This window comes from Citrobacter freundii complex sp. 2024EL-00216 (assembly GCF_043945515.1).
GTDB lineage: Bacteria > Pseudomonadota > Gammaproteobacteria > Enterobacterales > Enterobacteriaceae > Citrobacter > Citrobacter portucalensis.
In genome coordinates this window covers 1-57,671 of record NZ_JBIMRA010000022.1, presented here as the reverse complement: position 1 = coordinate 57,671, position 57,671 = coordinate 1, and the positions used below count along the sequence as shown (strand labels likewise).

At 52.3% G+C, this 57,671-nt stretch carries 51 protein-coding genes and 1 riboswitch (1 of these 52 running past the window's edge); of the genes, 31 read left to right on the top strand and 20 right to left on the bottom strand.

The window, feature by feature from the left end:
• Window positions 1-79: the 5' portion of a DNA-3-methyladenine glycosylase 2 gene (gene alkA, locus ACHHZ7_RS21015; RefSeq protein WP_060683568.1), read on the bottom strand. The gene continues 791 nt to the left of window position 1, outside the view; 79 of the gene's 870 nt are visible here — the first part of the coding sequence; the start codon lies at window positions 77-79; its stop codon lies beyond the left edge, outside the window.
• Window positions 80-214: 135 nt separating this feature from the next.
• Between alkA and yegD the strand changes: the two genes are divergently transcribed.
• Window positions 215-1,567 (top strand): molecular chaperone, encoded by a 1,353-nt coding sequence (yegD, locus tag ACHHZ7_RS21010; protein WP_032943940.1) that lies wholly within the window; start codon window positions 215-217, stop codon window positions 1,565-1,567.
• 99 nt (window positions 1,568-1,666) lie between these two features.
• Here the strand turns inward: yegD and ACHHZ7_RS21005 are convergent, their stop codons facing one another.
• Window positions 1,667-1,726 (bottom strand): type I toxin-antitoxin system Ibs family toxin, encoded by a 60-nt coding sequence (locus tag ACHHZ7_RS21005; protein WP_100280300.1) that lies wholly within the window; start codon window positions 1,724-1,726, stop codon window positions 1,667-1,669.
• Between the two features lie 279 nt (window positions 1,727-2,005).
• Between ACHHZ7_RS21005 and ACHHZ7_RS21000 the strand changes: the two genes are divergently transcribed.
• The 8 genes from ACHHZ7_RS21000 (at window position 2,006) to yegQ (ending at window position 14,976) form a co-directional block, all read left to right on the top strand.
• Entirely contained in the window at window positions 2,006-3,253 is a 1,248-nt protein-coding gene (locus tag ACHHZ7_RS21000) for an MdtA/MuxA family multidrug efflux RND transporter periplasmic adaptor subunit (protein ID WP_060683567.1), read from the top strand.
• A complete protein-coding gene (locus tag ACHHZ7_RS20995; protein ID WP_060683566.1) occupies window positions 3,253-6,375 on the top strand; it encodes an MdtB/MuxB family multidrug efflux RND transporter permease subunit in 3,123 nt (1,040 codons plus the stop codon). Before ACHHZ7_RS21000 ends, ACHHZ7_RS20995 begins: the two co-directional genes overlap by 1 nt.
• On the top strand, window positions 6,376-9,456 hold the full coding sequence (gene mdtC / locus ACHHZ7_RS20990) for a multidrug efflux RND transporter permease subunit MdtC (RefSeq protein WP_192463876.1): 3,081 nt from the start codon (window positions 6,376-6,378) through the stop codon (window positions 9,454-9,456).
• Entirely contained in the window at window positions 9,453-10,865 is a 1,413-nt protein-coding gene (locus ACHHZ7_RS20985) for an MFS transporter (protein WP_060683564.1), read from the top strand. The genes mdtC and ACHHZ7_RS20985 overlap by 4 nt, the downstream gene beginning before the upstream one ends.
• Window positions 10,865-12,268, top strand: a complete 1,404-nt coding sequence (baeS, locus tag ACHHZ7_RS20980; protein ID WP_003834277.1) for a two-component system sensor histidine kinase BaeS — start codon at window positions 10,865-10,867, stop codon at window positions 12,266-12,268. The genes ACHHZ7_RS20985 and baeS overlap by 1 nt, the downstream gene beginning before the upstream one ends.
• Entirely contained in the window at window positions 12,265-12,987 is a 723-nt protein-coding gene (gene baeR / locus ACHHZ7_RS20975) for a two-component system response regulator BaeR (protein WP_032943946.1), read from the top strand. Before baeS ends, baeR begins: the two co-directional genes overlap by 4 nt.
• A gap of 135 nt (window positions 12,988-13,122) precedes the next feature.
• Window positions 13,123-13,455 (top strand): YegP family protein, encoded by a 333-nt coding sequence (locus ACHHZ7_RS20970; protein ID WP_008785215.1) that lies wholly within the window; start codon window positions 13,123-13,125, stop codon window positions 13,453-13,455.
• 159 nt (window positions 13,456-13,614) lie between these two features.
• A complete protein-coding gene (yegQ, locus tag ACHHZ7_RS20965) occupies window positions 13,615-14,976 on the top strand; it encodes a tRNA 5-hydroxyuridine modification protein YegQ (protein WP_032943948.1) in 1,362 nt (453 codons plus the stop codon).
• Between the two features lie 284 nt (window positions 14,977-15,260).
• Here the strand turns inward: yegQ and clpA are convergent, their stop codons facing one another.
• Both clpA and clpS read right to left on the bottom strand, forming a co-directional pair.
• Entirely contained in the window at window positions 15,261-17,537 is a 2,277-nt protein-coding gene (gene clpA, locus ACHHZ7_RS20960) for an ATP-dependent Clp protease ATP-binding subunit ClpA (RefSeq protein WP_003036804.1), read from the bottom strand.
• A 30-nt stretch (window positions 17,538-17,567) separates the two neighbouring features.
• Entirely contained in the window at window positions 17,568-17,888 is a 321-nt protein-coding gene (gene clpS / locus ACHHZ7_RS20955) for an ATP-dependent Clp protease adapter ClpS (RefSeq protein ID WP_003036810.1), read from the bottom strand.
• A gap of 323 nt (window positions 17,889-18,211) precedes the next feature.
• On the opposite strand from clpS, the gene cspD reads away from it, so the two are divergent.
• Window positions 18,212-18,436, top strand: coding sequence for a cold shock-like protein CspD (cspD, locus tag ACHHZ7_RS20950; protein WP_003036813.1), 225 nt, complete (start codon window positions 18,212-18,214; stop codon window positions 18,434-18,436).
• 74 nt (window positions 18,437-18,510) lie between these two features.
• On the opposite strand, the gene macB is transcribed toward cspD, so the two are convergent.
• Window positions 18,511-20,457, bottom strand: a complete 1,947-nt coding sequence (gene macB, locus ACHHZ7_RS20945) for a macrolide ABC transporter ATP-binding protein/permease MacB (RefSeq protein ID WP_048215946.1) — start codon at window positions 20,455-20,457, stop codon at window positions 18,511-18,513.
• Window positions 20,454-21,569 (bottom strand): macrolide transporter subunit MacA, encoded by a 1,116-nt coding sequence (gene macA, locus ACHHZ7_RS20940; RefSeq protein WP_008785219.1) that lies wholly within the window; start codon window positions 21,567-21,569, stop codon window positions 20,454-20,456. Before macA ends, macB begins: the two co-directional genes overlap by 4 nt.
• A 159-nt stretch (window positions 21,570-21,728) precedes the next feature.
• Here macA and ACHHZ7_RS20935 point away from each other — a divergent pair, with 159 nt between their 5' ends.
• Complete coding sequence (locus tag ACHHZ7_RS20935) at window positions 21,729-22,679, top strand: VirK/YbjX family protein (protein ID WP_060683563.1); 951 nt, start codon at window positions 21,729-21,731, stop codon at window positions 22,677-22,679.
• Here the strand turns inward: ACHHZ7_RS20935 and ACHHZ7_RS20930 are convergent.
• Complete coding sequence (locus tag ACHHZ7_RS20930; protein ID WP_003834292.1) at window positions 22,676-24,334, bottom strand: ATP-dependent endonuclease; 1,659 nt, start codon at window positions 24,332-24,334, stop codon at window positions 22,676-22,678. The two genes, ACHHZ7_RS20935 and ACHHZ7_RS20930, sit on opposite strands and share 4 nt — an antisense overlap.
• A 371-nt stretch (window positions 24,335-24,705) precedes the next feature.
• Between ACHHZ7_RS20930 and aqpZ the strand changes: the two genes are divergently transcribed.
• From aqpZ to ACHHZ7_RS20905, 5 genes are all read left to right on the top strand, one after another.
• Entirely contained in the window at window positions 24,706-25,401 is a 696-nt protein-coding gene (aqpZ, locus tag ACHHZ7_RS20925) for an aquaporin Z (RefSeq protein WP_003840208.1), read from the top strand.
• Between the two features lie 268 nt (window positions 25,402-25,669).
• Window positions 25,670-26,569: a lysine exporter LysO family protein gene (locus ACHHZ7_RS20920; protein WP_060683562.1), complete on the top strand. Its 900-nt coding sequence runs from the start codon at window positions 25,670-25,672 to the stop codon at window positions 26,567-26,569.
• A 155-nt stretch (window positions 26,570-26,724) separates the two neighbouring features.
• Window positions 26,725-28,377, top strand: a complete 1,653-nt coding sequence (gene hcp, locus ACHHZ7_RS20915) for a hydroxylamine reductase (RefSeq protein WP_008785224.1) — start codon at window positions 26,725-26,727, stop codon at window positions 28,375-28,377.
• Between the two features lie 10 nt (window positions 28,378-28,387).
• On the top strand, window positions 28,388-29,356 hold the full coding sequence (gene hcr / locus ACHHZ7_RS20910) for an NADH oxidoreductase (RefSeq protein WP_003027256.1): 969 nt from the start codon (window positions 28,388-28,390) through the stop codon (window positions 29,354-29,356).
• Between the two features lie 179 nt (window positions 29,357-29,535).
• Window positions 29,536-31,149 carry an FAD-NAD(P)-binding protein gene (locus tag ACHHZ7_RS20905; RefSeq protein WP_060683561.1) on the top strand — a complete coding sequence of 538 codons (1,614 nt, stop codon included), beginning with the start codon at window positions 29,536-29,538 and terminating at the stop codon, window positions 31,147-31,149.
• A gap of 74 nt (window positions 31,150-31,223) precedes the next feature.
• Here the strand turns inward: ACHHZ7_RS20905 and ACHHZ7_RS20900 are convergent, their stop codons facing one another.
• The gene (locus tag ACHHZ7_RS20900; RefSeq protein WP_003834302.1) at window positions 31,224-31,658 is read right to left on the bottom strand and encodes a DoxX family protein; all 435 of its coding nucleotides are present in this window, start codon (window positions 31,656-31,658) and stop codon (window positions 31,224-31,226) included.
• A gap of 153 nt (window positions 31,659-31,811) precedes the next feature.
• On the opposite strand from ACHHZ7_RS20900, the gene poxB reads away from it, so the two are divergent.
• The 4 genes from poxB to ACHHZ7_RS20880 all read left to right on the top strand — a co-directional run bounded on the left by poxB (window position 31,812) and on the right by ACHHZ7_RS20880 (window position 37,239).
• Window positions 31,812-33,530, top strand: coding sequence for a ubiquinone-dependent pyruvate dehydrogenase (gene poxB / locus ACHHZ7_RS20895; protein ID WP_032943955.1), 1,719 nt, complete (start codon window positions 31,812-31,814; stop codon window positions 33,528-33,530).
• Between the two features lie 155 nt (window positions 33,531-33,685).
• Window positions 33,686-34,687: a low-specificity L-threonine aldolase gene (gene ltaE, locus ACHHZ7_RS20890; RefSeq protein WP_060683560.1), complete on the top strand. Its 1,002-nt coding sequence runs from the start codon at window positions 33,686-33,688 to the stop codon at window positions 34,685-34,687.
• A 10-nt stretch (window positions 34,688-34,697) separates the two neighbouring features.
• The gene (locus ACHHZ7_RS20885) at window positions 34,698-36,128 is read left to right on the top strand and encodes an SDR family oxidoreductase (protein ID WP_060683796.1); all 1,431 of its coding nucleotides are present in this window, start codon (window positions 34,698-34,700) and stop codon (window positions 36,126-36,128) included.
• A 97-nt stretch (window positions 36,129-36,225) separates the two neighbouring features.
• Window positions 36,226-37,239, top strand: coding sequence for an NAD(P)-dependent oxidoreductase (locus ACHHZ7_RS20880; protein WP_060683559.1), 1,014 nt, complete (start codon window positions 36,226-36,228; stop codon window positions 37,237-37,239).
• Window positions 37,240-37,339: 100 nt separating this feature from the next.
• On the opposite strand, the gene ACHHZ7_RS20875 is transcribed toward ACHHZ7_RS20880, so the two are convergent.
• The 4 genes from ACHHZ7_RS20875 to cspG form a co-directional block, all read right to left on the bottom strand.
• A complete protein-coding gene (locus ACHHZ7_RS20875) occupies window positions 37,340-38,170 on the bottom strand; it encodes an N-acetylmuramoyl-L-alanine amidase (protein ID WP_008785229.1) in 831 nt (276 codons plus the stop codon).
• Window positions 38,167-38,490 carry a heavy metal-binding domain-containing protein gene (locus ACHHZ7_RS20870; RefSeq protein WP_001160725.1) on the bottom strand — a complete coding sequence of 108 codons (324 nt, stop codon included), beginning with the start codon at window positions 38,488-38,490 and terminating at the stop codon, window positions 38,167-38,169. Before ACHHZ7_RS20870 ends, ACHHZ7_RS20875 begins: the two co-directional genes overlap by 4 nt.
• Before the next feature lie 204 nt (window positions 38,491-38,694).
• Window positions 38,695-38,883 carry a cold-shock protein gene (locus ACHHZ7_RS20865; RefSeq protein WP_071692589.1) on the bottom strand — a complete coding sequence of 63 codons (189 nt, stop codon included), beginning with the start codon at window positions 38,881-38,883 and terminating at the stop codon, window positions 38,695-38,697.
• Window positions 38,884-38,893: 10 nt separating this feature from the next.
• A complete protein-coding gene (cspG, locus tag ACHHZ7_RS20860) occupies window positions 38,894-39,106 on the bottom strand; it encodes a cold shock protein CspG (RefSeq protein ID WP_020996661.1) in 213 nt (70 codons plus the stop codon).
• A gap of 520 nt (window positions 39,107-39,626) precedes the next feature.
• On the opposite strand from cspG, the gene ACHHZ7_RS20855 reads away from it, so the two are divergent.
• From ACHHZ7_RS20855 to yegS, 7 genes are all read left to right on the top strand, one after another.
• Window positions 39,627-40,142: a lipoprotein gene (locus ACHHZ7_RS20855; protein WP_003834409.1), complete on the top strand. Its 516-nt coding sequence runs from the start codon at window positions 39,627-39,629 to the stop codon at window positions 40,140-40,142.
• 225 nt (window positions 40,143-40,367) lie between these two features.
• On the top strand, window positions 40,368-41,096 hold the full coding sequence (artP, locus tag ACHHZ7_RS20850) for an arginine ABC transporter ATP-binding protein ArtP (RefSeq protein WP_003027295.1): 729 nt from the start codon (window positions 40,368-40,370) through the stop codon (window positions 41,094-41,096).
• A 16-nt stretch (window positions 41,097-41,112) separates the two neighbouring features.
• A complete protein-coding gene (gene artI / locus ACHHZ7_RS20845) occupies window positions 41,113-41,844 on the top strand; it encodes an arginine ABC transporter substrate-binding protein ArtI (protein WP_060683558.1) in 732 nt (243 codons plus the stop codon).
• A gap of 6 nt (window positions 41,845-41,850) precedes the next feature.
• Complete coding sequence (gene artQ / locus ACHHZ7_RS20840) at window positions 41,851-42,567, top strand: arginine ABC transporter permease ArtQ (protein ID WP_043016913.1); 717 nt, start codon at window positions 41,851-41,853, stop codon at window positions 42,565-42,567.
• Window positions 42,567-43,235: an arginine ABC transporter permease ArtM gene (artM, locus tag ACHHZ7_RS20835; protein ID WP_003840185.1), complete on the top strand. Its 669-nt coding sequence runs from the start codon at window positions 42,567-42,569 to the stop codon at window positions 43,233-43,235. Before artQ ends, artM begins: the two co-directional genes overlap by 1 nt.
• A gap of 261 nt (window positions 43,236-43,496) precedes the next feature.
• On the top strand, window positions 43,497-44,228 hold the full coding sequence (artJ, locus tag ACHHZ7_RS20830) for an arginine ABC transporter substrate-binding protein ArtJ (RefSeq protein ID WP_003027308.1): 732 nt from the start codon (window positions 43,497-43,499) through the stop codon (window positions 44,226-44,228).
• Window positions 44,229-44,359: 131 nt separating this feature from the next.
• Window positions 44,360-45,259 (top strand): lipid kinase YegS, encoded by a 900-nt coding sequence (gene yegS / locus ACHHZ7_RS20825; protein ID WP_060683557.1) that lies wholly within the window; start codon window positions 44,360-44,362, stop codon window positions 45,257-45,259.
• Between the two features lie 20 nt (window positions 45,260-45,279).
• On the opposite strand, the gene fbaB is transcribed toward yegS, so the two are convergent.
• Window positions 45,280-46,332, bottom strand: coding sequence for a class I fructose-bisphosphate aldolase (gene fbaB, locus ACHHZ7_RS20820; RefSeq protein ID WP_060683556.1), 1,053 nt, complete (start codon window positions 46,330-46,332; stop codon window positions 45,280-45,282).
• A 252-nt stretch (window positions 46,333-46,584) separates the two neighbouring features.
• On the opposite strand from fbaB, the gene ACHHZ7_RS20815 reads away from it, so the two are divergent.
• From ACHHZ7_RS20815 to ACHHZ7_RS20805, 3 genes are read left to right on the top strand one after another with little or no spacing between them, the layout of a single operon-like run.
• The gene (locus tag ACHHZ7_RS20815) at window positions 46,585-47,862 is read left to right on the top strand and encodes a nucleoside permease (RefSeq protein ID WP_008785233.1); all 1,278 of its coding nucleotides are present in this window, start codon (window positions 46,585-46,587) and stop codon (window positions 47,860-47,862) included.
• Window positions 47,859-48,863, top strand: coding sequence for an ADP-ribosylglycohydrolase family protein (locus ACHHZ7_RS20810; protein ID WP_060683555.1), 1,005 nt, complete (start codon window positions 47,859-47,861; stop codon window positions 48,861-48,863). Before ACHHZ7_RS20815 ends, ACHHZ7_RS20810 begins: the two co-directional genes overlap by 4 nt.
• Window positions 48,860-49,825 carry a PfkB family carbohydrate kinase gene (locus ACHHZ7_RS20805; protein WP_060683554.1) on the top strand — a complete coding sequence of 322 codons (966 nt, stop codon included), beginning with the start codon at window positions 48,860-48,862 and terminating at the stop codon, window positions 49,823-49,825. The genes ACHHZ7_RS20810 and ACHHZ7_RS20805 overlap by 4 nt, the downstream gene beginning before the upstream one ends.
• Here ACHHZ7_RS20805 and ACHHZ7_RS20800 read toward each other — a convergent pair.
• Genes ACHHZ7_RS20800 through thiM form a run of 3 tightly spaced genes read right to left on the bottom strand, consistent with a single transcriptional unit; the run spans window position 49,799 to window position 52,173 of the window.
• Window positions 49,799-50,545, bottom strand: coding sequence for a GntR family transcriptional regulator (locus tag ACHHZ7_RS20800; protein WP_008785236.1), 747 nt, complete (start codon window positions 50,543-50,545; stop codon window positions 49,799-49,801). The genes ACHHZ7_RS20805 and ACHHZ7_RS20800 overlap by 27 nt on opposite strands.
• A gap of 42 nt (window positions 50,546-50,587) precedes the next feature.
• The gene (thiD, locus tag ACHHZ7_RS20795) at window positions 50,588-51,388 is read right to left on the bottom strand and encodes a bifunctional hydroxymethylpyrimidine kinase/phosphomethylpyrimidine kinase (RefSeq protein WP_060683553.1); all 801 of its coding nucleotides are present in this window, start codon (window positions 51,386-51,388) and stop codon (window positions 50,588-50,590) included.
• Entirely contained in the window at window positions 51,385-52,173 is a 789-nt protein-coding gene (gene thiM / locus ACHHZ7_RS20790; protein ID WP_060683552.1) for a hydroxyethylthiazole kinase, read from the bottom strand. Before thiM ends, thiD begins: the two co-directional genes overlap by 4 nt.
• Before the next feature lie 31 nt (window positions 52,174-52,204).
• Window positions 52,205-52,300, bottom strand: a riboswitch (TPP riboswitch).
• 234 nt (window positions 52,301-52,534) lie between these two features.
• On the opposite strand from thiM, the gene ACHHZ7_RS20785 reads away from it, so the two are divergent.
• Window positions 52,535-52,867: an RcnB family protein gene (locus ACHHZ7_RS20785; RefSeq protein WP_003834436.1), complete on the top strand. Its 333-nt coding sequence runs from the start codon at window positions 52,535-52,537 to the stop codon at window positions 52,865-52,867.
• A 51-nt stretch (window positions 52,868-52,918) separates the two neighbouring features.
• Here ACHHZ7_RS20785 and ACHHZ7_RS20780 read toward each other — a convergent pair whose 3' ends face one another.
• The 4 genes from ACHHZ7_RS20780 to ACHHZ7_RS20765 all read right to left on the bottom strand — a co-directional run.
• Window positions 52,919-53,956, bottom strand: coding sequence for a hypothetical protein (locus ACHHZ7_RS20780; RefSeq protein WP_060683551.1), 1,038 nt, complete (start codon window positions 53,954-53,956; stop codon window positions 52,919-52,921).
• Between the two features lie 9 nt (window positions 53,957-53,965).
• A complete protein-coding gene (locus ACHHZ7_RS20775) occupies window positions 53,966-56,446 on the bottom strand; it encodes a fimbrial biogenesis outer membrane usher protein (RefSeq protein ID WP_060683550.1) in 2,481 nt (826 codons plus the stop codon).
• A 12-nt stretch (window positions 56,447-56,458) separates the two neighbouring features.
• On the bottom strand, window positions 56,459-57,142 hold the full coding sequence (locus ACHHZ7_RS20770) for a fimbria/pilus periplasmic chaperone (protein WP_060683549.1): 684 nt from the start codon (window positions 57,140-57,142) through the stop codon (window positions 56,459-56,461).
• A 419-nt stretch (window positions 57,143-57,561) separates the two neighbouring features.
• A partial coding sequence (locus ACHHZ7_RS20765; protein WP_019725171.1) for an IS1 family transposase occupies window positions 57,562-57,671 on the bottom strand: 110 nt, incomplete at its 5' end.

Sequence of the window (57,671 nt, the reverse complement as noted above, 5' to 3'; positions counted from 1 at the left end):
CACCTTCAACCGCACGGGCGGCAAGAAATCCCAGCATCCAGGGCCAGTCATAAGGCGGTTGCCAGCTCAGCGTGAACATTTAGTTTTCCTTTTTCGCAAACCTAAAGCATAAACGGTATTCAATCAGTACGCCTTGCTTTCATATTCCAGTTGTCGGGGCGTCAACTATTCGTTAAAGTCACGCCCCTTCTTCACTGGCATGGGGATTTTTACGGTGTTTATTGGTTTTGACTACGGTACGGCAAACTGTTCAGTGGCCGTTATGCGTGATGGGCAGCCTCACCTGCTCAAAATGGAAAATAACAGCACGCTGCTACCCTCAATGCTGTGCGCACCAACGCGCGAAGCGGTTAGCGAGTGGCTGTATCGCCATCATGACATCCCAACTACGGACGATGAAACGCAGGCGCTGCTTCGCCGTGCGATGCGCTACAACCGCGAAGAAGACATCGACGTTAACGCCAACAGCGTGCAGTTCGGTCTGGCATCGCTGGGTCAGTATATTGAAGACCCGGAAGAGGTGTACTTCGTTAAATCACCAAAATCATTTTTGGGTGCCAGCGGTCTGAAGCCGCAGCAGGTTGCGCTTTTTGAAGATCTGGTCTGCGCAATGATGCTGCACATTCGCAACCAGGCGCAAAGCCAGCTGCCGGAAGCTATCACTCAGGCCGTGATTGGTCGGCCCATCAACTTCCAGGGATTAGGTGGCGATGACGCCAACACCCAGGCGCAGGGCATTCTTGAACGTGCGGCCAAACGCGCCGGTTTTCAGGATGTCGTCTTCCAGTACGAGCCGGTAGCGGCGGGACTGGATTACGAAGCGACGCTGCAGGAAGAAAAACGCGTGTTGGTGGTGGATATCGGCGGGGGTACGACTGACTGTTCACTGCTGCTGATGGGGCCGCAATGGCATCAGCGCGCCGATCGCGAAAACAGCCTGCTGGGACACAGTGGCTGCCGCGTAGGCGGGAACGATCTGGATATCGCGCTGGCGTTTAAACACCTGATGCCGCTGCTGGGTATGGGCGGTGAGACTGAAAAAGGTATCGCCTTACCGATTCTCCCCTGGTGGAACGCGGTCGCAATCAACGACGTTCCCGCGCAAAGTGATTTCTATAGCAGCGCCAACGGTCGACTGCTCAACGATCTTGTCCGCGACGCGAGAGAAGCCGATAAAGTCGCTCTGCTGCTTAAAGTCTGGCGCGAGCGTCTGAGCTATCGCCTGGTGCGCAGTGCAGAAGAGAGCAAAATCGCACTTTCCGACCAGACCATTGTAACGGCGGCGATACCGTTTATCAGCGACACGCTGGCAACCGATATCAATCAACACGGACTGGAAGCTGCGCTCAATCAGCCCCTGGCGCGTATTCTGGAGCAGGTCCAGCTGGCGCTGGACAATGCACAGGAAAAACCGGACGTGATTTATCTGACCGGCGGCAGCGCGCGTTCGCCGCTGATTAAAAAAGCCCTCGCCCAGCAGCTTCCCGGGATCCCTATCGCGGGTGGCGATGACTTCGGTTCTGTCACCGCCGGACTGGCCCGCTGGGCTGACGTTGTTTTCCGCTAAGCCGCTCGCATGCTGAAAAGTGTGCGTATTGACATCATCCTTGCTGTGGCTTATTTTCAGGAGTGAGGGTTAGGGAGGGTTTCCCCTCCCCCTGGTGTCTTAGTAAGCCGCGAAGCTAATGACTAAGAGTATCACCAGTATGATGACCTGCTTCATCATAACCCTTTCCTTATTTTGGCCCCTTCCTCGGGAGGGGCTTTCCTGTTCCAGCGTCCTGCTGAAATCTCTGGCTTTCCTCCTTTTTGCCTTGTCAGCACTCTATCGCACAATTGCGTATTCGCTATCTTCACCACCGATTGTTGCGTAACGCCTCGCAAAGCCGCGTCAGCATTCAGACGAATCCCGACAGTGTTTCATAATTCCTCCATTTTTCTCCCTTGTTCACTGGCTAAACTAGTATCATTCCGCGAATCGTTTCAGGATGAGAAACTCATAACAATGAAAGGCAGTAATAAATCCCGCAGGGTGATAGCAATCGTGATCGTCGTGGCCGCCGTCGCCGCCATCTGGTTCTGGCAAAGCCGTAGCGCATCCCAGGGAACCGCACCGGGCGCAACCAAACCCGCGCAGCACACTGCGGGGTCAGGACGGCGTGGAATGCGCTCCGGACCGTTGGCTCCCGTGCAGGCTGCCACCGCCACCGAGGAAGCCGTGCCACGCTATCTGACAGGGCTGGGGACCGTTACTGCCGCAAATACCGCCACGGTGCGTAGTCGGGTGGATGGCCAACTCATCGCCTTACACTTTGAGGAAGGACAACAAGTAAAAGCCGGCGACCTGCTGGCAGAGATAGATCCCAGCCAGTTCAAAGTTGCTCTGGCTCAGGCGCAGGGACAACTGGCAAAAGATAAAGCCACGCTGGCGAATGCCCGTCGCGATCTTGCCCGCTATCAACAGTTGGTCAAAACCAATCTGGTCTCCCGTCAGGAGCTGGATGCCCAGCAGGCGCTGGTCAATGAGACGTTAGGCACAATCAAAGCGGATGAAGCCAGTGTCGCCAGCGCTCAGTTGCAGCTCGACTGGAGCCGGATAACCGCGCCTGTCGATGGTCGTGTCGGCCTGAAACAGGTCGATGTCGGTAACCAAATTTCCAGCGGCGATACCACCGGAATCGTCGTCATTACGCAAACGCATCCCATCGACCTGATATTTACGTTGCCTGAAAACGACATTGCTACCGTGTTGCAGGCACAAAAATCGGGGAGCCAGCTGAAGGTCGAAGCCTGGGACCGAACCAATTCGCAAAAGCTGAGCGAAGGTGTCCTGCTCAGTCTCGACAATCAGATTGATGCCACCACCGGAACAATCAAAGTTAAGGCTCGTTTTAACAATCAGGATGATGCTTTATTCCCTAACCAGTTCGTTAACGCCCGCATGCTGGTCGACACACAACAAAATGCCGTTGTGATCCCAACTGCCGCCCTGCAAATGGGTAACGAAGGCCATTTTGTCTGGGTACTGAATAGCGACAATAAAGTGAGCAAACACCTGGTTAAACCGGGTATTCAGGATAGCCAAAAAGTGGTGATTGCCGCCGGGCTTTCTGCGGGCGATCGGGTCGTGACCGACGGGATTGACCGTCTGACGGAAGGCGCAAAAGTCGAAGTCGTTGAGGCGCACGACGCCTCTGTTCAGGACGAGAAAACAGCGCCACGCGGATACGGCAAAAAAGGAGCTAACTCCTGATGCAGGTGTTACCTCCGGACAACACAGGCGGACCATCGCGCCTGTTTATTCTGCGCCCCGTCGCCACCACGCTGCTGATGGTCGCGATTTTGCTTGCCGGTATTATCGGTTATCGCTTCCTGCCAATCGCTGCCTTACCTGAAGTGGATTACCCCACGATTCAGGTCGTTACGCTCTACCCCGGCGCCAGCCCGGACGTCATGACCTCGGCGGTCACCGCACCGCTTGAACGCCAGTTTGGACAGATGTCTGGCTTAAAACAGATGTCATCACAAAGCTCCGGTGGCGCATCGGTCGTTACGTTACAGTTTCAACTGACGCTCCCGTTGGATGTTGCCGAGCAGGAAGTTCAGGCCGCGATTAACGCCGCCACCAATTTATTACCCAGCGATCTCCCTAACCCTCCGGTCTACAGCAAGGTAAACCCGGCAGATCCACCGATCATGACGCTGGCGGTAACATCCAGCGCCATGCCGATGACGCAGGTGGAAGATATGGTCGAAACCCGCGTCGCGCAGAAAATCTCTCAGGTCTCCGGCGTGGGTCTGGTAACACTTTCTGGTGGGCAACGTCCGGCGGTCCGCGTGAAGCTTAACGCTCAGGCTATTGCCGCACTCGGTCTGACCAGCGAAACCATCCGTACGGCCATTACCGGTGCCAACGTCAATTCGGCAAAAGGGAGTCTTGATGGTCCAACGCGTGCCGTTACCCTTTCAGCCAACGACCAGATGCAGTCCGCGGATGAATATCGTCAGCTCATTGTTGCCTATAAAAACGGGGCACCGGTTCGTCTGGGCGATGTCGCCACCGTTGAGCAAGGGGCCGAAAACAGCTGGCTGGGCGCATGGGCCAATAAGCAACAAGCTATAGTAATGAATGTTCAGCGCCAACCTGGCGCAAACATCATCTCCACGGCAGACAGTATCCGCCAGATGCTGCCGCAGCTCACCGAGAGCCTGCCCAAATCGGTTAAGGTCAGCGTACTTTCCGATCGTACAACCAATATTCGTGCGTCCGTAGCGGATACCCAATTTGAGTTGATGCTGGCGATTGCGCTGGTAGTCATGATTATCTACCTGTTTTTGCGCAATATTCCGGCAACCATTATTCCTGCGGTCGCCGTACCGTTATCGTTAATCGGTACTTTCGCGGTGATGGTATTTCTTGATTTCTCCATCAACAACCTGACCCTCATGGCGCTAACCATTGCGACAGGTTTTGTGGTGGATGACGCTATCGTGGTTATCGAGAATATTTCACGCTATATCGAAAAAGGCGAAAAACCGCTGACTGCTGCCCTGAAGGGCGCGGGCGAGATTGGTTTTACCATCATCTCTCTGACATTTTCACTGATCGCCGTACTGATCCCACTGCTGTTTATGGGTGATATCGTAGGTCGATTATTCCGGGAGTTCGCTGTGACGCTGGCCATAGCGATTCTGATTTCCGCCGTTGTCTCGCTCACTCTTACGCCGATGATGTGCGCGCGTATGCTGAATCAGGCCTCATTGCGTAAGCAAAACCGCTTCTCCCGTGCCTCAGAGCGCATGTTTGATCGCGTTATTGCCGGGTACGGCCACTGGCTGGCGAAAGTGCTCAACCATCCGTGGCTCACGCTGAGCGTTGCGCTCGGCACGCTGGCGCTGAGCGTTATGCTATGGGTCTTTATCCCCAAAGGCTTCTTTCCGATCCAGGATAACGGCATTATCCAGGGCACGCTACAGGCACCGCAGTCCAGCTCATTTGCCAGCATGGCCCAGCGCCAGCGTCAGGTTTCAGATGTCATTCTGAAAGATCCGGCGGTAGAAAGCCTGACCGCTTTTGTCGGTGTGGACGGCACTAATACGGCATTGAACAGCGCGCGCTTACAAATCAACCTTAAGCCGCTGGATGAACGCGACGATCGGGTGCAGAAAGTGATTGCGCGCCTACAGGATGCGGTTGACAGAGTTCCCGGCGTTGACCTTTATCTTCAGCCCACTCAGGACCTGACGATTGATACTCAGGTCAGCCGGACGCAATATCAGTTCACGCTGCAAGCGACATCCCTTGATGCCCTCAGCATCTGGGTTCCACAGCTGATAGCAAAACTAAATCAGCTACCGCAACTGTCCGATGTCAGTAGCGACTGGCAGGACAAAGGGCTGGTAGCGTATGTGAACGTCAATCGCGACAGCGCCAGCCGTTTGGGCATCAGCATGTCAGATGTCGACAACGCCCTGTACAACGCCTTCGGCCAGCGACTGATTTCAACCATCTACACCCAGGCAAATCAGTATCGCGTGGTGTTAGAACATGACACCAACAATACGCCAGGGCTTGCGGCACTGGATACAATTCGTCTGACCAGTAGCGACGGCGGCATAGTACCGCTCAGCGCGATCGCCAGTATTGAACAGCGTTTTGCCCCGCTGTCGATTAACCACCTCGATCAGTTCCCGGTCACCACCATCTCGTTCAACGTGCCAGACGAGTGGTCGCTGGGTGATGCGGTACAGGCGATTCTGGATGCCGAAAAAACGCTTAACCTGCCCGCCAATATTACCACCCAGTTCCAGGGCAGTACGCTCGCTTTCCAGGCCGCGCTGGGAAATACCATCTGGTTGATTGTGGCTGCGGTTGTCGCGATGTATATCGTACTGGGTGTGCTGTATGAGAGCTTTATTCACCCAATTACTATTCTCTCCACGTTGCCGACGGCGGGCGTCGGGGCGCTCCTGGCATTAATGATTGCCGGGAGCGAACTGGACGTCATCGCGATTATCGGCATTATTTTGCTCATCGGTATCGTCAAGAAAAACGCCATCATGATGATCGACTTCGCCCTGGCTGCGGAGCGCGAACAGGGAATGTCACCACGCGATGCCATTTTCCAGGCCTGTCTGCTGCGTTTTCGCCCGATCCTGATGACTACACTGGCGGCACTGCTCGGCGCGTTGCCACTGATGTTAAGTACCGGCGTGGGTGCAGAGTTACGTCGCCCATTAGGTATTGGCATGGTCGGTGGGCTGTTGGTGAGTCAGGTATTAACCCTGTTTACCACCCCGGTGATTTATCTGCTGTTTGACCGTCTGTCACTGTACGTGAAAAGCCGCTTCCCGCGTCAGGAAGAGGAAGCGTAAATGAAATTTTTCGCGCTTTTCATTCATCGTCCGGTGGCGACCATTCTTATTTCGGTAGCCATCACCCTGTGCGGCATACTCGGATTTCGTCTGCTGCCGGTCGCTCCGCTACCGCAGGTGGATTTTCCGGTGATCATGGTCAGCGCATCGTTACCGGGTGCCTCACCCGAAACGATGGCGTCCTCGGTCGCAACTCCGCTGGAGCGCTCGCTGGGGCGCATTGCGGGCGTGAACGAAATGACTTCGAGCAGTTCACTTGGCAGTACGCGTATTATTCTCGAATTCAAATTCGACCGTGACATCAATGGCGCGGCGCGGGACGTTCAGGCCGCAATTAACGCCGCGCAAAGTCTGCTACCCAGCGGGATGCCGAGCCGACCAACGTATCGCAAAGCCAACCCTTCCGATGCGCCAATCATGATCCTGACGCTGACGTCGGACACGTACTCGCAAGGTGAATTGTACGATTTCGCATCAACACAACTGGCGCAGACCATCGCACAGATCGACGGCGTGGGCGACGTGGACGTTGGAGGCAGCTCACTGCCTGCGGTGCGAGTAGGGCTTAATCCGCAGGCGCTATTTAACCAAGGCGTGTCGCTGGACGACGTGCGTAGCGCAATTGACAACGCCAATGTGCGTAAGCCGCAGGGCGCTATCGAGAATGATACCCACCGTTGGCAGGTACAAACCAACGATGAGCTGAAAACCGCCGCCGAATACCAGCCGATTATCATCCACTACAATAACGGCGCGGCCGTGCGACTGGGCGACGTTGCGTCTGTAACCGACTCGGTGCAGGACGTACGCAACACGGGGATGACCAATGCCAAACCGGCCATTCTGTTGATGATCCGCAAGCTACCGGAAGCCAATATCATTCAGACGGTAGACAGCATTCGCGCCAAATTGCCGGAGTTACAAACGCTGGTCCCGGCCGCCATCGATCTGCAAATCGCCCAGGACCGCTCGCCGACTATTCGCGCCTCGCTGGAAGAAGTCGAACAGACGCTGATTATCTCCGTGGCGCTGGTTATCCTGGTGGTCTTTATTTTCCTGCGCTCCGGGCGTGCGACGCTGATCCCCGCGGTAGCAGTTCCGGTCTCGCTGATCGGTACCTTTGCCGCCATGTATCTGTGTGGATTCAGCCTGAACAACCTGTCGTTGATGGCGCTCACCATTGCTACGGGATTTGTCGTCGATGACGCCATCGTTGTGCTGGAAAATATTGCCCGCCACCTGGAAGCAGGAATGAAGCCGCTCCAGGCGGCGTTACAGGGTACGCGCGAAGTGGGATTCACCGTGCTCTCCATGAGTCTGTCGCTGGTGGCGGTGTTCCTGCCACTGCTGTTAATGGGCGGATTGCCTGGGCGCTTGCTACGCGAATTTGCCGTCACGCTGTCGGTTGCTATCGGTATCTCGCTGCTGGTGTCGCTGACATTAACGCCAATGATGTGCGGCTGGATGCTCAAATCCAGCACCCCGCGCGAACAGTCTCGCAAACGGGGTTTTGGTCGTATGCTGGTGGCGCTGCAACAGAGTTACGGTACCTCGCTTAAATGGGTGCTGCGCCATACGCGGCTGGTAGGCGTGGTGTTACTCGGTACCATCGCGCTGAATATCTGGCTTTATATTTCCATCCCCAAAACCTTCTTCCCGGAGCAGGATACGGGTGTATTGATGGGTGGGATCCAGGCCGACCAGAGCATCTCATTTCAGGCCATGCGCGGCAAACTGCAGGACTTTATGAAGATCATCCGCGACGACCCGGCGGTGAATAACGTCACCGGTTTTACCGGTGGTTCGCGGGTCAACAGCGGGATGATGTTTATTACCCTCAAGCCACGCGATGAACGCCGTGAAACCGCTCAACAGGTGATCGACCGCCTGCGCGTCGCGCTTTCAAAAGAGCCAGGTGCGAATCTGTTTTTAATGGCGGTGCAAGATATTCGCGTTGGTGGACGTCAGGCCAACGCCAGCTATCAATACACATTGCTGTCCGACGATCTCGCGGCGTTGCGTGAGTGGGAACCGAAGATCCGTAAGGCGCTTGCCGCCCTGCCCCAACTGGCAGACGTCAACTCCGATCAGCAGGACAATGGCGCGGAGATGAATCTGATTTACGATCGCGACACCATGTCTCGTCTGGGGATCGACGTGGCAGCCGCCAACAGCCTGTTGAATAATGCTTTCGGACAACGACAGATCTCTACCATCTATCAGCCGATGAACCAGTACAAAGTGGTGATGGAGGTCGATCGACGTTACACCCAGGACATCAGCGCACTGGACAAAATGTTCGTCATCAACAATGACGGTAAAGCGATCCCGTTATCGTACTTTGCTAAATGGCAGCCGGCGAATGCGCCGCTGTCTGTGAATCATCAGGGTTTGTCTGCCGCCTCAACCGTGTCGTTTAACCTGCCGACAGGTTCTTCACTGTCAGAAGCGACAGAGGCCATCAACAGAACCATGACCCAGCTAGGCGTCCCTTCCACGGTTCGCGGTAGCTTTGCCGGTACCGCACAGGTATTTCAGGACACCATGAATTCGCAGGTGATCCTGATTATCGCCGCCATCGCCACGGTTTATATCGTGCTGGGTATGCTGTATGAAAGCTATGTCCATCCGCTGACCATTCTCTCCACGCTACCTTCGGCTGGCGTCGGGGCGTTGTTAGCGCTGGAGCTGTTCAATGCCCCATTCAGCCTAATCGCCCTGATAGGGATCATGCTATTAATTGGCATTGTGAAGAAAAACGCCATCATGATGGTCGATTTTGCGCTGGAAGCGCAGAGAAACGGCAAGCTACAGCCGGAAGAAGCTATTTTCCAGGCCTGCTTGTTGCGCTTTCGCCCAATAATGATGACCACGCTGGCGGCGTTGTTTGGCGCGTTGCCGTTGGTGTTATCCGCAGGCGATGGCTCTGAACTGCGTCAGCCTTTGGGGATAACCATTGTCGGTGGGCTGGTCGTGAGCCAGCTCCTGACGCTGTACACCACGCCCGTGGTCTATCTCTTTTTCGACCGTCTGCGTCTGCGTTTTTCGCGTAAAAACAGCAAACCGGTAGCAGAGTTATGACAGAACTTCCCGACAGCACCCGCTGGCAACTTTGGATTGTGGCATTTGGCTTTTTTATGCAGTCGCTGGATACCACCATCGTTAACACCGCGCTTCCCTCGATGGCGGCAAGCCTCGAGGAAAGCCCGTTACACATGCATATGGTCATTGTGTCATATGTTTTAACTGTTGCCGTGATGCTGCCCGCCAGCGGATGGCTGGCGGACAAAGTTGGCGTGCGTAATATCTTCTTCACCGCCATCATCCTGTTTACGCTTGGCTCGCTGTTTTGTGCCGGGTCCAGCACGCTCAACGAGCTGGTGATGGCGCGCCTCTTACAAGGCGTTGGCGGTGCGATGATGGTGCCGGTCGGCAGGCTAACGGTGATGAAAATCGTCCCGCGTGAGCAATATATGGCGGCAATGACGTTTGTCACTTTACCCGGTCAAATCGGCCCGCTGCTGGGCCCGGCGTTAGGCGGAATTCTGGTTGAATACGCCTCCTGGCACTGGATATTTTTGATTAACATTCCGGTAGGCATTGTCGGCGCGATAGCGACGTTAATGCTGATGCCCAACTACACCATGCAAACCCGACGTTTCGACCTCTCAGGGTTCGCGATGCTGGCGGTCGGCATGGCGGTACTGACGCTGGCGCTCGATGGCAGCAAAGGAACCGGCCTCTCCAGTATCACGCTGGCGGCGTTGGTTATCTGCGGGGTGTTGGCTATTGCGCTGTATCTGAAACACGCCCATCGTAATCCACGTGCGCTATTCAGCCTGAATCTGTTTCGCACACCAACCTTCTCGCTAGGTCTGTTCGGCAGTTTTGCCGGACGCATCGGCAGCGGCATGTTGCCGTTTATGACACCGGTGTTTTTACAGATTGGCCTCGGTTTTTCACCTTTTCATGCCGGGCTGATGATGATCCCGATGGTGCTGGGCAGTATGGGCATGAAGCGCATTGTGGTGCAGGTCGTTAACCGCTTTGGTTACCGTCGTGTACTGATTATTACTACGCTTGGCCTGTCGCTGGTCAGTCTGTTGCTAATGACCACGGCACTGCTGGGCTGGTATTACGCCCTGCCCTTCGTGCTGTTTTTACAGGGAATGGTCAACTCAACGCGTTTTTCATCCATGAATACGCTTACGTTAAAAGATCTGCCTGACGATCTGGCCAGCAGCGGTAACAGCCTGCTGTCGATGATCATGCAGCTATCGATGAGTATTGGTGTGACCATCGCAGGCCTGCTGCTGGGCATGTTCGGCCAACAGCTTATCGCCATCGACAGCGGAAGTACGCATACCGTCTTTATGTATACCTGGCTGTGCATCGCCTTCATTATTGCGCTGCCCGCCATTATTTTTGCCCGCGTGCCGAACGACACGCAAACCAACGCGGTGATTTCACGGCGCAAAAGGAGCACCTGATGAAGTTCTGGCGGCCCGGTATCACCGGCAAACTGTTTCTGGCGATTTTCGCCACCTGCATTGTGTTGCTGATCAGCATGCACTGGGCCGTACGCATTAGCTTCGAACGTGGTTTTATTGACTATATCAAGCACGGCAACGAGCAGCGGCTGCAAATGCTCAGCGACGCATTAAGCGAGCAGTACGAGCAGCACGGCAACTGGCGATTCTTACGCAATAACGATCGTTTTGTTTTCCAGATCCTGCGCTCTTTTGAACACGACAACGACGATGATAAACCGGGTCCAGGCATGCCGCCGCACGGCTGGCGTACACAGTTTTGGGTTGTCGACCAAAACGCCCGTGTGCTTGTCGGCCCGCGCGGCCCAGTTCCTCGCGACGGCATGCGCCATCCCATACGCGTTAACGGTAGCGAAGTGGGCGCCGTGATTGCCTCTCCCGTGGAACGTTTAACGCGGAATACGGATATCAATTTCGACATGCAGCAAAGACGATCCAGTTGGCTTATCGTTGCGCTCTCCACGATCCTGGCCGCGCTGGCGACGTTTACGCTGGCGCGCAGCCTGCTGGCCCCGGTTAAGCGGTTGGTGGAAGGCACGCACAAACTGGCAGCGGGCGATTTCACCACTCGCGTTACGCCAACCAGTACGGATGAGCTGGGCAAGCTGGCGCAGGACTTCAACCAGCTCGCCAGTACGTTAGAAAAAAACCAGCAGATGCGTCGTGACTTTATGGCCGATATTTCTCACGAATTGCGTACGCCGTTGGCGGTGTTGCGCGGTGAACTGGAGGCCATTCAGGATGGTGTCCGCCAGTTTACCCCTGACTCCGTTGCCTCGTTGCAGGCTGAAGTCGGTACGCTCACCAAACTGGTTGACGACCTTCATCAGCTCTCCATGTCAGATGAAGGCGCGCTGGCCTACCAGAAAACATCGCTGGACCTCATCCCCCTATTGGAAGTGGCAAGCGGCGCATTTCGTGAACGCTTCGCCAGCCGTGGATTGACCATACAGCTTTCGCTCCCCGACAGCATGACGGTATTTGGTGACAGGGATCGTCTGATGCAGCTGTTCAACAACCTGCTGGAAAACAGTCTGCGCTACACCGATAGCGGTGGCGGGTTGCATATCAGCGCCGAACAACGCGAACGCATGGTGTTATTAACCTTCGCAGATTCCGCTCCCGGCGTAAGTGACGAGCAGTTACAGAAGCTGTTTGAACGATTTTATCGCACCGAAGGCTCGCGCAACCGCGCCAGCGGAGGTTCCGGGTTGGGGCTGGCGATTTGTGTCAATATCGTACAAGCGCATAATGGTCTGATTCGTGCCGCCCATTCGCCTTTTGGTGGGGTTAGCATTACAGTAGAGTTACCGCTGGAACGCGATTTACAGAGAGATGTATGACTGAGTTACCCATTGATGAAAACACACCGCGTATTCTGATCGTGGAAGATGAGCCTAAGCTGGGGCAACTGCTGATCGACTACCTGCGGGCAGCGAGCTATGCCCCTACGCTGATCAACCACGGCGACCTGGTTCTGCCTTACGTGCGCCAAACGCCGCCCGATCTGATCTTGTTGGATCTGATGCTGCCCGGTACCGACGGTCTGACTCTGTGTCGGGAAATCCGCCGCTTCTCAGAAGTCCCCATCATGATGGTAACCGCTAAAATCGAAGAGATTGATCGCCTGCTGGGGCTGGAGATCGGTGCTGATGATTATATTTGTAAACCTTACAGTCCACGCGAAGTCGTGGCTCGCGTGAAAACAATTCTACGCCGCTGCAAACCGCAGCGCGAACTGCAACAAATGGATGCAGACAGCCCGCTTATCGTCGATGAAGGCCGTTTTCAGGCCTCCTGGCGTGGGAAGATGCTCGATTTAACGCCCGCCGAATTCCGCTTACTTAAAACGTTGTCACATGAGCCGGGTAAAGTGTTCTCCCGTGAACAGTTGCTCAATCATCTCTATGACGATTACCGCGTCGTTACCGACCGCACCATCGACAGCCATATTAAGAACCTGCGACGCAAGCTGGAGTCGCTGGATGCCGAGCAGTCGTTTATCCGCGCGGTCTATGGCGTGGGGTATCGCTGGGAAGCCGACGCCTGCCGAATTGCTTAAACTCTCCTGCCCTTCAGGGCTCCGCTGCTCCGTGAGCCCTGGTAACTAGCAACTCTCCAAATATCGCTCATACTCTTTCTGACAATACTGTCGTCAATAACTGTTTGATATAAAACTTTTAATCAAGGAGTTCATATGGCTGGTTGGTTTGAATTAAGTAAGAGTAGCGATGATCAGTACCGCTTTGTTCTTAAAGCTGGGAACGGGGAAATAATCCTTACCAGTGAGCTTTACACTACAAAAGGTGCTGCAGAAAAAGGGATCGCATCTGTCCATGCTAACAGCCCTCTGGATGAGCGTTATGAGAAAAAAACAGCGTCTAATGGCAAATTACATTTCAACCTGAAAGCTGCAAACCACCAGATTATTGGTAGCAGTCAACTGTATGCGAATGAACAGTCACGCGAGACCGGTATTGCTTCAGTTAAGACCAATGGTGTCAGTCAGACGATAAAAGATAAGACCTGATAATTATTTGCTCAGCCGGGTAACGCAACGCTGTCGCCCGGCGTTTTTCTTTACCTGACTTCCTCGCAGCGCTACAATGCCCGCCCTTAATATGGGGGCACTCCCCTAACCGCCTCATTGAGTGAGGCGAGTCTGACCTGTCATCAGAACGAGAAAATTATGTTTAAACCGGAACTCCTTTCCCCGGCGGGAACGCTGAAAAACATGCGTTACGCTTTCGCCTATGGCGCTGACGCTGTGTATGCGGGCCAACCGCGTTACTCACTGCGCGTACGCAACAACGAATTCAACCACGAAAACCTGCAGCTCGGCATTAATGAAGCCCATGAACTGGGTAAAAAATTCTATGTGGTGGTTAACATTGCCCCACACAATGCCAAGCTGAAGACCTTCATTCGTGATCTGAAACCGGTGGTGGAAATGGGGCCGGATGCACTGATCATGTCAGACCCTGGTCTGATTATGCTGGTGCGCGAAAACTTCCCTGACATGGACATTCATCTTTCAGTACAGGCTAACGCCGTAAACTGGGCGACGGTGAAATTCTGGAAGCAGATGGGACTGACCCGCGTGATCCTCTCCCGCGAGCTGTCGCTGGAAGAAATCGAAGAGATCCGCACCCAGGTGCCGGATATGGAGCTTGAGATCTTCGTTCACGGCGCGCTGTGTATGGCCTACTCCGGCCGTTGCCTGCTTTCTGGCTATATCAACAAACGTGACCCTAACCAGGGTACCTGCACCAATGCCTGCCGCTGGGAATACAACGTGCAGGAAGGCAAAGAAGACGTGGTGGGCAATATCGTGCATAAGTACGAGCCTATTCCGGTACAAAACGTTGAGCCTACGCTGGGTATTGGCGCACCGACAGACAAAGTCTTTATGATTGAAGAAGCCCAGCGTCCGGGTGAGTATATGACCGCGTTCGAAGACGAACATGGCACTTACATCATGAACTCAAAGGATTTGCGTGCCATTGCCCACGTTGAACGCCTGACGCAGATGGGCGTGCATTCCCTGAAGATCGAAGGCCGCACCAAGTCATACTATTACTGTGCACGTACCGCGCAGGTCTATCGTAAAGCCATTGATGATGCCGCAGCCGGTAAACCGTTCGACCCGCAACTGCTGGAAACGCTGGAAGGCCTGGCGCATCGTGGTTACACCGAAGGGTTCCTGCGCCGCCATACCCATGACGACTATCAGAACTACGAATACGGCTTCTCTGTTTCCGAGCGTCAGCAGTTTGTCGGCGAATTTACCGGCGAACGTAAAGGTGAACTGGCCGCCGTACTGGTGAAAAACAAATTCACCGTCGGCGACAGCCTGGAGCTGATGACCCCACAGGGCAACATTAACTTTACCCTCGAACAGATGGAAAACGCGAAAGGTGAAGCCATGCCGGTTGCGCCGGGCGACGGTTACACCGTGTGGATGCCAGTACCAGAGGATATCGATCTGAATTATGCATTGTTGATGCGTAATTTTACCGGTGAGTCCACGCGCAACCCGCATACTAAGTAGTTAATTACGGTTATTTTTCAGCGTTCGGAAGATTCTTAGAAATCGATCACATACCGTTTCGTTCATTAAGGGTATTATCCCCTCCGCTGAAAAACATAACCCATAAATGCTAGCTGTACCAGGAACCACCTCCTTAGCCTGCGTAATCTCCCTTACGCAGGCTTATTTTTTGCCTGCCGTTTAAACTCCCTGAATATCCCAATTCAAATCACTTTTATCAGGCGAAAAAAAACCGGGCATTATGCCCGGCTGATTAGGTGATTAGGTGATTAGGTGATTAAAGATTAATGTGCAGCTTCTGGCTTGTGCTTTTGTGCACTCTGGAAACCATAGGTCAGCTCATTTTTCTCTTTATCCAGCGCAACGGTCACCTGGCCACCATCCACCAGCGAACCAAACAACAGTTCGTTAGCCAATGGTTTTTTCAGGTTATCCTGGACCACACGCGTCATTGGACGTGCGCCCATTGCGCGGTCGTAGCCTTTCTCTGCCAGCCAGTCACGTGCTTCCTGGCTCACTTCCAGAGAGACACCTTTCTGATCCAGTTGAACCTGAAGCTCGACGATAAACTTATCAACAACCTGATGAATCACCTCGGTAGAGAGATGATCGAACCAGATAATGTTGTCGAGACGGTTACGGAATTCCGGCGTAAACACTTTTTTGATTTCGCCCATTGCATCAGTACTGTTGTCCTGATGAATCAACCCAATCGATTTACGCTCAGTTTCACGTACACCGGCGTTAGTGGTCATGACCAGCACCACGTTGCGGAAATCCGCTTTACGCCCGTTATTGTCGGTCAGCGTGCCGTTATCCATTACCTGCAGCAGCAGGTTAAAGACGTCCGGGTGCGCTTTTTCGATTTCATCCAGCAGCAGTACCGCATGCGGATGCTTAATAACAGCATCGGTCAGCAAACCGCCCTGGTCGAAACCGACATACCCCGGAGGCGCACCAATCAGGCGGCTGACGGTGTGGCGTTCCATATACTCGGACATATCAAAACGCAGTAGTTCAATGCCGAGTGCTTTGGACAACTGCACCGTGACTTCAGTCTTACCGACGCCAGTTGGTCCGGCAAACAAGAACGAACCAACCGGTTTATGCTCGTGTCCCAGACCGGCACGGCTCATTTTGATCGCTTCAGTCAGCGCCTCAATGGCTTTATCCTGTCCGAATACCAGCATTTTCAGACGGTTGCCCAGGTTTTTCAGCGTGTCGCGATCGCTCTGCGAAACGCTCTTCTCCGGGATCCGCGCAATGCGGGCCACAACGGACTCGATATCCGCCACGTTGACGGTTTTCTTGCGCTTGCTGACCGGCATCAGACGCGCACGCGCGCCCGCCTCATCGATCACGTCGATCGCTTTATCCGGCAGATGACGATCGTTAATGTATTTCACCGCCAGTTCGACCGCTGCACGCACCGCTTTGGCGGTATAGCGGACATCATGGTGCGCTTCGTATTTTGGTTTCAGACCGTTGATTATCTGTACGGTCTCTTCTACCGATGGCTCAGTGACATCAATTTTCTGGAAACGGCGCGCTAACGCACGGTCCTTTTCAAAGATATTGCTGAATTCCTGATAGGTTGTGGACCCTATCACACGGATCTTACCGCTGGAGAGCAGCGGCTTGATCAGGTTAGCCGCATCCACCTGGCCGCCCGATGCCGCACCCGCACCGATAATGGTGTGGATCTCATCGATAAACAGAATACTGTTAGTATCCTGTTCCAGCTGTTTCAGCAGCGCCTTAAAGCGTTTCTCAAAATCACCGCGATATTTGGTGCCAGCCAACAGCGAGCCGATATCCAGGGAGTAAAGGGTGCAATCAGCCATGATTTCAGGCACATCACCCTGGACGATACGCCAGGCGAGCCCTTCAGCAATGGCGGTTTTACCGACACCAGACTCTCCCACCAGCAGCGGGTTGTTTTTTCTGCGACGGCACAGTACCTGAATGGCGCGCTCCAGCTCTTTGTCCCGGCCAATGAGCGGATCAATTCCGCCCACTCGGGCAAGCTGGTTAAGGTTAGTCGTGAAGTTCTCCATACGGTCCTCCCCGCCAGCTTGCTCTTCGTTATTTGGCTGATTCCCAGAGTCAGAAGACTGACTGGGTTCGTCTTTGCGCGTGCCATGAGAAATAAAATTCACCACATCAAGACGACTTACTTCATGCTTACGCAGCAGATAAGCCGCCTGAGATTCCTGCTCGCTGAAGATAGCGACCAGCACATTTGCGCCGGTAACTTCATTACGCCCGGAGGACTGAACATGAAAGACCGCGCGTTGCAGTACACGCTGAAAACTCAACGTTGGCTGCGTGTCGCGTTCTTCCTCACTGGCAGGCAATACAGGTGTGGTCTGTTCAATGAAGGCTTCGAGTTCCTGACGGAGCGCCACCAGATCCACAGAACACGCTTCCAGCGCTTCGCGGGCCGATGGGTTACTGAGCAACGCCAGTAACAAGTGCTCGACGGTCATAAACTCATGTCGGTGCTCGCGCGCTCTGGCGAAAGCCATGTTTAAACTGAGTTCCAGTTCTTGATTGAGCATAGGCACCTCCCCCAATGTTTATGCCTGCATTCAGGCTTTTTCCAGCGTACACAGCAACGGATGCTCGTTCTCCCTCGCATATTTGTTCACCATCGCTACTTTGGTTTCAGCCACTTCGGCAGTGAACACACCGCAGATAGCTTTGCCTTGATAGTGAACTGCAAGCATCAGTTGCGTTGCACGTTCTACATCATAAGAAAAGAATTTTTGTAACACGTCAATAACAAACTCCATCGGAGTGTAATCATCATTGACTAATATCACTTTATACATAGATGGCGGTTTTAGCGCGTCGCGCAATTTGTCTTCCGCCAGCAGATCGAAATCCAGCCAGTCGTTCGTCTTACCCATTGTCAGTCGTCATCTTCAGTTACGGTTTCCGGCAGAAAATCTTGCCGCTGACAAGCAGCCTATGCGCACAATCAATCTACCTCAAGTATTAGATAACTATCATCTATTAGTGCCATCCGCGACATCTGTCACATAACCGACAATAGCGTTAACTGCTTCAAATTTTGATGCATTTTTACCCTATTCCGTCTGCATGGCGCTTGACGCCCCGCCTGATTTCTCTAAATTGTAGTCTCGAGAGTTGGCGAGGTTTTGAACAGCCCCCACTCCGCCACCGGTTCATTCCATCTTACTTATATAAGATTTACGAAGGATGTCGAAGTATGGAAACGGGTACTGTTAAGTGGTTCAACAACGCCAAAGGGTTTGGTTTCATTTGCCCCGAAGGCGGCGGCGAAGATATTTTCGCCCATTACTCCACCATTCAGATGGATGGTTACAGAACGCTAAAAGCCGGACAGTCTGTCCAGTTTGATGTCCACCAGGGGCCAAAAGGCAATCATGCCAGTGTCATCGTGCCTGTCATTGAAGCAGAAGCTGTCGCATAGCTCTTCTGTCTCATTGTGTACATCCCGCAGTCAAAATGCCAGCCCTTGCGGCTGGCATTTTTATCTCTGTGGCATTATTCCCGCGCCAGAGCATCTACCGGATCCAGACGTGCCGCATTCCGCGCCGGTAGCCAGCCAAACAACACCCCGGTTGCAGTCGAACACAGAAACGCCGTCAACAGCGCGACGGGTGAAAATCCAATTTCCCAGCCCGGCAGAAATAGCTGTAGCGTAAAAGCGATCAGCATCGACAGGCTAATGCCCAACGCGCCGCCAACCAGACACACCAACACTGCTTCAATTAAGAACTGTTGCAGCACGTCACTGGCGCGAGCGCCAACCGCCATACGAATGCCAATCTCACGCGTTCGTTCGGTTACTGAAACCAGCATAATATTCATCACGCCAATCCCACCGACCACCAGCGAAATCACCGCCACCAGCGTCAGGAAGAGTTGTAATGTACGTGTGGTCTTTTCGGCGGTTTTCAAGATGCCGTCCATATTCCAGGTGAAGAAATCCTTCTTGCCGTGGCGCAACGTCAACAGTCGGGTCAGTTGCTGTTCGGCCTGGGCACTGTCAAAACCATCCTTCACTCGCACGGTGATCGAGTTCAGCCACGACTGTCCCATAATGCGCCCGGACATAGTGCTATAAGGCAGCCAGACACGCAGGATCTTGCTACTGCCAAACATCGACTGTTTCTCTTCTGCAACACCAATCACCGTGGCAGGCATATTCCCCACCAGCACGACTTCGCCAACAACTTTCGCTTTATTGGGGAACAACTGACGACGGGTATTGCTGTCGAGCACCACCACCTGAGCGCGCCCCGCCAGTTGCTCGGCGTTAAAGGTGGTCCCTTCGCTAAATGTCATGCCATAGACGTTGAAATAGTCGCCGCTAACGCCATTAGCACTGGCAGCAACATCGATATTGCCATAGCGCAACCGCAGGTTCTTCGACACCGCAGGCGTTACTGAACTGACCCAGGGCTGCTTCTGTAGCGCCGTCAAATCGTCATACTTCAACGCCTGTTGATATTGCGGATCGTCGTCGCCGAAGTCTTTGCCAGGATAGATATCAATGGTGTTAGTACCAATAGCGCGAATATCTGCCAGTACCAGTTGTTTAGCCGCATCGCCTACCACCACGATCGACACCACCGAAGCAATACCGATGATGATCCCAAGCATGGTCAGTAGCGTACGCATCTTATTCGCGGCCATTGCCAGCCAGGCCATGGTAAGCGCTTCACGAAAACCGCTGACAAACTGGCTCCAGCCGGATGCCGTTTTCACCGTTGGCTCCGCAATATCGCGTCCGCCAGAGGGTTTCTGTGGCGGTGGATTGCGCACAATCTCACCGTCACGAATTTCAATGACCCGTTCGGCCTGCGCGGCGACCTGGCTGTCGTGAGTAACGATAATTACCGTATGCCCGCGATCGCGCAGCTGATGCAAAATCGCCATCACCTCTTCGCCGGAATGGCTATCCAGTGCGCCGGTGGGTTCGTCGGCAAGAATAACCTGCCCCCCGTTCATCAGCGCACGCGCGATACTGACCCGCTGCTGCTGACCACCGGAAAGCTGGGAAGGTTGATAGTCAACCCGGTCACCCAACCCCAGCCGCTGGAGTAATTCCTGCGCACGCGCCAGGCGCTGCTTACGTTCAGTGCCCGCGTAGACCGCCGGTACCTCAACGTTTTGTGCGGCGGTTAAATGCGACAGCAGGTGATAGCGCTGGAAGATAAAACCAAAATGCTCACGACGCAGTTGCGCTAGCGCATCGCTATCCAGCGTAGAGACATCGCGTCCGGCAACCCGATACGTACCGCTGGTTGGCTTATCCAGACAGCCGAGAATGTTCATCAGCGTCGATTTACCCGAACCCGACGCCCCGACAATCGCCACCATTTCCCCGGCCTGAATGCTCAAGGATACGTCCTTCAACACCTCAACCTGGCCTTCGCCTGACGGATAGCTGCGGCGGATATGGCTCAGTTCAAGCAATGCCGTCATTTTGCAGCTCCAGCGTTGCCCTCACCGGTAATGACTTCATCCCCCTCTTCCAGCCCTTTCACGATCTCCACATCGGTGTCATTACGCGCGCCGATAACCACTTCACGTTCGCGGGTTTCGCCGTTACGCAGTAGTCTGACGTTATAGCGGTTGTTGCCAATAGGATCGCCCAGCGCCGACAGCGGGATGGTCAGGACATTTTTGACATCAGTGAGCTGGATATGGACTTGCGCGGTCATATCCAGGCGCAGGATCCCTTTCGGGTTGGGAACTTCGAAGCGGGCATAGTAGAAAATCGCATCATTCACTTTCTCTGGCGTCGGAAGAACATCTTTGAGCTTACCTTCATAGCGTGTTTGCGGATCGCCCAGCACGGTAAACCAGGCCTTTTGCCCAGGATGCAGGTGAATTACATCAGCCTCAGAAACCTGCGCTTTTACCAGCATGGTGCTCATATCGGCCAGGGTCAGAATGTTAGGTGCCTGCTGGGCGGCAATAACGGTTTGCCCTTGCAGGGTAGTAATTTGCGTTACTTCGCCAGCCATTGGCGCAACGATGCGGGTGTAATCAAGGTTGGTTTTTGCCGTATCGAGAGAGGCCTGATTACGCTTAATTTGCGCGTCAATTGTGCCAATTTGCGCCTGTTTGACCGCCATTTCGGTGGCCGCCGTGTCGAGATCCTGCTGTGAAACGGCCTGAGTTTTCGCCAGCTGTTGTTGGCGGGAGAGAGTGACCCGCGCCAGCTTCCACTCAGCTTCGGCTTGTAAACGCTGGGCGCGCAATTCCATCAGCGTCGCTTCAACCTCTTTGATTTGGTTTTGCGCCTGTTCAGGATCGATAACACCGAGCAACTGATCTTTTTTCACTTTATCGCCAATCGCAACCGACAGCGTTTTTAACTGCCCGCTGACCTGTGCCCCGACGTCAACTTTACGCAGCGCATCCAGCTTACCGGTCGCCAGCACGCTTTGTTGCAGATCGCCAGGTCGAACAATTAATGTTTGATACTGAGGTAAAGGCGCATTAAGCGTTCGCCAAAGTGCAATTACCGCCACAATAAGGATGACGGCGAACAGAAAATAGCGTTTTTTGATTTTTCCCTTGAGCTTCATAAATGTCCCAATACCCCCAATACGTCCACCAGAGTGGAGTGCTAATCATCAACGTTAAATAAATCGCCGTTGAAAAGCGCAAGAATAACAGAGTTATTGATGAATGGTTAAGATCCGCTGTGCTGAAATTAGTACAAGGGTATCAATCGGATTTATATTATGAGCCAGCTAACTGAAAGCACTTTTCTTTCTTCAAAACCAGTCACAAGTTTTAGCCTCTTTTGTAGCCTGATGACCGGACATTGGCGCCCAGGACAATTTTGGCATCAGCGTAGCTTTCGTCGTAAGTTTTTGTTGCGCTCAGCGCTTATGCCGCGATTAACGCGTGAATGGATGACCGAGTTGGCGCAATGGCCTGACCTTGATAGCATACTTGCACGCCAGCCGCGATTGCCGGTTCGTTTGCATCGCGCCTATCTCGCGAAAAACCTTGACCACAAAACGAAACTGGATGCCGTGCGTTATCACTACAATGCTATCCGCAGCTTTTTTTCAGCCACTGAATTTAAGGATTATTTAAGTGAAGATGGATTACAACTAGCACAAATTGAGGGAAAAAATAGCGAAGTATTTAGTGTAATAATGACTTCATTCATCATACTGGATAAAGAAGGTGAAAGCACCATTCTGGTACGCAATTGCGCTGGCGAGACTTTAGCGGAAATGACGTTTACGCTGTGCAATTATGAAGGGAACAGTACGTTGTTTATTGGCGGGTTACAGGGAGGAAGCCGATTACTGCCACATGAAGAAATTCAAAAAGCGACCAAATCATGCCATGGAATTTTCCCAAAACGTATTGTGATGGAAACCATTTGCCGTTTAGCCGAACAGTTGAATATTGAAAAAGTTATGGCTGTAAGTAATGAACAGCATATCTTTCGCAGTCAACGCTACCACGATAAAAACAAGGTGATCCATTCTGACTACAACGCTTTTTGGGAGTCGGTTGGCGGTGAGTGTGACAGCAACGGGTACTATCATATTCCACGCACGCTGGCGCGAAAAAGCGAGGCGGATATTGCCAGCAAAAAACGCGCAGAATACCGCCGCCGCTATCAGCTACTGGACAGCATCCATTCGCAGCTGTCGTCGATGTTTCGCCACTAATCCGCTCTGCCGCGTGCCAGCCACAGCACGCGGGAAAACATTTTTCGCAGCAGCGTTGGCACCGCATCAACGCCCCGCCGCCCGGCTTCCATCGCCACCTCAATGGCCAAATCCGGTTTTGACGAACGATGTATCGCCTTGGAGATAATTTTGCGCATATTCATAGGCACATTCTCAGGGATTTGTGCCACCCGGTGAAAGACGTCAGCAAACCCCTGGCGATACATAAAGTGTTCCATATCCAGCGCGGGGAGCATGGTCAAATGCTCACGCTCTTCCTCTCTGTCGTCATTCAATAAGCTACGTACCGTGGCCGCGTACTTTTTCCCGGCTTCATCGCCATCGACCAGCACATGCCACTCTATCCCCATCCGGCGGGCGAATTTAACCAGCGGCTTAAGACCGGACTGGGCAAATTCAATGACTTTAATCCCTTCTGCATCAAAGTGGTGTCCGCACTGGCGGGCCAGTTCGTTAATAACCCATGTTTCCGTTTCACCTTCCACCAGCAGCCAGCAGCGGGCAAACAACGATGACGCACGATTAAAACGAATATGAAATGCGATTCGCCGACCATCTTCTGCACTGATCCCACCCGGCCCCAGCCGCCAGGCAGCGACGCGGGATGATTCACGTACCAGACGAACAACATGCTCAACAGGCGTAAGGGACAGCAGCTCACCGGAGTTGGTGGTCGCCACTCGCTGCAGAGGCAGTAAATTCAACAAGTGCCAGGCCACCGACAGCATGATGGGATGTAAACGCGTTTCCGGATCTTCCACCAGCAGTAAAGGTCGGGCGTCTTTATCCAGCCTTAGCGTGCCTTTGGCCTGCAACAAGGTCGAAAACAGGCCCAACAGAATAACCCGGTGCGTACGTCCGCCGGGTTTATCAATCATGCGGTTAATAATGTCCAGATAGCGCCAGCTCCGTTGTTCGTTATTGGAGCGACGGCGCATCAGACGGTAGCGGGACTGGCCAGCCCCCTGCTCGGAAAAATAGTGCTCCAACAACTGAACCATGGCCGATAACCCCTGGCGGATCTGCCCGTCGGTCAGGTTTTGCGGCCGGGTAGCCAGCTCACGCGCCAGAAAATCCAGTTGGCGGGCGGTGACTTCGACATCCGCCGAGTCCGGCACGGTACCGTTGCGGATCCGTCGCATAAATCGCGCGTCGCGCAGACGCAGTACCGGCATCAGACGCACAAGGTGGCGCGCCTGATCGTTAATGTCATCGAGAGGTAATGGATGGCCGTCGCCATCAAGAAAACTGCGTAAGGTCAGAACGCTACCGTCATCCGCACACTCGCCTTCCAGGCGATAAAAAATGCGGTGATAGCCATCCTGGCAAGGCGTCCAACTGGCTTCCAGAGGACGATAGCGACGCACCCGGTGACGACCCGGCTGGGATTCACGAAACGTCAGGATAATGTGCAGGTGGTGTTCCCTGCCCTGTATATCACCCGGCGGGAACCAGAAATCCTCGCGGACAAAATGATACAAGTCTGACTCCGGCGACAGCAGCAGGGTCAAGGCATCCAGCAGACTGGATTTACCCCACGCGTTCTCCCCAATCAGCACGTTGCTCTGCTCCAGCATCAACGACAGACGGTTAATACCGCGAAATCCAACAATCTCAACGCGTTCGAGAATCATATAGCCTCCGGAAATGCTAACTTTTTCCTTCAAGTTATCAGGAGTATAACGGCAAGCGGGCGCTCAGGACACCCGATATCAACCTGGCGTGAATCGCAAAAGCAAAAAAAATAAGAATATTCTTCTTATGTTTTCTCCTGAATATAATTTCAGAACTTAATCATCGTCCTTTCGCTAATTGAACTATGCTTCATTCACCCAAGATTCAAAAAGGAATCGCAACATATTGCCTTAAATCAAATTTTTTCATCAATTTAACTGGCGAAGGGATGATATTTTTTTCTAAAATACCCGCTCTTTCATCATCGTCCCTTTTAGCGATGAATTACCGGGCAAGGAACACGAACCCGGAACTTTTAATTGAGGTGGTTATGTTCAGGAAATTAGCAGCTGAATTCTTCGGTACGTTTTGGCTCGTTTTTGGTGGGTGCGGTAGTGCAGTGCTGGCAGCCGCATTCCCGGAATTGGGAATTGGATTTGCCGGTGTCGCGCTGGCATTCGGCCTGACAGTATTAACCATGGCATTCGCTGTGGGTCATATTTCAGGTGGACATTTTAACCCGGCGGTAACCTTCGGTTTATGGGCTGGCGGTCGTTTCCCGGCAAAAGATGTTATTGGTTACGTTATTGCTCAGGTTGTGGGCGGTATTGTTGCAGCTGCGGCACTGTATCTTATTGCCAGCGGTAAAGCAGGTTTTGATGCAACGGCCAGTGGTTTTGCTTCGAACGGCTTTGGTGAACATTCACCAGGCGGTTATTCCATGCTTTCTGCCGTCGTCATTGAAATTATTCTGACCGCAGGTTTCTTATTAGTGATCCACGGCGCGACCGATAAACATGCTCCGGCAGGTTTTGCACCTATCGCAATTGGTCTGGCGTTAACACTGATTCACTTGATCAGTATTCCGGTCACCAACACCTCCGTGAACCCGGCACGTAGTACCGCAGTAGCCATTTTCCAGGGCGGCTGGGCATTGCAACAATTGTGGTTCTTCTGGGTCATGCCGATTATCGGTGGGGTTCTCGGCGGTCTTATTTACCGCACCCTGCTGGAAAAACGCGATTAATCGCTAACAAAAAGGCCTGGCGAAAGTCAGGTCTTTTTTTTCCTCTCTATATTTCCTTTTATTTGCAACTTTACTCCCCTCTTTGCATTGAGTAGTGTGTATACCCGTTATACTTCAAGTTGCAGATGTGTTGACTGCGCTCGCTCCCCCCAGTCACGTACTTATGTACGCTCCCGGGGATTCACTCCCTTGCCGCCTTCCTGCAACTTGAATTATTTAGGTTATAGTGACGCATTTCGTCTTACTTCTCAGCAAGGATCTGGTTTTCATGTTTTCAGGGCTGTTAATCATTCTGGTTCCCCTTATTGTGGGCTACCTTATTCCGCTCCGGCACAGGACTGCATTACAACTTATCAATCGCCTGTTAAGCTGGATCGTCTACCTTATTCTCTTTTTTATGGGTATTAGCCTGGCGTTTCTGGATAATCTCGCCAGCAACCTGTTAGCCATTCTTCATTATTCTGCGGTCAGCGTGACGGTCATTATACTGTGTAATATTGCGGCGCTGTTCTGGCTGGAGCGTTCGCTGCCCTGGAGACACAACCACAAGCAAGAAAAGCTCCCCTCGCGAATTGCAATGGCGCTTGAGTCGCTTCAGCTTTGCGGCGTCGTCGTCATCGGTTTCCTGCTCGGCCTCACTGGGCTTCCCATTCTGCAGCATGCCACCGAAGCCAGCGAATATACGTTAATCTTTTTACTGTTCCTGGTGGGGATTCAACTGCGCAATAGCGGCATGACCTTAAAGCAAATTGTGCTGAACCGTCGGGGGATGATCGTGGCCGTCGTCGTCGTCGTCAGTTCGATGCTGGCGGGGGTTATCAATGCCTTGATCCTCGGTCTACCGCTGAAAACCGCGCTGGCGATGGCATCAGGTTTTGGCTGGTATTCCCTGTCCGGTATTCTGTTAACCGAATCGTTCGGGCCCGTAATTGGTAGTGCCGCCTTCTTTAACGACCTGGCCCGTGAGCTGATCGCCATTATGTTGATTCCAGGAATGGTGGGCCGCAGCCGCTCTACCGCGCTGGGATTATGCGGCGCGACATCAATGGATTTTACCCTGCCCGTTTTACAACGCAGCGGCGGTCTGGAAATGGTCCCGGCAGCCATCGTCCACGGCTTCATTCTGAGTCTGTTAGTACCTCTGCTGATGGCGTTTTTCTCCGCCTGACGCCGGGACAAATACCTCTCTGGCGGTAGTCAGCTACCGCCAAAATTGCGCTAAATCAATCTCCCTGCAAGTAGTAGCAGAAATCCCTTTTATCCCTTCGCGCACAGGCATAACCTTAAACATGTATATTAAATATAACTTTAAAAGGTGTGACCATGTTTTGTGTGCAATGTGAACAAACCATCCGTACTCCGGCAGGAAACGGCTGCTCTTACGCGCAGGGTATGTGCGGTAAAACGGCTGAAACCTCCGATTTGCAGGATCTGCTGATTGCTTCCCTACAAGGTCTGTCTGCATGGGCTGTTAAAGCACGTGAATACGGCATCATCGACCATGAGGTTGATAACTTTGCTCCGCGTGCATTCTTCTCCACGCTGACTAACGTTAACTTCGATTCCCCGCGTATTGTTGGCTATGCCCGTGAAGCTATCGCCATGCGCGATGCCCTGAAAGCGCAATGCCTGAACATCGACGCGAACGCAGCGGTCACCAACCCGATGGCCGATCTGCAACTGGTCAGCGACGATCTGGGCGACCTGCAACGTCAGGCCGCTGAATTTACCCCGAACAAAGACAAAGCAGCCATTGGCGAGAACATTCTCGGCCTGCGTCTGCTGTGTCTATACGGCCTGAAAGGTGCGGCAGCTTACATGGAGCACGCGCACGTTCTCGGTCAGTACGACAACGAAATCTACGCTCAGTACCACAAAATCATGGCATGGCTGGGTACCTGGCCTGCCGATATGAACGCTCTGCTGGAGTGTTCAATGGAAATCGGCCAGATGAACTTCAAAGTGATGAGCATTCTGGACGCCGGTGAAACCACCAAATACGGCCACCCGACCCCGACTCAGGTCAACGTAAAAGCAACCGAAGGTAAGTGCATCCTGATCTCCGGTCACGACCTGAAAGATCTGTACAACCTGCTGGAGCAGACCGAAGGTACCGGTGTTAACGTTTATACCCACGGTGAAATGCTGCCGGCGCACGGCTACCCGGAACTGCGTAAGTTCAAGCACCTGATCGGCAACTACGGCAGCGGCTGGCAGAACCAGCAGGTAGAGTTTGCCCGCTTCCCAGGTCCGATCGTCATGACCTCTAACTGCATCATCGACCCGACCGTTGGCGCGTACGACGACCGTATCTGGACCCGTAGCATCGTCGGTTGGCCGGGTGTGAGCCACCTCGAAGGCGACAACTTCGGTCCGGTTATCGCTCAGGCACAGCAGATGGCTGGCTTCCCGTACAGCGAAATCCCGCACCTGATCACCGTAGGTTTCGGTCGTCAGACCCTGCTGGGCGCTGCTGATACCCTGATCGACCTGGTGAGCCGCGAAAAACTGCGTCACATCTTCCTGGTTGGCGGTTGTGATGGTGCACGTGGTGAACGTAACTACTTCACCGACTTCGCCACCAGCGTGCCGGATGACTGCCTGATCCTGACCCTTGCTTGCGGTAAATACCGCTTCAACAAACTGGAGTTCGGCGATATCGAAGGCCTGCCGCGTCTGGTGGATGCTGGTCAGTGTAACGATGCTTACTCTGCCATCATCCTGGCGGTAACCCTGGCTGAGAAACTGGGCTGTGGCGTGAACGATCTGCCGCTGTCTCTGGTGCTCTCCTGGTTCGAACAGAAAGCGATTGTTATTCTGCTGACCCTGCTGTCTCTGGGCGTGAAAAACATCGTCACTGGCCCGACTGCACCTGGTTTCTTCACACCGGATCTGCTGGCAGTTCTCAACGAGAAATTTGGTCTGCGTTCCGTGACCACCGTTGAAGAAGACATGAAGCAACTGCTGAGCGCGTAAGGAGTAAAGAATGACAATGCCAACTCATCAGTGCCCATGGCGGATGCAGGTTCACCACATCCATCAGGAAACGCCGGATGTATGGACAATTTCGTTGCTATGCCACGATTATTATCCTTACCGCGCCGGGCAGTATGCACTGGTCAGCGTACGTAATTCAGCGGATACGCTGCGTGCTTACACCATTTCTTCAACGCCGGGCGTTAGCGAGTACATCACGTTGACCATCCGCCGGATTGACGATGGCGCAGGTTCACAGTGGCTAACCCGCGACGTGAAGCGCGGCGACTATATCTGGCTGTCGGATGCAATGGGTGAGTTCACCTGTGAAGATAAAGCGGAAGACAAGTTCCTGATGCTGGCCGCCGGCTGTGGTGTTACGCCAATCATGTCAATGCGTCGCTGGTTGGCAAAGTACCGCCCACAAGCGGATGTACAGGTAATCTTTAACGTTCGCTCGCCGCAAGATGTCATTTTTGCCGACGAGTGGCGCGAATATCCGGTGACATTAGTTGCTGAAAACAATGCCACAGAAGGTTTTGTTTCCGGCCGACTGACGACCGAACTGCTGAAAAGCGTACCGGATCTGACCTCGCGTACCGTGATGACCTGTGGCCCGGCACCGTATATGGATCTGGTCGAGAAAGAAGTCAAAGCGCTGGGTGTGACGCGCTTCTTTAAAGAGCAGTTCTTCACACCTGTTGCCGAAGCCGCCACCAGTGGCCTGAAGTTTACCAAGCTACAGCCGGCGAAAGAGTTCTACGCGCCAGTGGGCAGTACGCTGCTGGAAGCGCTGGAAAGCAACAAGGTTCCGGTTGTCGCCGCATGCCGTGCAGGTGTTTGCGGCTGCTGCAAAACCAAAGTGGTTGACGGTAACTACACGGTCAGCAGCACCATGACGCTGACCGACGCAGAAATCGCTGAAGGTTATGTGCTGGCTTGTTCCTGTCATCCGCAGGGTGATTTAGTGCTGGCATAATTGGCCGGGATCTGATGTGCAAAAGGCCGCCTGGCTGTACCGGGTGGCCTTTTTTTATGCTGTCAGGCGTTGCAAAATTCTGATGTTTTCACTCTCCCCGCAAATTATCGACCACACTTACCCTGCGCAGATTAAACATAATCCCCGACTAGCACGTCGAACTTTCTACAAGGATCCCCATGAAAAAAGTGGCCATTGTCGGCGTCGGTCCCACCGGGATTTATACGTTTCATGCCCTGGTTGAGCGCGGTGAACCGCTGGAAATAGAGCTTTACGAGCAAGCTGAAGAGGCGGGCGTTGGCATGCCTTACAATAGCGACAACAACGCAGACCACATGCTGGCAAATATAGCCAGCATTGAGATCCCGCCGATCTATATCAGTTATCTGACGTGGCTTCAGAATCAAAGTGATGACTATCTGGCCCAGTTTCAGATTGAACGCGCGTCTTTGCATGAGCGGCAATTTTTGCCCCGCGTGATCCTCGGCGACTATTATCGCGATCGTTTTTTAGCCATTGTCGAGAAAGCGCAACAAGCCGGTTTCACGATTCGCGTACATGAATCAAGCGAAGTCACCGACCTGCGAGCAGACCCGAATGGGGTTTCTTTGTGGATCAACCACGCGTCACAGCCCGTTGAGGTGGATTTCGCCGCTATCGCCACTGGTCATCTGTGGCCTGAAACGGATGCTCAGGCGCGCAAGTTTTTCCCCAGTCCGTGGACCGGTCTGATGGACGCGCAGATTGGTGCTTGCCGGGTAGGGATTCTGGGCACCTCGTTAAGTGCTATCGACGCCGCGATGGCTGTGGCCAGTCAGCATGGCACCTTCACTACCAATACCGACCATTCACTGCAATTCACACCTAAATCCGACAGTCAAAACCTGAAGCTGACCCTGATGTCGCGCAGCGGGGTACTGCCTGAAGCGGATTTTTACTGCCCCCTTCCGTATGAATCGCTGAATATCGCGACGCCAGAAGCAATTGAAGATGCCATTGCCCATGGACAAAACGGATTACTGGACCGCATCTTTCAGCTTATGGCGCAACAACTGCAAGACGCAGCGCCAGGCTGGTGCCAACAGGTGGCGCTTGCGACGCTTAACGCCGACACGTTCCCCGAAGTCTATTTCGCCGACAGGCTCAGGCATGACCCTTTTGACTGGGCGAGACGTAACCTGGTAGAAGTTGAGCGCAACAAGCAGAAACAACATACCGTCGCCTGGCGCTATACCTTGCTGCGCCTGCACGAGGTTATCGAGGAGATAGTCCCTCATCTTGATACCCGCGACGAAAAACGTTTCAAGCGCGGACTGGCGCGGGTATTTATTGATAACTATGCGGCAATCCCGTCAGAGTCAGTTCGCCGACTGCTGGCGCTGCACGAAGCCGGGCTGATTGAGATCCTCGCTCTCGGCACAGATTATGAGCGCATGAATGAACAGGAAATAACGGTAATTTCCCACCACGGTCAGCGCAGCGAATTTGATGTGTTTATTGACGCCCGAGGACAACGGGCATTGCAGAGCAAAGATATCCCGTTCCCAACGCTACGCGATCAACTGCTGGCCTGTGGCGATGAGATCCCGGATATCGGCGAAGATTACACGCTGCAAGCGCCGGAAAACGCCCGCAATCGCATCGCTTTTGGCGGGCTGCCGTGGTTAATGCACGATCGTCCGTTTATTCAGGGACTGGTGGTCAGCGCTGAAATAGGCGCCGCGATGGCAAGGGCATTGACGCAACGAGCGCTGAGACGTCGGCACAAACTATGGAACAGTGACGACATATAGATTAGCGACAAATTGAACGACGAGGCGGAGCAATGTTACGCTTTCCCGCCTCGGTATTGACTCTCAGATGGTAACTATCGCCAGGCTGAATTCCCGGCAACGGAGTAACGCCCCGCCCCCAAAAACGCCACGGCCAGCGCGCCGATGAAGAAATAAACCAGACTTTCAATCGCCCATGCACCGGTTTTATCCAGTGTCCAGGTTTCACCCATCCCGACCATCAGCCACGCCACAACCATCGTAAACGCCAGCCCCAACGCCGCCGGACGCGTCAGGATGCCAAGAATAATCAGGCACGGTGCCACGACCTCTCCCAACAGAACGCCATACGCAATAAAGCCTGGGAAACCTTTCGCTATCAACATACCGCTGATGCCATCAATACCCGCAAAGAGTTTATGCAGCCCATGAAACAGCATCAGCCCACCTACGGCAAAGCGTAACAATAACTTGCCAAAATCTTCGTGAGTCAGTACTCGGTTAACTGAATTTAATAGTTTTATAACCATTTGAATTTATTCCTTGTTTCACCATGTCCAATAACAAACTACGCTTAATACAGGTTAAATGAAACCTGCCGGAAATAAGGGGGAAATGAGAAGCATAACTATTATCTTCATCTAAACTTGTAACCGGTATCACATTAGAGGAGAAGGAAAACCATGAAACAAACGGTTGCCGCTTTTATTGCTAAAACACTCGAACAGGCTGGCGTAAAACGCATTTGGGGTGTAACGGGTGACTCACTTAATGGTCTGAGTGACAGTCTGAATCGTATGGGAACAATTGACTGGATGCCAACCCGTCATGAAGAGGTTGCAGCCTTCGCTGCGGGCGCTGAAGCGCAGTTGACGGGCGAACTGGCCGTCTGCGCAGGCTCGTGCGGGCCAGGCAACCTGCACCTGATCAACGGGCTGTTTGATTGTCACCGTAACCACGTCCCGGTACTGGCAATCGCCGCGCATATTCCCTCCAGTGAAATAGGCAGCGGTTATTTTCAGGAGACCCACCCGCAAGAGTTGTTCCGCGAATGTAGCCACTATTGCGAGCTGGTTTCCAGCCCAGAACAGATCCCACAGGTGCTGGCAATTGCCATGCGTAAGGCGGTGCTCAACCGTGGCGTTTCCGTGGTGGTTTTACCCGGTGACGTGGCGCTAAAACCTGCACCTGAAAGCGCCACCACGCACTGGTATCATGCGCCGCTCCCGGTGGTGACTCCACAAGAAGAAGAGCTGAGAAAACTGGCGCAACTGCTGCGCTACTCCAGCAATATCGCCCTGATGTGCGGCAGCGGCTGCGCCGGTGCACATAAAGAACTGGTTGAGTTTGCGGCTAAAATCAAAGCGCCGATTGTTCACGCCCTGCGTGGTAAAGAGCATGTTGAGTACGATAACCCCTATGATGTGGGTATGACCGGGCTGATTGGCTTTTCATCCGGCTTCCATACCATGATGAATGCCGACACGTTGATCCTGCTTGGCACCCAGTTCCCCTATCGCCCGTTCTACCCCACCGACGCCAAAATTATTCAGATTGATATCAATCCGGCGAGCATTGGCGCGCACAGTAAAGTTGATATGGCGCTGGTAGGCGATATTAAATCTACGTTACGTGCCCTACTGCCGCTGGTGGAGGAAAAAACCGAGCGGCAGTTCCTGGACAAAGCGCTGGAGCACTATCGCGAGGCGCGCAAAGGGCTGGATGATTTAGCCAAACCCAGCGATAAAGCCATTCACCCGCAGTATCTGGCGCAGCAGATCAGCCACTTTGCCGCTGACGATGCCATCTTTACCTGCGACGTTGGTACGCCAACGGTGTGGGCAGCACGCTATCTGAAAATGAACGGCAAACGTCGTCTGCTCGGATCGTTTAACCACGGGTCGATGGCGAATGCCATGCCGCAGGCACTCGGCGCACAAGCCACAGAACCAGGACGCCAGGTTGTGGCAATGTGCGGTGACGGCGGCTTTAGCATGCTGATGGGAGACTTTCTGTCGGTTGTCCAGATGAAGCTGCCGGTGAAGATTATTGTCTTCAACAACAGCGTACTGGGATTTGTCGCAATGGAGATGAAAGCGGGCGGTTATCTGACCGACGGCACTGAACTGCACGACACCAACTTCGCGCGGATTGCCGAAGCCTGTGGCATTACAGGCATTCGCGTGGAAAAATCCTCAGAGGTTGATGAAGCGCTACAAAGGGCGATGTCGATTGACGGCCCGGTGCTGGTCGATGTGGTCGTGGCGAAAGAAGAGCTGGCGATCCCGCCGCAGATCAAACTCGAACAGGCCAAAGGTTTTAGCCTGTATATGCTGCGTGCAATCATCAGTGGACGCGGTGATGAAGTGATCGAACTGGCGAAAACGAACTGGCTCAGGTAAAACATCCTTATTAAATCACACACAAAATCATTCATGATGCATCAAGGCGGCTAGCCCGAAAATCCCCAGGAGCATAGGTATACTATGTGACTGGGGTTTAAGGGTGCGGCCAACGCCGAGGCAGCTTGAAGGATGAAGTGTAATAAGGAGACACCATGATTGATTTACGCAGTGATACCGTCACCCGGCCGAGTCGCGCCATGCTGGAAGAGATGATGGCAGCCCCGGTCGGGGATGACGTGTATGGAGACGACCCTACCGTTAACGCCCTCCAGCAATACGCCGCAGAGCTTTCTGGTAAAGAAGCCGCTATTTTCTTACCTACCGGTACTCAGGCTAACCTGGTGGCGCTGCTCAGCCATTGTCAGCGTGGCGAAGAGTACATTGCCGGCCAGGGCGCGCATAACTATCTCTACGAAGCAGGTGGCGCAGCGGTGCTCGGTAGCATTCAACCGCAACCTATCGACGCCGCACCGGATGGCTCCCTGCCTCTGGACAAAGTAGCTGCAAAAATCAAAGTGGACGATATCCATTTTGCCCGCACCCGCTTGCTCAGCCTGGAAAATACCCACAACGGCAAAGTGCTACCGCGCGAGTATCTGAAAGACGCCTGGGAATTCACCCGTGAGCGTAATCTTGCCCTGCACGTCGACGGCGCACGTATTTTTAACGCCGTCGTCGCTTACGGCTGTGAGCTGAAAGAGATCACGCAATACTGCGACTCGTTCACCATTTGTCTCTCCAAAGGTTTGGGGACGCCGGTAGGCTCACTGCTGGTCGGCAGCCACGAGTACATCAAACGCGCTATTCGCTGGCGCAAAATGACCGGCGGCGGAATGCGTCAGGCCGGTATTCTGGCAGCGGCCGGGCTGTATGCGCTGAAAAATAACGTGGCGCGGTTACAGGAAGATCATGACAACGCCGCCTGGATGGCGGAGCAGCTGCGCGAAGCAGGGGCGGACGTCATGCGCCACGACACCAACATGCTGTTTGTTCGCGTTGGCGAAGAGCACGCTACCGCGCTGGGCGAGTATATGAAAGCGCAAGGTGTGCTGATTAACGCCTCCCCGATTGTGCGCCTGGTGATGCACCTGGACGTATCACGTGAACAACTTGCTGAAGTCGTCGCCCACTGGCGCGCTTTTTTAACCCAATAAGGAGATGGGCGTGCCGCAACGGATTTTGGTTCTTGGCGCCAGTGGCTACATTGGTCAGCATTTAGTACAGGCGCTCAGTCAGCAAGGGCATCAGGTGTTGGCTGCGGCACGTCGCATTGAACGGCTGGAAAAGCAGCAACTGGCCAATGTCAGTTGCCACAAGGTCGATTTGAATTGGCCAGATAACCTCACCCCGCTGCTGACGGGTGTTGATACGGTTTATTATCTGGTTCATGGTATGGGCGAAGGCGGTGATTTTATTGCCCACGAACGTCAGGTGGCGATGAACGTGCGCGATGCGCTGCGTAATACGCCAGTTAAACAGCTTATTTTCCTGAGCTCATTGCAGGCTCCCCGGCATGAACAATCCGATCATCTGCATGCGCGACAGATAACCGCAGACACCCTGCGCGAGTCAGGCGTACCGATGACGGAATTGCGCGCGGGCATTATCGTGGGGGCTGGTTCCGCTGCTTTTGAAGTCATGCGCGATATGGTTTACAACCTGCCGGTTCTCACCCCTCCACGCTGGGTACGCTCGCGTACCACGCCTATCGCGCTGGAGAATTTAATGTACTATCTGGTGGCATTGTTGGAAAATCCCACACCACATCACCGCGTCCTCGAAGCCGCCGGGCCGCAGGTGTTGAGCTATCAGGAACAGTTCGAGCATTTTATGGCGGTCAGCGGTAAACATCGCCTGCTCATCCCCATCCCCTTTCCTACCCGCTGGATTTCGGTCTGGTTTTTAAACGTCATTACGTCAGTGCCGCCAACCACGGCCAAAGCGCTGATCCAGGGCTTAAAACACGACCTGCTGGCCGATGACACCGAATTACGTGCGCTGATCCCTCAAAAACTGATTGCCTTTGATGACGCGGTGCGCAGCACGTTGAAGGAAGAAGAGAAGCTGGTCAACTCCAGCGACTGGGGTTACGACGCACAGGCGTTTGCCCGCTGGCGTCCAGAATATGGCTATTTCGCCAAACAAGCTGGCTTTAGCGTTGAAACCTCTGCCAGCACAAAAGCGCTGTGGCAGGTTGTGAATCGACTCGGCGGCAAAGAAGGCTATTTCTTTGGCAATATTCTATGGAAGACGCGCGCGGCGTTGGACCTGCTGGTCGGCCATAAGCTGGCAAAAGGTCGTCCCGAACACCCACTATTGCAAGTTGGCGACACCGTTGATAGCTGGAAAGTCATCATCGTTGAGCCGGAGAAACAGCTGACGCTGCTGTTTGGGATGAAAGCGCCGGGACTGGGTCGCCTGAGCTTCACACTGGAAGATAAAGGCGATCACCGACGCATTGATGTACGCGCGTGGTGGCATCCGCACGGTATGCCTGGCCTCTTCTACTGGCTGTTGATGATCCCCGCCCACCTGTTCATTTTCAGGGGGATGGCGAAGCGTATAGCCAAACTTGCAGAACAAATCACAGACTAATGATAAAAAGAGCCTGTATTCTTTCATGTTTCCCATTGCATACAGGCGTAATTCACGGAAGAATGCGCACGACGTTTTTTAAACACAGTGGATTGATATGAAGGTACTGGTTACCGGAGCCACCAGCGGCTTGGGCCGAAACGCGGTTGAGTTTTTATGCAGCAAAGGCGTCAGCGTCAGAGCCACCGGTCGCAACGAAGCGATGGGCAAGCTGCTGGAGAAAATGGGCGCAGAGTTTGTGCATGCGGATTTGACCGAGCTGGTTTCTTCGCAGGCAAAAGTGATGCTGGCCGGCATTGACACGCTGTGGCACTGCTCCAGTTTCACCTCTCCGTGGGGAACTCAGGAAGCTTTTGATCTGGCCAACGTTCGTGCTACCCGCCGTCTGGGCGAGTGGGCCGTAGCCTGGGGCGTACGTAACTTTATTCATATCTCTTCTCCGTCGCTGTATTTTGATTATCACCATCATCGCGATATCAAAGAAGACTTCCGTCCCCATCGCTTCGCCAACGAATTCGCCCGCAGCAAAGCGGCTGGTGAAGAGGTGATTGCGCTGCTCGCCCAGGCCAACCCGCAGACTCGCTTTACTGTCTTGCGCCCACAAAGCTTGTTCGGACCTCACGATAAAGTCTTTATTCCCCGCCTCGCCCATATGATGTACCACTACGGCAGCATCCTGTTGCCGCACGGCGGGAGTGCGCTGGTAGATATGACCTATTACGAGAACGCGGTTCACGCGATGTGGCTGGCGAGTCAGCAAGCCTGCGATAAGCTGCCGTCGGGTCGCGCGTACAATATAACCAACGGTGAACATCGCACCCTGCGCAGTATTGTGCAGAAACTTATCGACGAGCTGAATATTGATTGCCGTATCCGCTCCGTGCCCTACCCGATGCTGGACATGATTGCCCGCAGCATGGAGCGCTTAGGCAATAAATCGGCGAAAGAGCCAAAGCTTACGCATTACGGCGTTTCGAAGCTGAATTTTGACTTTACGCTGGATACCAGCCGCGCCCAGGAAGAGTTAGGTTATCAGCCCGTTGTGACGCTGGATGAAGGGATTGAGCGTACCGCGGCCTGGCTGCGCGACCACGGTAAGCTGCCGCGTTAGGCTGATAGCCATTGCAGGGTGGCGGCACAAGCGCCACAAAAACCTGCCAAATTAACCGTAGGCCTGATAAGCGAAGCGCCATCAGGCATTGGTGTATGCGTTAACCCTGCCCGTATTTCTCCAGTAACGCTTCGGCAATCGCCTGCGTTTCCGCGTCCGCCACGCCATTCCACAACGTCGAGCGGAAATGCATCTGGAACGCCATAATCACCCGCTGCTGTTCACGCGGCGTCATCTCGGGTTTTACCTCATAGCCATAGCGTGACAGCAGATCGAGCAATGACGCGGTTTCTACCGGCGTATGGGGCGCTCGTCCGGCGAGATAAAATGCCACACGCTGAGCATCCGGCCATGCGCCAATGCCCTGAGCGGCCAGTGCTTGCCACGGAAACAGCGGACCGGGATCGTCCTTACGCTGCGGCGCAATGTCTGCATGAGCCACCACGTTTTGCGGTTTTATGTCGTAGCGGGCGATGATATCTTTCGCCAATGGGATTAACGCCTGAATCTGCGCGGGCTCAAACGGCGCAAAATACTTGCTGCCCGCTGATTTTTGCCAGCCGCGGTTTTCCAGCTCAATACCAATTGAGGTATCGTTAATACGCGTAGCGCCGCGCCAGAAGCTAATCCCCGCATGCCAGGCCAGATCTTTTTCCGGCACCAGTTGCCAGATACGCGGTTTACCATGGTAAAGCGGCGGCACTGCGGGGATCAAATAGTGTGAACTGACGTTTTTATCGGTCAGCGTAGCCAGGGAAGAGTCAAAATCATCGGCCGTGTAATGGATAACCAGTACTTTAATGCGTGGATAAGCAGCCTGGGCCTGACGGCGGGTATCTAACTGATACCCGTCTTTGTCGACAATCCCTTTTTCGCCAGCACATCCCACCAGCAACAGCGTAAATGCCAGCAGACACAACAGACGTTTCATCGGCGAGTTTTCACCGCGGTACCGCTGACGCTCACCATCAGCATGCTACCGTCTTTGCCTACGGTTTCGTAATCGATATCGATACCGACCACCGCATCAGCACCCAGCGCTTTCGCCTGTTCGCCCAGCTCCTGAAAAGCAATTTCACGCGCTTTACGCAGCTCTTTTTCATACGCGCCGGAGCGACCGCCGACAATATCGCGAATACCGGCAAAAAAATCGCGGAAGATATTCGCGCCTAAAATGGCTTCACCGGTAACAACACCGCAGTACTCCACGATGCTCTGTCCTTCCAGCGTAGGGGTTGTCGAAAACTGCATGGTTAATCTCCTTTTTGCGCTAAGAGCACGACCTCAAAAGCATTATCAAACCAATACACTATGACACTCAAAGGAAAGCCCGCCAAATAAAACTGCTATCCTTGTTGATGTGTAGCGGTTTCAGGTAGTGCGTTTTTTATTTTTATTTGACTGGCATGCCGCCAGAAATAAAAAAGCCCCCAGATGTTTGGGGGCCTGAAGTTATTATTTTCTGAAATCTAATGGCGCCTGGCCGGACTGAATGTACATTGCTACGTTATCAAATGTAATCATTTTTGATTTACAAAAAATACATTTTGCCCCGAATGGATTTCCTTCAGTAACATCAAAGGTTGATGTTCTGTATTGGGAGCCATGGCAACATGGACAGCGAAAGTGAATATGATTAGTAATAATAGTTACCTCAAAGCGCCACAACATTAATTGCGGATGGACCTTTAGGTCCCTGCTCCACACCGAATTCGACTTTCTGGTTTTCATTCAGTGTCTTAAACTCATTACTTTGAATCGCTGAGAAATGGACAAAGACATCTTTGCTGCCATCTGCAGGCGTAATGAAGCCAAAACCTTTTTCAGGATTGAACCATTTAACTAAACCAGTCATTTTAGTAGACATATATTTATTCCTTAATTTGAGCCTTTCGGCAAGCTTGGTTTTTATGACAGAAACTTCGTAGTGCTTAATGAAGAGACTCAAAGAGGGGATAAACGGATTACACCTGAAAATGAGAACTGCTTGAGTAAACTACTTTGTATATCGTCTGTTATTCAAACCGACCGGATCATTAACGCACGGGCACCGAGATTAAGCAACTCTTATTTTAGCCATCCGGAGTCCCTTATAGCCAACAACACGGCATGAGTTTTGTTTAGCCAGGCGTAAAGCGCGGCAAATGGAACATGCAAATGCTCAGATGGTCTATACAGTATAAGAAGCATGAATGGCCGCCAACGCCCCGTTGCAGGTTGATATACTAAAGCTGAAGCTGGCAACGAGCGCCACCAACATGCTTCAGGTCGGGTGTCCGCGAATTTGCTTTAGCAAAAACAATGTGTTAATCGATCATACAATCTTTAGTGAGACCGAATTGTTCATCGTAGAACACAATTAGTAGGAAGCTTATAAGGAAATCATTATGCGCTATTCGAAACTCTCTCTGCTGGTTCCATGTGCACTACTTCTCAGCGCCTGTACGACCGTGACGCCGGTCTATAAAGATAACGGCACGCGTAGTGGTTCATGCATAGAAGGTGGGCCAGACAGCGTGGCTCAACAATTCTATGATTACCGTATTCAGCATCGAAACAATGACATTACCGCCCTCCGTCCGTACCTGAGCGACAATCTGGCTAAACTGCTGACCGATGCCAGCCGTGATAATGCACACCGCGATCTGTTTAACAGCGATCCGTTCTCCAGTCGCGCTACGTTACCAGACAGCGCCAGTGTCGCCAGCGCATCGACTATTCCGAATAGTGATGCACGCAACATTCCACTGCGCGTAGAGCTGAAACAGGGTGACCAAAGCTGGCGTGATGAAGTGCTGATGATCCGTGAAGGTCAGTGCTGGGTCGTTGATGATGTACGCTATCTGGGCGGCAGCGTACACGCGCCAGCCGGGACGCTGCGCCAGTCTGTCGAAAACCGCTAACCGCCCCATTCACCCGCTTAAATCATAACCCCCATAAATTGTCCGGCATTCTGCGTAGAATGCCGACATTTATTCTTGCCCACTGGTGGCCCCGCTATTTTGTGCTATGTTTAGAGAAGAATGCGGTTTGCATTTAACTTTTAACGCATAAATATTGCATAACTATTCTGTCAAAGGTAGTATCTGCGGCTTCAATAGCTATCAGACTGCCAGTATCGAGTGTCAATGAGTATTCAATTAAACGGCATTAACTGCTTCTACGGCGCACATCAGGCGCTGTTCGATATCACGCTGGATTGCCCTCAGGGTGAAACACTGGTGTTACTTGGCCCAAGTGGAGCCGGGAAAAGCTCGCTGCTGCGCGTACTCAACCTGCTTGAGATGCCGCGCTCGGGCACGCTCTCTATTGCAGGCAACCGTTTCGACTTCACGAAGACCCCGTCAGATAAAGCCATTCGGGATCTGCGTCAGAACGTAGGCATGGTCTTTCAACAATATAATCTCTGGCCGCATCTCACGGTTGTGCAGAACCTGATTGAAGCACCCTGCCGCGTACTGGGTCTGACAAAAGAGCAAGCGATGGCGCGCGCCGAGAAACTGCTGGAACGTCTGCGCCTCAAGCCTTACAGCGATCGTTACCCATTACATCTTTCCGGTGGCCAGCAACAGCGTGTAGCCATTGCCCGCGCGTTGATGATGGAGCCGCAGGTGCTGCTGTTTGATGAACCGACCGCCGCGCTTGACCCGGAAATTACCGCCCAAATCGTCAGTATCATTCGCGAACTGGCGGAAACCAACATTACTCAGGTGATCGTCACCCACGAAGTGGAAGTTGCACGTAAAACGGCCAGTCGTGTGGTGTATATGGAAAACGGTCATATCGTCGAGTTTGGGGATGCGAGCTGCTTTGCCAACCCGCAAACCGAAGCGTTTAAAAACTATCTTTCTCACTAAGATTCGGGACAATACAATGAAAAAAGTTCTGATTGCCGCGCTAATCGCAGGTTTTAGTCTTTCCGCTACCGCAGCCCAAACCATTCGTTTCGCCACCGAAGCGTCTTATCCTCCGTTTGAATCTATCGATGCGAATAACAAGATCGTAGGTTTTGACGTTGATCTGGCAAACGCGCTGTGTAAAGAGATTGACGCTACTTGTACCTTCACCAATCAGGCCTTCGACAGCCTGATTCCTAGCCTGAAGTTCCGTCGTTTTGACGCGGTAATGGCCGGTATGGACATCACCCCTGAGCGTGAAAAACAGGTGCTGTTCACCACCCCTTACTACGACAACTCTGCGCTGTTTGTGGGCCAGCAGGGTAAATACACCAGCATCGACCAGCTGAAAGGTAAAAAAGTCGGCGTTCAAAACGGTACCACGCACCAGAAATTCATCATGGATAAACATCCGGAAGTGACCACTGTGCCGTATGACAGCTACCAGAATGCCAAACTCGATCTGCAAAACGGTCGTATTGACGGCGTCTTTGGTGATACCGCAGTAGTAACCGAGTGGCTGAAAGACAATCCTAAGCTTGCCGCGGTTGGTGACAAAGTGACGGATAAAGATTACTTCGGTACAGGTCTGGGCATCGCGGTACGCCAGGGCAATAACGAGCTGCAGCAGAAGTTTAACGCTGCGCTGGAAAAAGTGAAGAAAGATGGGACTTACGAAACCATCTACAACAAATGGTTCCAGAAGTAATATTTGATGAATGAATTTTTTCCTTTAGCAAGCGCCGCCGGGATGACCGTCGGCCTTGCCGTTTGTGCGCTGATCATTGGCCTTGCGCTCGCCATGTTGTTTGCCGTCTGGGAGTCAGTAAAATGGCGCCCGGTGGCATGGGCGGGCTCGGCCCTGGTCACCATCCTGCGCGGTCTGCCAGAAATTCTGGTGGTTCTGTTTATCTATTTCGGCTCCTCACAACTGCTGCTGACGCTGGCCGATGGCTTTACGATCAATCTCGGGTTTGTACAAATCCCGGTTCAGATGCAGATCGAAAACTTCGACGTCAGCCCGTTCCTGTGCGGTGTCATTGCACTGTCATTATTGTACGCCGCTTACGCGTCGCAAACGCTGCGTGGCGCGCTGAAGGCCGTGCCACTCGGACAATGGGAATCAGGTCAGGCGTTGGGTTTGTCTAAAGCCGCGATCTTCTTTCGTCTGGTGATGCCGCAGATGTGGCGTCATGCCTTACCGGGACTGGGTAACCAGTGGCTGGTATTGCTGAAAGATACCGCGCTGGTCAGCCTTATCAGCGTGAACGATCTGATGCTGCAAACGAAGAGTATTGCCACCCGCACCCAGGAGCCGTTTACCTGGTACATTGTGGCGGCCGCTATTTACCTGGTGATTACGCTGGTGAGTCAGTACATTCTCAAACGCATTGACCTGCGCGCGACACGTTTTGAGCGGAGACCAGGCTGATGCTTGAGTATTTACCTGAATTGTTGAAAGGGCTGCATACCAGCCTGACGCTGACGGTCGCCTCCATCGTGGTTGCTCTGGTGCTGGCGCTGATCTTCACCGTCATCCTGACGCTGAAAACGCCGGTGCTGGTGTGGCTGGTTCGCGCTTATATCACGCTGTTTACCGGTACACCGCTGCTGGTGCAAATCTTCCTGATCTACTACGGACCAGGACAGTTTCCGGCATTGCAAGAATATCCGGTACTGTGGCATCTGCTCTCTGAACCCTGGTTATGCGCCTTAATTGCGCTGTCGTTAAACAGTGCGGCCTACACTACGCAACTGTTCTACGGCGCTATCCGTGCAATCCCGGAAGGCCAGTGGCAGTCCTGCGGAGCGTTAGGGATGAGCAAAAAGGATACGCTGGCGATTCTGTTGCCGTACGCCTTTAAACGCGCCCTCTCCTCGTATTCCAACGAAGTGGTGCTGGTATTTAAAAGTACCTCACTGGCTTACACTATCACGCTGATGGAAGTCATGGGCTATAGTCAGCTGCTGTACGGTCGTACTTATGACGTTATGGTCTTCGGTGCGGCAGGTGTGATTTATCTGATCGTCAACGGTTTGCTGACGCTGATGATGCGCTTAATAGAGCGTAAAGCGCTGGCGTTTGAACACCGGAATTAAGCATATGCCTGATGGCGCTACGCTTATCAGGCCTACGGTTCATGCACCTTTTGTAGGCCGGATAAGGTGCTAGCACCGCCATCCGGCAAATATGCATAAAGCAAAATAATAAAGACGGACAACAACCTAAATTGTCCGTCTTTTTTTATACTGTAAAAAATACTTAATCATTTTTATTGCATATAAATTCATAAAATGGCATTGTTACTCCACGCCGCAGACACGGTAATAATCATAAGATTGACAGACGGGAGTTCCACCATGAAAAAGTTAGTACTGGCTGCATTACTTGCTACTTTCGCCGCTGGCGCCTCAGCTGCTGATAAAATTAGTTTCGGTGTATCAGCCACGTATCCGCCATTTGAATCACTGGACGCGAGCAATAAAATTGTCGGTTTTGACATCGACCTGGCAACGGCGCTGTGCAAACAAATGCAGGCAGAATGTACTTTCACCAATCACGCTTTCGACAGCCTGATCCCCGCGCTGAAATTCAAGAAATATGATGCGGTAATTTCCGGAATGGATATCACACCTGAGCGTAGCAAGCAGGTTGCATTTACTCAGCCTTACTATGCCAACTCCGCACTGGTGATTGCGAAAAAAGACACCTATAAAACCTTTGCCGACCTGAAAGGTAAGCGCATCGGTATGGAAAACGGCACCACCCATCAGAAATACCTGCAGGACAAACATCCTGAGGTGAAAACCGTGGCCTACGATAGCTATCAGAATGCGATTATCGACCTGAAAAATGGCCGTATTGATGGCGTATTTGGCGATACCGCTGTGGTTAACGAATGGCTGAAAACCAACCCGCAGTTAGGCGTAGCCACTGACAAAGTAACCGATCCGCAATACTTCGGTACTGGCCTTGGCATCGCGGTTCGCCCGGATAACAAAGCCCTGCTGGAAAAACTGAACAGCGCGCTGGCGGCAATCAAAGCTGACGGCACGTACCAGAAAATCAGCGACCAGTGGTTCCCGCAGTAACGTCTGCCCAATCTGAAAAGCCGCGCTCTGCGGCTTTTTTTATCTCTTCGCCTGCGCTTTCAGTCAGTTCTTACGCCATAAACGCTTTCCTGGCATACACTTGTTAAAACGAAAAAAAGTGAGGCAAACGGATGATAGCGTTCCCTGCCAGTTTACTGATCCTCAATGGAAAAAGTGCTGATAATCTCCCCCTGCGTGATGCCATTGCGAAGCTTCGCGATGAAGGCGTGGAAATCCATGTTCGCGTGACCTGGGAAAAAGGCGATGCCCAACGCTACGTTGATGAAGCTCGTCAGCTAGGCGTTGCTACGGTGATAGCCGGCGGCGGTGACGGCACCATCAACGAAGTTTCGACAGCGCTGATTCAGTCGCAGGGTGGCAATATTCCAGCGCTGGGTATTTTACCGTTGGGAACGGCGAATGACTTTGCCACCAGCGTTGGTATACCCGACGACCTTGATAAGGCGTTAAAGCTGGCTATCGCTGCAAATGCGACTGCGATCGATATGGTACAGGTCAACGATAAAACCTGTTTTATCAACATGGCGACCGGCGGGTTTGGCACTCGCATCACCACCGAAACGCCGGAAAAACTCAAGGCCGCACTGGGCGGTGTATCGTATTTTATTCACGGATTAATGCGCATGGATACGCTCAAGCCCGACATCTGTGACATTCGCGGGGAGGATTTTCACTGGCAGGGTAAGGCGCTGGTGATTGGTATCGGTAACGGTCGCCAGGCCGGTGGTGGGCAACAGCTTTGCCCGACGGCGCTGATCAACGACGGCCTGCTGCAACTGCGCATTTTTACCGGCGAGGAACTACTGCCAGGACTGCTTTCGGCGTTAACGCAATCCGAAGACAACCCTAACATTATCGAGGGCGCATCATCGTGGTTTGATATCCGCGCCCCGCATGAAATTACCTTTAATCTCGATGGCGAACCGCTCAGCGGACAAGAGTTTCATATTGAAATCTTGCCCGCGGCGTTACGTTGCCGACTGCCGCCGGGTTGTCCGCTATTGCGCTAACCCAACGACAATCCGAAGGATCAGGCAATAGTGACTTTGCTGTCCAGATAAACGTCCTGTACGGCGTTAATCAGCTTAACGCCGTCGGCCATGGTTTTCTTGAATGCCTTGCGCCCAAGAATCAGCCCCATACCGCCCGCACGTTTGTTAATCACCGCAGTACGTACCGCATCGCTCAGATCGGTTTCGCCGCCAGCCGCACCGCCAGAGTTAATTAACCCGGCGCGCCCCATATAACAGTTCGCCAGTTGGTAACGCACCAGGTCAATTGGATTCTCGCTGGTCAACTTGGTATAGACGCGGTCGTCGGTGTAGCCAAAATTAACAGCTTTATACCCGCCGTTATTTTCCGCCATTTTCTGCTTAACGATATCCGCTCCGATAGTGGCAGCCAGATGGTTAGCCTGCCCGGTAAGATCGGCGGAAACATGGTAATCCACACCATCTTTTTTAAACGCGGAGTTACGCAGATACGCCCACAGCACGGTAACCATACCCAACTCATGGGCGCGCTCAAACGCTGCTGAAATCTCTTCAATCTGGCGGCGAGATTCCTCAGAACCGAAATAGATGGTTGCCCCTACCGCAACCGCACCCATATTGAACGCCTGCTCTACGCTGGCATACAGCGTCTGGTCAAAGGTATTCGGATAGCTGAGCGTTTCGTTGTGGTTAATTTTAACGAGGAACGGGATACGGTGCGCGTAGCGGCGGGAGACAGAAGCCAGCACACCGTAAGTCGATGCCACGCAGTTGCACCCTGCTTCGATAGCCAACTCCACAATATTCTTCGGATCAAAGTACAGCGGGTTAGCGGCAAACGAAGCCCCAGCAGAATGCTCTACCCCCTGATCCACCGGTAGGATCGACAGATACCCTGTCCCCGCAAGTCGCCCCGTGTTATACAGCGTCTGCATATTACGCAGCACGGCAGGCGGACGATTGTTATCCACCATTACGCGATCGACGTAATCATGTCCAGGCAGGTAAAGTTGGTCAGAAGGAATGGTCATACAACGATGCTGTAAAAGGCTGTCGGCATCTTTGCCAAGCAACTGCGCAATATCAGTCATAGCTATGCTCCCGTAAGTTCCGGTTTAAAACCGGAATATGGATTGTCCTGACCCGCCTTTTTGCGGGCAGCATTAAGCCTGGTACCGACTGCGCTTTTTTTCCATCTTTAGCGCACTTTTCAGCAACTTCTGCTGGCTCGATTCAGGAAAAAATAATGTTAAGACGGTCAAAGTTTAATCTCAAAGGTATTTTAAAGGTATTATTGAATGGTACTATCAGCGCGTACCTTACCTGTCATGAAGGATTTAAAGATGAAAACTACAGTTAAGCTGTCGTTCATGATGTTTGTAGAGTGGTTTATCTGGGGCGCCTGGTTTGTACCGCTGTGGCTTTGGCTGAGTAAAAGTGGCTTTAGTGCCGGAGAGATCGGCTGGTCCTACGCCTGCACAGCCATTGCGGCGATCCTGTCGCCCATTCTGGTCGGTTCAATCACTGACCGCTTTTTCTCCGCGCAAAAAGTGCTGGCGGTGTTGATGTTCGTCGGCGCTATTCTGATGTACTTCGCCGCCCAGCAAACCACCTTTAGCGGATTCTTCCCTCTGTTACTGGCCTATTCGTTGACCTATATGCCGACGATTGCGCTGACCAACAGTATTGCTTTTGCCAACGTACCGGATGTTGAACGTGATTTCCCGCGCATCCGCGTGATGGGGACCATTGGCTGGATTGCCTCCGGTTTGGCCTGCGGTTTCTTACCGCAAATGCTTGGCTATAACGACATCTCACCCACCAATATTCCCCTGCTTATCACTGCCGGAAGCTCCGCATTATTAGGCGTTTTTGCCTTCTTTTTACCGGATACGCCGCCAAAAAGTACCGGCAAAATGGATTTCAAAGTTATGCTGGGTCTGGATGCGCTGATCCTGCTGCGCGATAAGAACTTCCTCGTCTTCTTCTTTTGCTCTTTCCTGTTTGCGATGCCACTGGCGTTCTATTACATCTTTGCCAACGGTTACCTGACAGAAGTCGGTATGAAAAACGCCACCGGCTGGATGACACTGGGCCAATTCTCTGAAATCTTCTTCATGCTGGCGCTACCGTTTTTCACCAAACGCTTTGGCATTAAAAAGGTATTGTTGCTTGGTCTTATTACTGCGGCGATCCGCTACGGATTTTTCGTTTACGGCGGTGCGGAAGAATATTTCACTTACGCCCTGCTGTTTCTCGGCATTCTGCTGCACGGCGTCAGTTACGACTTCTATTACGTCACGGCTTACATCTATGTCGATAAAAAAGCGCCGGTCCACATGCGCACCGCAGCTCAAGGGCTTATCACCCTCTGCTGTCAGGGGTTCGGCAGCCTGCTCGGTTACCGTCTGGGCGGCGTGATGATGGAAAAAATGTTTGCTTATCAGGAACCGGTTAATGGTCTCACCTTTAACTGGGCTGGCATGTGGGGATTTGGCGCGGTCATGATTGCCGTCATTGCCGTGATGTTTATGATTTTCTTTCGCGAATCAGACAAAGAAATCACCGCCATTAAGGTGGACGATCGCGATGTAGCGTTGAAACAAGGGGAAGTAAAATGAAAGCAGAACGTATTCTCGGTGCTCTTTATGGGCAGGCGTTAGGGGATGCGATGGGCATGCCGTCGGAACTGTGGCCAAGAACCCGGGTTAAAGCACACTTCGGTTGGATCGACCGTTTTTTGCCCGGCCCTGCGGAAAATAATGCCGCCTGCTATTTTAACCAGGCGGAGTTCACTGATGACACGTCCATGGCACTGTGTCTGGCAGATGCCCTGCTTGAGTGCGACGGCGAAATTGTGCCAGACGTTATTGGTCGCAATATTCTGGCCTGGGCCGAGCAGTTTGATGCTTTTAATAAAAACGTGCTCGGCCCGACCTCAAAAATTGCGTTGAACGCTATTCGTGACGGTAAACCAGTCGCCGAACTGGAAAACAACGGCGTGACCAATGGCGCGGCAATGCGCGTTTCCCCGCTGGGATGCCTGCTGCCCGCCCGCGATCTTGATGCCTTTATCGATGATGTGGCACTGGCCTCCAGCCCAACGCATAAATCGGATCTGGCTATCGCGGGAGCCGTTGTCGTCGCGTGGGCGGTATCGCGCGCCATCGACGGAGGAAAATGGTCAGAGATTGTCGACGCGCTACCTGCCATTGCCCTGCATGCGCAGCAAAAACGAATCACCACCTTTAGCGCATCGCTTTGTGCACGCCTTGAACTGGCGCTGAAAATCGTCCGTAACGCCGATGGCGTCGAGTCCGCCAGCGAGCAGTTGTATCAGGTTGTGGGGGCAGGAACCAGCACCATTGAGTCCGTTCCTTGCGCTATCGCCATGGTTGAGCTGGCACAGACCGATCCTAACCGCTGCGCCATTTTGTGCGCTAACCTTGGCGGCGATACCGACACCATCGGGGCGATGGCAACCGCCATTTGTGGTGCATTACACGGCGTGAGCGCGATCAACCCGGCATTGAAGCAGGAATTGGACGCGGTGAATCAGCTGGACTTTACCCACTACGCCAACGGGTTAATGCGACTGCGCGAGCAGCGGGAGGCGCTATGAGCAACACGCATCTGCAACAACTTCTCTCGCAGTTACGTACACAGCGGCCAGTAACGGTGGTGGGTGCGGCGGTGATTGATGTCATTGCCGATGCATATGCCCTCCCCTGGCGCGGCTGTGACATCGAGCTCAAGCAGCAAGGTGTTAACGTTGGCGGCTGCGCACTCAATATCGCCGTCACGCTTAAGCGTTTAGGTATCGATGCCTGCAATGCTCTACCACTGGGTCAGGGAGTGTGGGCCGACATTATCCGCAACCGGATGACAAAAGAGGGACTGCACAGCCGGATCGACAATGCCGAAGGCGATAACGGCTGGTGTCTGGCGCTGGTGGAGCCGGATGGCGAGCGTACCTTTATGTCTTTTAGCGGCGTTGAGAATCAGTGGAATGCCGCCTGGCTGGCACAGCTGGATATCCCGCGTCATAGCCTGGTGTATCTTTCGGGTTATCAGCTAGCGTCCCCGTGCGGTGAATTGCTGGTGCAGTGGCTGGAAGGTCTGGAAGAGGTGACACCATTTATCGATTTTGGCCCGCGCATCGGCGACATTCCCGAGCCCTTACTGGCAAGAATTATGGCCTGTCGTCCGCTGGTTTCCCTCAATCGCCAAGAGGCGGAAATTGCTGCCGAGCGGTTTGCATTAAGTCAGGATGTGGAAGGTTTTGGCGCAGAATGGGTGCAGCGTTTCACCGCACCGGTGGTCGTGCGTCACGATAAAGACGGCGCATGGTATTTCAGCGCACAGACATCCGGCTGCGTACCGGCATTTGCAACGGCGGTCGTTGATACTATCGGCGCAGGTGACAGCCACGCTGGCGGCATGCTGGCTGGGCTGGCGTCTGGCTGGACGCTGGCCGACTCAGTGCTGTTAGGTAACGCGGTGGCGTCCTGGGTAGTTGGACATCGCGGCGGCGATTGCGCCCCGTCACGCGAGGAGCTACTCCTCGCACACAAAAACGTATAGATCGCTACGACAGTAACTGATGCTGTATTCAATAGGCCGTTGCTGCTGGTCAAGCGCTACCTGCTTGATCACCAGTACCGGCACTTTGCTATCCATTTGAATGTGCGCCTGGAACTCTGCGTCAGGCATTCTGGCGCTAACACGTGAGCGCGTGCGCTGCGGGAAAATATGCTGGCTACGAAAATAGTCATACAGCGAAACACCGATGGCATCCACGTCATGAATTAGATGTGCGGGTACCCAGGACTCTTCAATAGAGACTGCGTCTTCGTCAACGTAACGAATGCGTTTGAGCAGGAAGACATCACTCCCTGCGACAACAGCCAACTGCTGTGCCACCTCTTCCGGGCAAGGCACAATTCTTTTGTTAACCCACAACGTATCCGGTTTTTTACCGCGCAACACCACCTGCTGAGAAAAACCGCGCGCTTCTTTAAGCGAATACTCGAAGATATTGTTAATTTGCGTTCCGTAACCGCGGGCACGTGTTACTACACCTTCTTCTTCCAGAGCCTGCATCGCCTTGCGTACCGTAATCCGAGAAACGCCGGTCAACTGGCTGAGGTCGCGCTCGCCGGGCAGGATATTGCCGTGCTCCAGGATCCCACTGCGCACAGCATTCTTCACCGTCTGCGCAAATTTCATATACAGCGGCGTGTTATCCGCCGCTGAAATACGTTCATTCAGTTGTGCGATAAGCTGGGTATGCGCTTGTTCCATTTATCTTTTTCCTGGCCGCCGTTTCTGCAGCCAGTATACCCATTACCACCACGCGTGGAAATGATGCACCGGACCAATTCCCTCGCCAACTTCTAGCGTGTCGGCCTGTGCCAGCGCCGCTGAAAGCCACAGTTTGGCTTCCTGTACGGTATCGGCCCAGTTGTTATGGCGCGGACGCAGGGCTGCCAACGCCGCCGATAGCGTACAACCGGTGCCATGGGTATTTTTGGTCATCACCCTTGGTGCGGTAAAACGCTGCTCACCATCACGCGTAAAGAGCCAGTCGGGGCTTTGTGCATCATCCAGATGACCGCCCTTCATCAACACTGCCTCGCAGCCCAGCGCCCGTAGCGCCCTTCCCTGCTCTAACATCTCCTGCTCAGTTTGCGCATGCGATGCCCCGAGCAGTGCAGCAGCTTCGGGTAAATTAGGGGTGATAATCGAAACCTGCGGCAGCAAACAGGTACGCAACGTTTCTACCGCCGAGGGCGACAGCAACGGATCGCCGCTTTTCGCCAACATCACCGTGTCCAGCACCACATTTTGTACCCGATGGCGACGTAAACGTTCGGCAACAGCTTCGACAATGTCCGTCTCAGCCAACATACCGATTTTAGTCGTATCAATACGCACATCATTGAACACAGAATCCAACTGCGCGGCGACAAAATCAGGTTCAATGCGATACACCGACTGCACCCCACGCGTATTTTGCGCCACTAACGCCGTGATAACGGAACAGCCGTAAGCGCCCAGCGCCGAGAAGGTTTTTAAATCAGCCTGAATACCCGCACCACCGCTTGGGTCGGTTCCGGCGATCGTTAATGCGTTAATCCGTTTCATGCTTGCTCCTGGGCGTTCAGATTATAGAGGGCGTCGAGAAATGCCGGGACAAAGCTGCCCGGTCCGTTTGATTGTTGTGTGGCTATTTGCCCGGCCTGTTTCATCCAGCTACAGGCGGAGGCGACGTTATCAAGTCGGTCACCACGTAAAGCGCAACTGGCCGCAACAACCGCTGATAGCGCGCATCCGGTGCCCACCACGCGAGTCATCAACGGGTCACCACCGTCCACGCAAACGGTACGCTGACCATCGGTGACGTAATCCACTTCGCCGGTAACCACGACAATGGTCCCAATCTGACGAGCCAGCGCCTGCGCTGAGGAAAGCGCAGCGGCTGGCGTATCAGTCGTGTCGACGCCGCGGCCCCCGCTGTTCATACCCGCCAGAGCAAGTATTTCCGAAGCGTTGCCACGAATAGCGGCAGGCTGTAGTGACAATAATTCCAGGCAGAAGCGGCGGCGAAACGCAAGCGCGCCTACGGCAACGGGATCGAGCGTCCACGGGGTTTTAGCATGATGAGCCTGCTTAACTGCGGCACGCATCGCCGTGGCCCGTTCCCGAGTTAAGGTGCCGACATTAACCAGCAATGCACTGGCAATAGCGGTGAATTGGCTGGTTTCCTCAGGCTCGATCACCATCGCAGGCGATGCGCCCAGCGCCAGTAACGTATTGGCAGTAAAGCTTTGCACGACCTCATTGGTCATACAGTGTGTGAGCGGGGATAAGGCTCTAAATTGGTGCAAAGTGTGAGCCGCGAGCGCGCGGCTGTGCAGGTCAGGCTGCATGGTTCAGCTCCTGCCCGCGCGAAGAAGGGACACGAGCAGTGTCAGACTTCCCTACGCTGGCATTATCCAGATCAGGTGGTACGGGTATTTCTCAGCCTTCACCAGAAGGGCACCCCGAGTCGTTGAAACACAAACGTAATACGCTGGTTTCAGTAACAGGATACTGCCTGTGCTTAACGATGTAAATTGGCGCACTCCCCACTCCCGCAGTGAAACTACTGGTCAAGGTTGCTGCAATTCTGTACTTTCATTTACACTTTTTACGAAATGACTGGAGTGATCACAAAATAGTGCTTGTCAGGCATCCGGTATGCCAGGAATGATACATGACTGATTTTGATGACCCGAAGAGGTAGAGAGGATGGGTATGAAGAATAAAATGTTGCTGGGTGCACTTCTGCTTGCAAGCAGCGTCGTCTGGGCCGCACCAGCTGCAACAGCAGCCCCCACCGGTATCGATAAGTATGAACTGAGCAGCTTTATTGCTGACTTCACCCATTTCAAACCCGGTGACAAGGTTCCACCACTGTATCTCACCGAAGAATACACCATTAAACAGTGGAATCTGCGCAACCTGCCCGCGCCGACGGCAGGCACCCACTGGACCTACATGGGCGGCGCGTATGTACTGGTCAATGATGCCGATGCTAAGATCATTAAAGCCTACGACGGCGAGATTTTTTATCACCGGTGAAAAAATACGCACTCGCTCTGATGAGGGAGTGCGTAAAATACCATACCATTATTAATCATAATCGATAACAATTTTTACACGGCTCAATACCTGCCCGGCTTTAAATATCTTATCTCCATAAGGAGTATATTTATATTTCAGCGGTATAATCGTATTTCTGGCCACGTTTTCTTTTAAATCTCCCCATGCTATCAGATCATAACGATTATTGCTTAAATTAACTACAGAACCATTTTTTATTAACTCAAAGCCAATATTTCCCGCGCTATCACTATTCGTATATTCATTAGGCAAAACATTACCTACAGCATTATCAGAAACGAATCTGTAATGAACAGATCTTGTGGCATAGGCCACAGCTTGGTCACAATCAATTTTCACTTCGGCATCAGCATCATATGAAAGATTATTCTTCACATCACTATAATTTACAGTATTAACTCTAACTGCAGTATCAGTAAAAGAACAAGTCGTAGGTGTATAATTAAACTTTACTTTGATTTTTTGTGCTAAATAATGCTTGGAATCAGTACGGTCCTCCGTAAAAACAATATAATCATCAAGGAGCGTTGAATTATTTAATTTTATTGCTGTAGCGCCTCCCGGATCTTGATTGATTAATTTATAATCTAACCTGTAGCTTCCTTTCGAATTGATTTCACCACCATTGAAATTAAAATACTCATACTGACTCCATGTCCCCGCAATTCGAGAAAGTGGAAAGACAGGGGAATTTTGCACTATAATTCTCACGGCAACATATATATAACTACTTATATCTTCTGACTCTATCCGATAGTACATGATATGATTATAAAGAGGTGTAGCAGTGAGTTCGTAACTATTATTATTTGCATTCGAAAATTGACAGTGAAATTTTTTTGAAGCAGTAAAATTAAAATTTTGAGCAATAGTTTGCTGAAATAAATTTAACTGCGACTCATTTAAATTTATTTCTACATCTTCACCTACGGCCACCCCATTCGAAGTTTTTGTCGCAGTACCTAAAATAGAAAAATCGTCATCATAACACATAGAAAAACTTGGGAATGACACAACCATAATAAATAAAAAACATATAAATCTCATACATCCTCCTTACCGGCAAATATAAACTTTACTTTCATCAATCGTTTTACCGAAGGAGATTGAGCATGAAAGTCCCTGTTGTTTATCTACTGCGATTTTAATTTCCGGCGGCACGCTGTCGGTACGAATAAAGAGCTGGCTGCCCTGACCGACCAGACCAATATTATTCCCTTGGTTATCTTCCACCTCATAACCAAAAGTTAACGGCGAACCATCCGGGCGCTGGGCGCGAATAAACCAAGGCTGCCGTTGGTCGGTATCGAATTTCACCAGCACCACAGCGCCGCGATAAGGCGCGGCACTGTGTCGGTTACCCAATAGCTCGGTTTTACTGTCGGTATTAGAAACGTCCAACGTCAGGCTATTTTCCCGGTACGGGGTCAACATATCATATAACACTACACCGCTGTGGTTAGTGGTGCGGTAACGTTGCCCGTTGACGTAGGCGCCTTCCAGTCCCGGCGCCTGCATTACTGCAAAAGTATCGGAAAGGCGGTTCGCAAGATTCACCCCGCCGGACCAGGCCACTATCCCACCCGAAATATTACCACCCGCCTGCCGGTATTTATTAGACTGGCTATAGCTACCGCTTAGTTTAGCAATCGGTGCGTTCCAGGTTAAGTTAGCACCTGCCGTCGTTTCGCTGTCCTGCCGCTGATGACTCAGGTTAACGCCATAGTTAAACTGGTCGCGATCGCCCATCGTCCCGGAAAGTCCGGTATTGTTTGAGGAAAACCCATCGTTATTAAAGGTCGTTGAGTTAGATAAATATACCTGGCGGCGTCTTGAGGTAATATCATCCCCCCAGTCAAACGGAACAGAAATTAAAAGGTTAAAACGCTTATCCTCGCGATGATCCTCGTCATAGGTCTGGCTGGCCGAAAAGGTATAGCTAATACGTTGCCAGTTATTGGTATAACTCAACTGATAATCTTTACTCGTGCCACTACGCTCCCAGTAATCGCGCCACAATATACTTAGTGATAAGGAACCATAGCCCGCCGGTAAAGTTTGGCTCACATTGGCGGAAAAACTGTTTTTGCGACCAAAATCATACTGGTAGTAATCCGAAATGTCATACACATCATTGTCATCATTGCGGTAATTATTCTTATTATTCGCCCAGACGTGATCGTTAAAGGTGCGATAGTCCCGTGATGAATAACGGTAAGCTGCCAGACCAAAACGCGTTGCCGTCTGCGTCAGATATTTGTTATAGGCAATTTGATAGCTTTGCCCATCAAATACATCGCCATTATCCTGTTTACTGTGTGAACGCGTCGCATCCACGGAGATTGCGCCAATTCGGGTATTCCAGCCAGTTCCTAACGTGAACGAATTATAGTTATCAGCGAGCATCGTACCGCCATATAACGTTAATAGGTTACTCCACCCATATTGATAGCTCATCTGCGCAAAGTCGGTCTGATTACTCGCCCCTTCGATATGGCTACGTCCAGCGGCAAAATCATATTTTGAGACGCCCGGTTGCAACATGTTAGGTACCGCTGCATATGGCACCAGATAGGTGGTGACCGATCCATCAGCTTCTTTGATGCTAACATCAAGATCTGCACCTCCCCCTGCTAACTGCAAATCCGCGATAGAAAACGGGCCTGGTGGTACTTCTTTCTGATACACCACAAAACCGTTCTGCTCAATAGTAACCAGCGCATTGCTTTGCGCAATCCCCTGTACCACCGGGGTAAAGCTTTGTTTTGAGTTGGGTAACATCTGCATATCGCGGTATAAACGCACCCCACGAAAGCGTACTGAGTCAAAAATATCAGATGAGGTGTACATATCCCCGGCGCGTAACGTGCCGAGAATTTGTGGAATACCATACTCCAGATAAAGGGTGTTACTTTTCCATTCCCCGCTGCTGTCATCCGTTTTGTTGTAGCTGGCATCGGAATGCAACTGCCAGCCCAGCAGGTTTAATCCACTGGTAAAGCGCGCATAGGTACTTTTGCTGTTACCAGAATTCTTATAGTCGCTATTATACTGGCTGAGATAATAGGAGGTATAAAGGGCATTGATACCGCGATCCCAGCTTTCCGGCGGCACATAGCCATTTTCCAGCTCGTCAATGTAGGCCTGGGGTACGCTAAGATCTAACTGAAATTTTCCTATGTTCCAGCGATAGCTCCCGCCCTGCACCGCTTGCTCAAGAGAAAGGCAGTTTTTGGTTTTATCAAGCTTATCGGTATTAATCCCTAAACGCGTGATGGTGTCGCGAGGCAGGCAGGTTTCAGCAGCCGTATCTTTAACTGTAATCTCATATTTGCCGCGCCACTGTTTATTAACGTATATATCCACGTCATATTGACCAGGTAAAGGATGATTATCATCAACGCGTAAAGCAGAAACTTTTTCGCCCTTCATCCCGCCCATCATAAAGTGTGTATCAAAAGTTTCTTCTGCCGACAGGGCAAAAAAAGGCAACAAAGACAATAATATTGCAGAAGCAAGTGGGGTCATCCTTAACATAATCAGCTCCCGTTATCTCAGGCTGACGTTATCACTTATATAATTACCATGATCATCAATAATAGTTAATTTATACTGACTGGCATTACTATTTTTCACCGTAAAAGATTCGCTAGATAATGGCGCAACCATCACCGAGTCATTATTTATCTTGATACTGCCAGATTTAATTTCTGTGACCGTTATCCAGTTAGCACTGCTATTTTTTATAGAAAAACTTCCTCCACTATGGTTTAACGATAATTTTTTAAAAATTTCTTTATTAACTGGCGCAATACCTGCAGGACGATAAAAGAGCTTAATCCGGTTCTGCATGGCAAATTTAAGTACATTTTTACCATCATATGCCGGATTATTCGGTGGGATATCCAACACATTGAGATAAAACAGACTCTCTTTATTATTTGGTAGCATATTAGGCATTTTCTTAATTTTAAGCTGCTGCCCTGAATTTCCCGGTACCTTAGCTACTGGAGGCGTCAGCAAAAAAGGCACCTGAATCTTCTCGGGTGGCAGTGTTGTATTACCATCATCAATCCAGGCCTGTATCAGAGAAGCGCTTTTTTCCTGGTTCATCAACTGTATAACTATTTCATTTTTTTCTGCAGGGTAAATTACTCTTGTGCCATAAATCACTATCCCTGCTTGAGCCGGTGTCATAAGTGATAATGTAATTACCGCGCCTAATATTTTCATTTTTATTCCCTTTTTATACCGGCAACCAAGGTTGCCGGTATAACACTATTCCTGAACAACAATCAGTTTTACATTTGCTTTTATTTCACCTGTACCAACGGGAGCACCTGCAGCACCTATAGCCTTTGCATAACGAGCCGAAAGTCGAAGCCCGTATTGAGTATTACCCTCAGTTGATACACCCAACCGTTCAAGATCCGAAAGCTTAAACTCATCCCGACCATCTTTTGTAATTAAAACATTCTTGTGAAATAATTTAAAACCGACCTCTGTAGGACCTGTGCCTTTATTTTCAATAACACTATTATAATCAAAAGCACTACCATCAACTTTTATTTTGACATCATCGCTACTATTACACTCAAGAATTAAATTCTTATCTGCTTCATTTTCACCATAGCCCGGGTAATGACTCCAACTTATTGATAGTGTTTTATGTTCAGATAATGCCCGATGACTTTGTCATGCAGCTCCACCGATTTTGAGAACGACAGCGACTTCCGTCCCAGCCGTGCCAGGTGCTGCCTCA

Excerpts from the sequence above, each read along its gene's own strand:
- hcr (WP_003027256.1), top strand. The coding sequence starts at position 28,388 with ATGACAATGCCAACTCATCAGTGCCCATGGCGGATGCAGGTTCACCAC.
- macB (WP_048215946.1), bottom strand. The coding sequence starts at position 20,457 with ATGACGGCATTGCTTGAACTGAGCCATATCCGCCGCAGCTATCCGTCA.
- ACHHZ7_RS20775 (WP_060683550.1), bottom strand. The coding sequence starts at position 56,446 with ATGTTAAGGATGACCCCACTTGCTTCTGCAATATTATTGTCTTTGTTG.
- ACHHZ7_RS20995 (WP_060683566.1), top strand. The coding sequence starts at position 3,253 with ATGCAGGTGTTACCTCCGGACAACACAGGCGGACCATCGCGCCTGTTT.
- ACHHZ7_RS20920 (WP_060683562.1), top strand. The coding sequence starts at position 25,670 with ATGTTTTCAGGGCTGTTAATCATTCTGGTTCCCCTTATTGTGGGCTAC.
- mdtC (WP_192463876.1), top strand. The coding sequence starts at position 6,376 with ATGAAATTTTTCGCGCTTTTCATTCATCGTCCGGTGGCGACCATTCTT.
- ACHHZ7_RS20970 (WP_008785215.1), top strand. The coding sequence starts at position 13,123 with ATGGCTGGTTGGTTTGAATTAAGTAAGAGTAGCGATGATCAGTACCGC.
- aqpZ (WP_003840208.1), top strand. The coding sequence starts at position 24,706 with ATGTTCAGGAAATTAGCAGCTGAATTCTTCGGTACGTTTTGGCTCGTT.
- ACHHZ7_RS20930 (WP_003834292.1), bottom strand. The coding sequence starts at position 24,334 with ATGATTCTCGAACGCGTTGAGATTGTTGGATTTCGCGGTATTAACCGT.
- ACHHZ7_RS20985 (WP_060683564.1), top strand. The coding sequence starts at position 9,453 with ATGACAGAACTTCCCGACAGCACCCGCTGGCAACTTTGGATTGTGGCA.
- ACHHZ7_RS20870 (WP_001160725.1), bottom strand. The coding sequence starts at position 38,490 with ATGCAGTTTTCGACAACCCCTACGCTGGAAGGACAGAGCATCGTGGAG.
- ACHHZ7_RS20880 (WP_060683559.1), top strand. The coding sequence starts at position 36,226 with ATGAAGGTACTGGTTACCGGAGCCACCAGCGGCTTGGGCCGAAACGCG.
- ACHHZ7_RS20815 (WP_008785233.1), top strand. The coding sequence starts at position 46,585 with ATGAAAACTACAGTTAAGCTGTCGTTCATGATGTTTGTAGAGTGGTTT.
- ACHHZ7_RS20800 (WP_008785236.1), bottom strand. The coding sequence starts at position 50,545 with ATGGAACAAGCGCATACCCAGCTTATCGCACAACTGAATGAACGTATT.
- artM (WP_003840185.1), top strand. The coding sequence starts at position 42,567 with ATGCTTGAGTATTTACCTGAATTGTTGAAAGGGCTGCATACCAGCCTG.
- hcp (WP_008785224.1), top strand. The coding sequence starts at position 26,725 with ATGTTTTGTGTGCAATGTGAACAAACCATCCGTACTCCGGCAGGAAAC.
- cspG (WP_020996661.1), bottom strand. The coding sequence starts at position 39,106 with ATGTCTACTAAAATGACTGGTTTAGTTAAATGGTTCAATCCTGAAAAA.
- ACHHZ7_RS20935 (WP_060683563.1), top strand. The coding sequence starts at position 21,729 with ATGAGCCAGCTAACTGAAAGCACTTTTCTTTCTTCAAAACCAGTCACA.
- ACHHZ7_RS20855 (WP_003834409.1), top strand. The coding sequence starts at position 39,627 with ATGCGCTATTCGAAACTCTCTCTGCTGGTTCCATGTGCACTACTTCTC.
- ACHHZ7_RS20805 (WP_060683554.1), top strand. The coding sequence starts at position 48,860 with ATGAGCAACACGCATCTGCAACAACTTCTCTCGCAGTTACGTACACAG.
- yegS (WP_060683557.1), top strand. The coding sequence starts at position 44,360 with ATGATAGCGTTCCCTGCCAGTTTACTGATCCTCAATGGAAAAAGTGCT.
- fbaB (WP_060683556.1), bottom strand. The coding sequence starts at position 46,332 with ATGACTGATATTGCGCAGTTGCTTGGCAAAGATGCCGACAGCCTTTTA.
- ACHHZ7_RS20900 (WP_003834302.1), bottom strand. The coding sequence starts at position 31,658 with ATGGTTATAAAACTATTAAATTCAGTTAACCGAGTACTGACTCACGAA.
- ACHHZ7_RS20770 (WP_060683549.1), bottom strand. The coding sequence starts at position 57,142 with ATGAAAATATTAGGCGCGGTAATTACATTATCACTTATGACACCGGCT.
- artQ (WP_043016913.1), top strand. The coding sequence starts at position 41,851 with ATGAATGAATTTTTTCCTTTAGCAAGCGCCGCCGGGATGACCGTCGGC.
- ACHHZ7_RS20810 (WP_060683555.1), top strand. The coding sequence starts at position 47,859 with ATGAAAGCAGAACGTATTCTCGGTGCTCTTTATGGGCAGGCGTTAGGG.
- artJ (WP_003027308.1), top strand. The coding sequence starts at position 43,497 with ATGAAAAAGTTAGTACTGGCTGCATTACTTGCTACTTTCGCCGCTGGC.
- yegQ (WP_032943948.1), top strand. The coding sequence starts at position 13,615 with ATGTTTAAACCGGAACTCCTTTCCCCGGCGGGAACGCTGAAAAACATG.
- artI (WP_060683558.1), top strand. The coding sequence starts at position 41,113 with ATGAAAAAAGTTCTGATTGCCGCGCTAATCGCAGGTTTTAGTCTTTCC.
- clpA (WP_003036804.1), bottom strand. The coding sequence starts at position 17,537 with ATGCTCAATCAAGAACTGGAACTCAGTTTAAACATGGCTTTCGCCAGA.
- ACHHZ7_RS21000 (WP_060683567.1), top strand. The coding sequence starts at position 2,006 with ATGAAAGGCAGTAATAAATCCCGCAGGGTGATAGCAATCGTGATCGTC.
- artP (WP_003027295.1), top strand. The coding sequence starts at position 40,368 with ATGAGTATTCAATTAAACGGCATTAACTGCTTCTACGGCGCACATCAG.
- ACHHZ7_RS20875 (WP_008785229.1), bottom strand. The coding sequence starts at position 38,170 with ATGAAACGTCTGTTGTGTCTGCTGGCATTTACGCTGTTGCTGGTGGGA.
- baeR (WP_032943946.1), top strand. The coding sequence starts at position 12,265 with ATGACTGAGTTACCCATTGATGAAAACACACCGCGTATTCTGATCGTG.
- ACHHZ7_RS20785 (WP_003834436.1), top strand. The coding sequence starts at position 52,535 with ATGGGTATGAAGAATAAAATGTTGCTGGGTGCACTTCTGCTTGCAAGC.
- poxB (WP_032943955.1), top strand. The coding sequence starts at position 31,812 with ATGAAACAAACGGTTGCCGCTTTTATTGCTAAAACACTCGAACAGGCT.
- thiD (WP_060683553.1), bottom strand. The coding sequence starts at position 51,388 with ATGAAACGGATTAACGCATTAACGATCGCCGGAACCGACCCAAGCGGT.
- cspD (WP_003036813.1), top strand. The coding sequence starts at position 18,212 with ATGGAAACGGGTACTGTTAAGTGGTTCAACAACGCCAAAGGGTTTGGT.
- ACHHZ7_RS20780 (WP_060683551.1), bottom strand. The coding sequence starts at position 53,956 with ATGAGATTTATATGTTTTTTATTTATTATGGTTGTGTCATTCCCAAGT.
- clpS (WP_003036810.1), bottom strand. The coding sequence starts at position 17,888 with ATGGGTAAGACGAACGACTGGCTGGATTTCGATCTGCTGGCGGAAGAC.
- thiM (WP_060683552.1), bottom strand. The coding sequence starts at position 52,173 with ATGCAGCCTGACCTGCACAGCCGCGCGCTCGCGGCTCACACTTTGCAC.
- macA (WP_008785219.1), bottom strand. The coding sequence starts at position 21,569 with ATGAAGCTCAAGGGAAAAATCAAAAAACGCTATTTTCTGTTCGCCGTC.
- ACHHZ7_RS20905 (WP_060683561.1), top strand. The coding sequence starts at position 29,536 with ATGAAAAAAGTGGCCATTGTCGGCGTCGGTCCCACCGGGATTTATACG.
- ltaE (WP_060683560.1), top strand. The coding sequence starts at position 33,686 with ATGATTGATTTACGCAGTGATACCGTCACCCGGCCGAGTCGCGCCATG.
- baeS (WP_003834277.1), top strand. The coding sequence starts at position 10,865 with ATGAAGTTCTGGCGGCCCGGTATCACCGGCAAACTGTTTCTGGCGATT.